A 51,515-nucleotide genomic window follows, 5' to 3' on the forward strand; every position below is an offset into this window, starting at 1 on the left:
CTAGGGCCTGTTTGGGAAGTCGCTGATCTGTGCTGCTGGTGATCGGCTGGTGTGATCCGGCTTGGATGATCAGTTGTGTGGCGCGGGGTGACCTGACGAACGAGCAGTGGGCTGTGCTGGAGCCGTTGCTGCCGTCGGAGGCGGATAAGAAGAAACCGGGCCGGCCGGCGACGTGGTCGCGCCGTCAGCTGATCGATGGGATCCGGTGGCGGACGCGGACCGGGGCGCCGTGGCGGGATGTCCCGGCCCGGTACGGGCATTGGCGCACGGTGTACGGGCTGTTCCGGGACTGGCAGCGTGACGGGACGTGGAAGCGGGTCCTGACCGCGTTACAGGCCCAGGCGGACGCCGCCGGTCTGATCACCTGGGACGTGTCGGTGGACTCGACGGTGGCGCGGGCGCATCAGCATGCGGCGGGGGCGTCAAAAAAGGGGCTGCGCAGCGGCAGTCCCCGGGTGGTGTTGACACCGAACCGGCGGATCATGGGATCGGGAAGTCCCGGGGTGGATTGACAACCAAGCTGCATCTGGCCTGTGAACAGGGGCAGAAGCCGCTGGCGTTGCTGGTCACCGCCGGGCAGCGCGGAGACAGCCCGCAGTTCACCGCGGTGCTGGGCCAGATCCGGGTCCCTCGACCGGGACCGGGCCGGCCGCGGACGTGCCCGGATCGGGTGCTGGCGGACAAGGCGTACAGCTCGAAGGGGAACCGGGCCTACCTGCGCCGGCGCGGGATCCGCACGACCATCCCGGAGAAGAAAGACCAGGCCGCGAACCGCAAGAAGCTCGGCAGCCGCGGCGGGCGGCCGCCCCACTTCGACCCGGAGGCGTACAAGCAGCGCCACGCCGTGGAGAGGAGCAAGCCACGGTGCTGTCATAGCTGTGGCTGTTCGACATCGCCGTCGGTTCCTTTCTCGTCGATGTTGTCGAGGTGTGCTGCCTGATTGGTCAGCCAGGGGCGCCGGTTGTGCTGGCCTCGGGGGACGTGGTGCAGGGCGCGGAGGCGTTCGACCTCGTCGGGGTCGGCGCGCACGACGGTCAGCCGGGCCTGGGGATGCAGGTATCCGGTGGCCCAGCCGCGGCGGACCCAGGCGTCGAGAGTGGGTTCGGGCATGTCCAGGTGTTCGGCGAGGTCCCGCAGCCACCACTCGTGGTCATCCAGCTTCGGGCGGGCGTGACGGGCTGGGGTGCGGGTCCGCTGGATGCCCAGGGCCCGCAGCAGGTCGTTGACCGCGTTGGGCGTGAAGGTCGCGCTGCGTTTGGGTGGACGAAGACCCTCGGCGTTGAGGCGTTCAGCGATCTGCCTGGTCGTGTGCCCGGCCTCGACCAGCTCGCGGGCCCGGGCGGCGAGTTGGGGGTAGTAGCTGAGCTGGGTCAGGCAGGCGACCGGGCGGACGATCTGGGAGCGGGTGTGGTGCCCGCCCGCCCAGATGATCTCGACCTGGACCTGTTCGGTGGTGTCGATCACGGCGACGCGGACCTGTTCGATCAGCTGCCGGATCAGCTGTTTGCGGTCGGCATCGGTGGTGCTGGGTGCGTGCCAGATGCCAGGGACGTCGGCGGCCAGGGAGCGGATCTGGTCGCGTTCGGCGGCGGTCAAGGTGCGCGGGCGGGCAGTGGTGAACCGGTCGTATTCCTCGCCGAGGCGTTCCCGTTCGGCGAGCGCGGCTTCCCAGTCGGCCTCCAGCTGCCGCACGACCAGACGGTTCTCCGGCTCGGCCAACTGGTACTGGCGCCGGGCCCGGTCTGCCTGGTAGTCGGCCCGTTCCAACCGTTGGCGCCAGATCCGGTCCACCTGTGCCCGGCGCTGTTCGACCTGGTCGGCCGCGGCGAGGGAGACCTCCAACGCGGCCGGGGTCAGCGCGGCCAACAGCAGGCCGGTCACGTGGGTGTCCAGGCAGTCCCCGGCCAGCTGCTGGCACTGCCCGGTGCCGTAGTCGGTCTTGTCCCGGGCGCACACGTAGGCCGGGTGCAGCCGTCCTTGCGGCCCGTGCTGGTAGCGCACCGTCATCCTCGCCCCGCAGCGGGCGCAGACCACCAGCCCGGCCAGCAGGGCCGGGCCGTCGCGCACCGGGCCCGGGCTCGCGGCCCGGGACTGGTTGGCCTGCATCCGCTGCATGTTCCGCTCGTACTGCTCGACGCTGATGTAGGACGGCAGCACCCCGGGCAGACAGACGGTCCACTCTGCCCGCTCGGTGCGCACCCGCCCGGTGAACGGTCTACCCGCCTGGCGCCGTCTTGGGTCCAGCCTGCTGCGGCCGTAGACGTAGATGCCCGCATAGGCCGGGTTGCGCAGCATGTTGTGCACCACCGCCCGGCTGGGCCGCCGCCAGCTCACCTGCCCACGTCCGGGTTCCGCCCGCTGTCGTATCCCGACCTGGATGCCGTTGTCAGCCAGGAAACACAGCACCGCGTTCACCGTGCCGAACCGCTCGAACAGGTCGAAGACCAGCCGGACCACCGCCTGGACCTGCTCGTCCGGGTCCAGGACCACCTCACCCGACTCCCGGCGCACGAACCCGATCGGCAACGGCACCGCCAACTCGCCGCGTCGGGCCTTGGCCAGCCGCCCGGACCACATCCGCTGTTTGATCAGATACAGCTCGGCCTCGCTGATCGTGCCTTTCAACCCCAGTAGCAACCGGTCGTTGTGCTCGGCCGGGTCATAGACCCCGTCCAGGTCCGCCAGCAGGGTTCCCGACAGGGCACACAACTCCAGAAGCTGATGCCACTCCCGGCCGGACCGGGCCAGCCGGGACATCTCCAGGCCCACCACGATCCCCACATGGTCCAGCCCGACCTCGAAGACCAGCCGGGCGAACCCCGGCCGGGCCTGCGCACCCGAGGCCGAACACCCGAGATCCTCATCGATCACCAGCACCCGCGACCGCGCCCACCCCAACCCGACCGCCCGCTCGACCAACCCGTACTGCAACCGGGTCGACTCCTGATGATCAGCAACCTGCTCGGCGGTCGACTGCCGCACATACACCGCCGCCAGACGATCACGATGCCACGGCTGAACCTTGCCACCCGCACGCTCCCGCGAATCAGCCGCGACGCTCGTCCCGCTCATCGCCACACCGCCCGCTCGCCGGTGTCGGCAGCACCGTCATCCGCTCCACCAGCAGGCCCAGCAGACGCCGCACCGCCTCCCGGTTCGCCTCCGGGAACGCATCCCACGGCGGCACCACCGCGTCCGCCAGCGCCACGATCACCCCCGCGCTCCCCGTCAGCCCGCCCCTCCCGCAGCCGCCGAACGACCGCGACCAGCGCCAACAGGCCATCAACCCCAACCACAAGGGCATTCCCCACCCCTGGCTCGCCTATGTGTGCAGTGCGGCTTGCTCCTTGAGTGCGGCATCAACCGGCTCAAACGTCACCGGGCGGTCGCGACCCGCTACGACAAACTCGCCGTTCGCTACGAAGCAACAGTCACCATCGCCGCGATCAACGAATGGCTACCCCGATGAACTTCCCAAACAGGCTCTAGGCGGCGCCGATCGCGAAACCCTCCTCGCCGCCGAGGTCGGCCAGGGTCGTCAGGATCTTCGCGCGGCCGTTGCCGGAGAGTGTGCCGGGACCGCGCACCAGCAGGGTGCGGATCGTGTATTCGGGGTCAGTGGCCCGGCCGCGGCGGTCGCGTAGCTGGTGGGTGACCCGGCGGCGGACATCCCCGACGGCCTTGTTACCCAGCTGCGCGACGTGGAACGGGTCGACCGCGATCATCGCGTGCGGGAGCGCGTCGCGGGCGGCGGCCTTGTAGATGGTGGACATGTCGATCGTGACCGCCCGGATGCCCGCGCGCCAGGCGGCGGGCCGGGCCTTGATCCAGCCGGCTGTGGCTGTCGCCGTCCTGCCCTCGACGGCCCCGAGCAGGCCGTGGCCGCCGGCGGAGTCGAACAGCCCGGTCTGCCAGCGGTCGGCGTCGGCGACCCAGCCGTCGGAGATCGGGTCCCGGTGGTAGCGGGGACGGCCCCGGCGGTGGTCGTCGATCCCGAGCACCTCGATGCCCGGCAGCGGCCCGGACACCGACCGCACCGGCCGGCCTGCGTCGGGCCCGCAGCCCGCCTCCCCGCCGACGGTGTTCTCCTCGTCTCCGGCCGGCCCGTCGGGCCCGGTCCCAGCGGTCGGGGCGGTGACCACGATCCCCGCCTCCTCGGCCACCGCGACGAAGCCACGGTGCGCGGTGTGCCAGCTGACTCCGGCCGCCCCCGCGACGACCCAGTCCCCGACCAGGTGACCCATCGTCTCCTTCGCCGCAGTCGACACCGTCCCCCCGCGGGCGGCCAGCGGCCCACCCTCGGTGAAAACGACCTGGTCACAGCCCTCGTTATCGCACCAGAACCGGTGCTTGTGCCAGGTCACCGCCATCGGGACCACCGCCAGATGCGCCACCGTCTGCCCGGCTGCCTCCTTCACCCGCCCCGCCGGCGCGCCGCAACCCGGACAGCACGCCTCGACCCCCACCGCCGTGCGCACATGCACGGTGAACGCCCCGTCCGCCTCCCGCTCGACCAGCTCGACCTCGACCCCGGCAGGCCAGGGCCATTTCGTAGTTGATAGGCCAAGTTGATCATTCTCGGCGTCGACCGATGCATGGCCTGACCTGGACGGATACCGGCGACACGCCGGAGGTAGATGCGCGGCAGGCACGACCCTCTGCCGATCATGGAGTTCTCGACGCTTCATGTTCGACAGGGAAGGCCGTGCCCGCCGATGTCATCATCTCCCATCACCGCTGTGATCGACGAACTCGCCGGGCAGATCCCGGACCGGGCCAGCTCACCGGGTTCGGTGACCGACAGTGAGTGGACCGGGTTACGCGAGGCGCTCGCGCAGGTACCGGACCCACGCCGACGGCGCGGGGTGCGATACCCCTTCGCCGTGATCCTGACCATCGTGGTGTGCGCGATGCTCAGTGGCGCCCGGTCGTTCGCGGCGATCGGGGAATGGGTCGCCGACCTGCCCGCGGACACCCGCGCCGGCCTGGGGCTGACCGGACGGATCCCGGGCCCGGTGACGATCTGGCGGGTGCTGGTACGTGTGGACCGGGTGGCGTTGGAAGCCGCGGTCGGAGCCTGGATCCGGGCCCGTCTCGACGCCGTCGACACCGCCGCGCACCAGCCGCCACAGCGCCGACGCCGGGTGCGGCGGGTGCTCGCGGTGGACGGCAAAGCGATGCGCGCCACCCGCCACGGCACCCACCCCGTGCACCTGCTCGGTGTCCTCGACCACACCCGCGGCGTGGTCCTGGCACAGGTCGACGTCGACGAGAAGACCAACGAAATCCCTTTGTTCTCCACGGCTCTCGATCAGATTCCGGACCTGACCGACGTCCTGATCACCGTCGACGCGATGCACGCGCAGACCGCGCACGCCGACTACCTGCACGCCCGGGGAGCGCACCTGCTGGTCACCGTGAAACGCAACCAGCCCACCGTGCACACCCGGTTGAAGACACTGCCCTGGAAAGACGTCCCGGTCGGGCACACCACCACCGGCCGTGGCCACGGCCGGATCGAGACACGCACCCTCAAGGCCGTCACCGTCCCGGCCGGGCTCGGGTTCCCCCACGCGGCCCAGGCCATCCAGATCACCCGCACCTCCCGTCCGATCAGCAAGAACAAGAAGAAGACCGAGGGCAAGCGCCGTCAGCGACGTGAGACCGTCTACGCGATCTGCACCCTGCCCGCCGAGGACGCCCTACCCGCCGAACTGGCCACCTGGATCCGAGGCCACTGGTCCATCGAGGTCCGCCTGCACTGGGTCCGTGACGTCACACTGGGTGAGGACCTCCACCAGGCTCGTACCGGCAGCGGACCCCAGGTCATGGCTGCTCTCCGCAACCTGGTGATCAGCCTGCTCCGGTTCGCCGGCTTCACCAACATCGCCCGAGCCCTACGCCACCACGCCCGCCATCCCGACCAGGCAATCACCCTCGTGACCAGCACAAACACGACTTTGCAATGACCCTGCCCGGCAGGCAGCCCCAGCAACCCACCCAACGCACAGCCTCTACCCTTGGACACACGCACCCGTCCGCTTGATGATCTCTTCTCTGGTAAGAGCGATCATTTCAGTGGGCGGGTGTCCCGCTTTCCCGAACCACACCGTGACTACGTTCCGTCACCCCAGGCCGTCACGCACGGCTCATGGCCGGACACACTCTCCAGCCCACTGCGGAGAGCCGCCAAAGTTCGTAGTCAGCCTCATGAGGTCCAGTGCAGGTGTTGGGTGCACTCAACGTCGGGTACTGCCACCTTACCGCTCCGGAAGATCGGCTGGGTCTGTTCCAGGTCAACGCCCGTATTCCCGGTGGTGGCCGGGTCGGGAGCGGTGGATCCCGAGGCGTCACGACGATCTTTCGAGGGAAACTTTCCGTTGAAGACCATACGAAGAAACTTGGATCTGAGAATGATGAAATGGTGGATCGCCAGCGTCACACAGAAAGTGAGGACCGTGATCAGGAGCATGTATGGCGTGGAAAGGGTCGGATCCAGCGAGAGCAGGGTCGCAAATATGTAGATCCAAAGGAAATGGAACAGATATACCGTGTACGAAGCATCGGCGAGATACCGCCAGGCGGGCCGCGGGCGGGAAACAAGACGAGCCGAGGCGGCGAAGATCGTGGCCAGCAGAGGAATCGTGAAGATTGTCTCTGTCATCACCAGGCCGGTACCCACCGAGAGCGCCCCCACCCATTCCTGCTTGGACGCAAGGAGAGCAAGACCGGTCACTGCGAGGAAGATCGGTGCGGGGCGCTGGAAGGATGGCAGAAGCCGCTGCCGGTCCAGATAGAGGAGCACGCCGAGCAGGAAATACGGCAGGAAATCCAGCGTGTGCTTCAGAAGGACCGCGTGGACTCCGGTGCCGACCACGGGTTCCACCACTGCGCGGTGTCCGCCACGGATGACGATCGTGATCACAAGAACAAAAAGCGTGATCGTCGTCATGCACCGAATACGGTTTGCGGTGGCCCACTGGTAAGGGGAGCCGGAAGTGAGGCGTGAGAGCAGGCTCACCGCGGCCGGTGCGCACAACGCATAGACCAGGAGGGCGATCAGGAACCACAGGTGCAGATACCAGCTCAACTCGCCCGCCGGGGAGGGAATGGTGTTCCCTCGCACGTAGTCCAGGAGCGAGATACCCGGATCATTGTGAAAGTTGTAGATCAGCCAGAGCGCGGGAGGGTTCAACAGCACCAGTGTGATCAGGAGCGGAGTTCCCACTGCGGCAAATCGGCGGCGTATGGTACGGCCCGAGCCATACTTTCCGACAAGCATCGCGGACAGGAATCCGGAGATCAGAAAGAAGCCCTCCATCCGGAACAGGCTTGAGGAGTAGGCGATGCCGTCGAAGATCGGGTCGTCGCCAAGCGTCGCCGTATGCACGAAAACGCCGACCATCATGAACACGCCCCGCAGCGCGTCCATGTGATGGTAGTGCACCACCCCCAGAGCGGACGGTGCTTTCTGCTCTTCCACTGCGTCTCCCCCAACCCAGGCCGGCCGCTACGGAGGGTACTTCCGCATCCGGCCCCTTTGGAAGGATATTACCTTTTCACACCGAACGTCGACTGAGGGGTACTGAGGGGTGCCGTGGAGGCGTAGACACGTTCGCCGTTTCCAGGCGGTGAGGACACGGCTCCATATGGGCAGGTAGAGGTACCCCTCGGGGCCGATTGCGTCGCGCGTAGTCTCGGGGCGGTAACTGGTGATGCCTGTCCGTCCGGCCACGGTGATGTCGGGTCGGCCTGATACTCCCCTTCTGCTGGGCAGCCGGCCTCGAACACGGCAGTCGGAACCTCGGCGACGTGCCCGTCGCGCCCAAGGCATCCGTCGAGAGCAGCCCGGAAGAACTACCCCGCCCTCCGTTCCAGCGTTTAGTGGTTCGCCCGTCATCCCGGCACAGCCGCCAGATGCCGTCGGATGGGCAGCTCTGCGCCCGAAGCCAGGCCGTGACCATCCGGCCCGCCCGACCCGGGCCCGCCTGACAGACGGTGACACGTCAGCGACCTACCCGGGGCGAGGTTCCGGGGAGCCATCGGGCCGCGCTGAAGGATTATGCCCCGCTACCAACCTCGGCGCTTCAACGTGTTGCCCTCATCACGTCATGCATCACCGTGCATGGTTCCTACGCGGGCCGTAGGCAGGTGGCTGCTCTGAGTGTGAGACGATGGATCAACTGTCAGGGGGACAGCCTCCAGGGAGCGAACCCGTGAATGATCTTCTGAAGATTCTCCTCGGCACAGCCATAGTGATGGCAATCAGTATGGCGCTCGGATTTGTGCTGTTCGAGATGGAGCCCTACCGGCCCCAGGATCCCGTCTCGAGCGGGTCTTCGAAATAGGGATATTTCTCGATCGAGCTCGAAATCCCGGTCGTGCGTTCGAGCTCACGGACTTCGCGTTCTTTCACCGAGCACTCGGCGCGTTGTTCCCCGGGTAGTCGCCGATTCCCCGCGGTGTTGTCAGCCGATTCTGGTGCCATAGACGTGCTCGACGGTGATCGTGATGAGCACCCTGCGGTCGGAGACCATCACCGAGCGGTATTCGTTCCAGTCGGGGTGTTCGCCGGCGGCGCTGCGGTAGTAGGTCACCAGGGCCTGGACCTCGGGTCCGTGGGGGTCGATGCCTGGCCCGGTGAGTGCGGCCGTGCCCTCGGCGGTGGCCCACGCACGGCCGTCGGCGCTGGTGACCTCCAGGGTGGCTCGCGGGTCCCGGCGGAGGTTCGCCGTCTTGACCAGGCCCTCTCGTGTCGAGATGAGGATGGTCCCGGCGTCCGGGTCGTAGAAGGGCGTGACGGGCGAGAGCTGGGGGCGGCCGTCGGACTTGATGGTGGCGAGAACACCGAGGCGGCTTTCGGCGAGCAGCGTCCGTGGGTTGAACGGTGTGGCGGTCATGGCATCATCATCGACGTTCAGATCGAAGCGAAGGTCGCGGATGCGGGTTCGTGTTGATCGGGGAGCTGAACCCGCAGGCCGAGGCCCACCCGCACCCGCTGCGCCACGACGGCTCACGGCCTGCTCGCAGCCGGCCGCAGCCGTGACGGCTACCGCGGATCACGCCGACGACCCTCGACCCTCGCCGGGGCCCGCGTCTGTCGCTGTCCTGGCCGCCGATGGGTCTGCTGGCGGGCGTCGAGCAGATCGTGGACCGGCGGAGGCGCCGCAAGCGTTGCCGGCAATGCCGGCGCTGTCCGAGGACCGGCCGAGCCCGGCAGGAAGACGGCAACCGGACCGTAGGGCGTTGGGGTCTATGCGACCGAGCGCCTGATTTACGTTATTCCGTTTTGCATCGTTTATGCGTCCGGTGGGGCACTCCGCTCCGGCGGACCACCCGGCCAGGCCGCCGCCAACCCGCCTACCTGACCAAGGCGCGCTGACCACTACTCTGCAGGGCTTCCGATCCTGTCGAGCGAATCGCCGCCGATAGCCGGAGGCCGTCGTTCGCGGCGTCGCTGACCAGGAACTTCCAGAGTTCCTGGTGCGGAGAAAGGGTGCTGGTGCAGGTGTTCTCCCCAGGTTCGTTGCCGCGGCAGGCCGAACCGGTCACACAACACATGTCGTGGTCACGCCCGTCCGGTCCTCGCCGGTTCGGGCGAGTCCGCATCGGGATCATCGCCGCCGGACTCGGCGGACTCGCGCTGGCTGGCGGGGAGACGCCGGAGCAGGCAACCACCTGAGCATGTCGACATCCGCCTGAGCGTTTCGAGAACGGGGAGCGGCGGACCCGCAGAGGCGGTGGACGGGCGACGGGCGACGGGCGACGGGCGACGGGCGGTGCTGCGGGGCGAGTGTCGCGTTTGCTATTACGGTGGTTCCTGTGGAGACGACCGCTGACTCGTCCGCGCTGGAATGGCGGCGCGGTCTCCCCCGCAAACGCATGGCGGCGGCGTGCGTCATCGTCGACGACAACGACGACGGACAGGTGCTCCTGGTCCGTCCGACCTATCGGCCCGGGTGGGATCTGCCGGGCGGTGTCGTCGAGCAGGACGAGGCCCCGCTCGCGGCGGCCCGGCGCGAGCTCGCGGAGGAGCTGGGCCTGGACCGGGCGCCGGGCCGGCTGCTGGCGGTGGACTGGGTGCCGCCCTCGCCGCAGCGCACCGAGGGGCTGATCGTGGTGTTCGACGGCGGCCGGCTCACACGGGAGGAGGCCGGCCGCATCCGGCTGTCCGCCGACGAGCTGGCCGCCTGGTCGTTCGCCGCCGCCGACCAGCTGCCCGACCTCATGGCGCCCCTGCTGGCCCACCGGGTCGCCGCCTGCCTGGCGGCGCGGGCGGCCGGCACGACGGTCTACCTGGAGGACGGCGTGTTGCCGGGCTGACGTTGCCGCGGATCGGGGAGGAGAGGGGTGAGGAACGGGCTCTGGCCGCCGTGCCAGGAGACGAAGAGCTCCTCCCGCGCTCTGGTGCAGGCCACGAAGAGCAGGCAGCGCTCACGCTGGACGTCTCTGGCGTGCGCGACGTCGTCCTCGGCGGCTGGCGTGACCGCTCCCGAGGCCGGGACGTGTCCGTCGGTGACGCCGACGACGGCCACGCAGCGGAACTCGAGGCCCTTCATGCGGTGCATGGTGCCGACAGCGACGGCTGGTTCCGTGGGTGCGGCCTGTGCGGGTCTCTCCGTCGGCCGGGACAGGAGCCGGGCGGGGATGCCGAGCCGGTGCAGGGCGGGCAGCAGCGACTCGGCGAGCGTCCTGGAGCGCACAGCCACGCCGATCTCGTCGAGGGCGATCCCGGCACGCTGCCAGGCGCGCACCTGCTCGGCGGCGTCCCGCATCTCGTCGGCCCAGGTGGCGGCGCCGCGCAGGCGGGGCGTGAGGCCGTGGATCTCCGAGCGGCAGCCGGCCGCCGAGTCGAGGCCGCCGTCGATGTCGTCGATGGGTTCGCCGCGGAGCATGCCGAGGCTCCAGGCGAGGATCTCCGCGGTCGTCCGGTAGTTCACCGTGAGCCGGGTGGATCGGCCGACCACCGGGATGCCGAGTTCGCGCAGGCTGACCCGGTTGTTGTAGATGCGCTGGTGGGCGTCGCCGGCCACGAAGATGTCGTCCGTGCCCGGTTCGACCGCCGCGCGCAGGAGGCGCCACTGCACCGGGCTCAGGTCCTGTGCCTCGTCGATCACGGCATGCCGGTAGGGGCGCTGCGGCGTCCGTTCGAGGATGCGCGCGGCCTCGACGCAGATCATCTCGTGGGTCCATCGACGGGATGCCCGCAGTTCTCGGTCGAACCGCTGCCAGGCGGCCCACACCTGGGCCCGCTGGCGTGGCCCGAGCGGGCGGCTCCGGCCGGCCCGGCGCGCCTGCTGGTAGGCGTGCTCGGTGGTGATCTCCTGTGCCAGGATGACCTGCCGCCACTCCTCCGACAGGAACGTCTCGGAGAAGGGAAGAGCGAGGGTGTGCACGACCGTGCGCCACACCGCACGTTCCTCGGTGTCGGTCAGGATGGCCGGCTGCGGGTTCCCGGTCCGGAAGATCTCGTACGCGATCTTGTTGACGGTCGCGACGGTGACGCGTTCCCGCAGGCTCGGGTCGGGCACCAGCAGGTCGAGGTCGGTGGCGAGGGAGGCGGCCATCGTCGAGGTGAAGGTCGTCAGGAGCACCTGGCCGGTGCCCTGCGCGGCGAGGTGGTGCGCCCGGTGCAGCGCGACGACGGTCTTGCCTGTCCCCGGCCCACCGGTCACCCGGGCGGGGCCGCGGAACCTGGCCTGCGCGAGGCGGCGCTGGGTCGGGTGCAGGTACACCCGCCACAGGGCGAACGGGTGCCGGAACACCTCGAGCAGCTCGTCCGGCCCGTCGACGAGGACGACCCGGTCAGTGCTGCGTTCGACCGCGGCCGCCACGTCGTCGGCGTCGATGGAAGCCCGCTCGGCCTCGGACACCGCGCCGATCTCCGCCCACACCTCTTCCGGTGTCAGGCCCGCGGCCAGGCCGAACAGCGCGTCCCACTGGTTGGGTGGGAGGAAACCGCGCGCCATCTCCAGCTGTCGGACGTCGGTGAGCACGCGGGCGAAGGCGAGTGTCTGCTCGTCGACGCCGAGGCGGCGAAGGTCCTTGTCCGCGACGAGCGTGAAGAGCCGGTCCGGGGCCTGCTCCGCCACCGCGGCCAGCGCCGGGAGGGTGGCGTCGATCGCGACAACGTCGCGGATCTCGATGCGTCCGGTGGCCGCGTTGACGGAGGCACGGCGGCGCTGGGCCCAGGCGTAGGCGTCGTCGTGCGGGAGCACCTTCAGCAGGGTGTAGGTGTCGCCGCTGTCCGGTGCGAGGATGATGCCGCGCCAGAACCTGTCGATGCGGATCGATCGGAACCGGTCGTCCCGGGCGTTGCCGATCTTCTCCAGGTGCAGGCCGGTGTGGGTGGCCGCCTCGAACCTGGCGAAGACGTCGAGCACCCGGTTCTGTACCTGCTTCTCCAACGCCGCGAAGCCGAGCAGGAAGTCCTTGTCGATCCCCAGTCGCGCCATGTCGTCCCTCCCACCGTGTCCCCGGGTTCGAAGCCCCGGAGTTCGTGAGCCCCGGGGCTCGTGAGCCCCGACGTGCGTGAGCTCCGTGTCAGGTCTGGCTGCCCACCGCCGCGCCGTCGGCACCTGCGAGCAGCTCGCGGACCACGGGCACCAGGGGATGGTCCGGCCCCCAGACCCGCTGCAGGTCGGCCAGCAGCGCGGCGAGGGTCTGCGCGGCGGCCGCCCGCTGACCGGCGCCCAGCTGCAGCAGGCCGATCTGGCGGCGCAGTTCCAGGACCCGCGGGTCGTCCGCGCCGAACGCCCGGGTCTCGTCGGCCAGCAGCGCGCCGAGCTGTTCCAGTGCCCGTGCCGTGTCGCCGATCAGAGCCCGGCAGGTCGCCTCCCGCAGACGTGCGAGCAGCAGCCGTTCGCTGTCGCGACCATCCCGGCGGGTGAGATCGGTGACGAGCCCCGCATACTCGTCGACGGCCCGGCGGAAGTCACCTCCCTCGAACATCAGCTCGGCGAGCTCGAGGCGCAGCGAGAGCACATCGGCGTTGTCGGCGCCCAGCGCCCGGCCGGCCCGGTCGACCGCCTCGGCCAGGATCGCGGCGGCCTGGCTGTGACGGGAGGATCGGGCGAGGGAGCGGGCCTCGTCCCGGATCTGGCGAAGTTCGGCCTGGTCGATGCCACCGTCGGCCGGCGGGGCAGTCGCGGGTGAGGCAGTCGCGGGTGAGGCAGTAACGGGCGACGTGGTGGCGGGCGACGTGGTGGCGGGCGGGGCAGTGGCGGGCGGGTGCACGCGGGCAGTGATCCTGCTGTACATCCGCACGGTGTTGTCCGCGGCGGGGTCGACGAAACCGGGGAGCGCGGCCAGGTCGTCCGCCCAGCCGGTCAGGGCCTCGTACACGGCCTCGGCGCTGGCCGGCCGTTCCTCCGGCACCTTGCGCAGCAGGTCGGCGACCAGTTCGTCGAGGTCGGCGGGAACGTCGACGCGCAGGGCGCTGACCCGCACCGGGACCTCCTCGACCTGCTGGTGCATCACCGAGTAGGACGACGAACCGGCGAAGACCCGGCCGCCGGTCAGCATCTCGAACAGGGTGGCGCCCAGTGCGTACAGGTCGGTGGCCGGTGCGCTGATGCCGGCGAGCACCTGCTCCGGGGCCATGTAGGCGGGGCTGCCGAGATGCTGCCCGGTCACGGTGATTCTCGACAGGTCGGTGCGGTCGAGTGCGACCGCGAGGCCGAAGTCGAGGACCTTGACGGTGCCGTCCGGCTCCAGCATCAGGTTGCCCGGTTTGAGATCACGGTGGACCAGGGACGCCCGGTGCGCGACGGCCAGCACCGAGGCGGCCTGCGCCGCGATGGCGGCCGCCCACCCGACGGGCAGTGCTCCCTGCTCGGCGACGAGATCGGCGACGCTGATGCCGTGCACCCGCTGCATGACCAGATAGGGGCGACCGTCGTGCGTTCCGGCGTCATAGACCGCGGGCACCCCCGGATGTACCAGCCGGGCGGTGATGCGCGACTCCCGGATGAAACGACGAACAAGTTCCTCGTCGGGCCGGCCGTCCGGAAATCGGACGAACTTGACCGCGATCTCCCGGTCGAGTTTCACGTCACGACCGACCCAGACCTCGCCCATTCCGCCTCTGGCGAGCGGCAGGGACTCCAGCTCATATCTCCGGTCGATCATCCAGCGACCTGCCATCACACCCCCGTGCAGCTGCCCCTGTCGGACGACCCGAAATGATACGTCAGTCGGTAAAAATCCCGGCTCCCGAACCTGGAATTGTCAGGACCGGGTACGGTCTCCGGGCCTGCGCCGGCTGTCGACCGCACCGAGGTATCCGATCTGGATGATCTCGGCGCCCAGTTCGGAGACCTGGCGCACCGCCTTCTCCAGCTGTCCGAGCCGGTGGAAGTCCGCCGCCAGTTCCCGCTGGTCGGCGAGCTCCAGCGCGGGTATCGGGATCCGCCGCAGGTCCGGCAGTGACAGCGTCCCGGCCGGGCGGCCGCGATCCGGGTCATCGTCGCCTCGGCCGTGCGCCGCGGCCGGCCGGGAGCCCGCGGCCCGCAGACTTCCGGCCAGGAAATGAGGATCGAGGCGGTCGGGGTCGACACGCAGGAGCGCGACCTTCGGTCCGAGCACGGCGCCGGCCTCCTCGATCACCGTCGCCGCGATGCCGCCGTCCGTCGTCACGCAGACCACGTCGCCGGCCTGAAGCCGCAGCATTCCGGCACGGTCACCTGTCCGTCCGGTCGGGCCGCGGTCGTGCCGCACATCACCAGCGGTGAACATCGGCAGATCACCGCCGTCGGCTCTGGTCTGCAGGGACGCCGTCAGCATTGCCAGCGCCCCTTCTTTCGTCAGCTCACCCACCGTGTTCCAGGCGGACGGGGCTACCCTGCCCGTTTCGGGGGAGGCTGCCGATGCCGCGACAGAAGTGGGCTCACCGGCAGAAACCGAAAGGGCCGGCGGCGACATACTCGCCGTGAGCGCGGACAGTGACGACAATGCCGTCCGGAGTTTCTCGCGCACCGCCGGAAAACCGCGCTCGGCACCGTCTGCCGGAAGCACGGCGACGCGCGGGCGCGGGCTGAGGTCGACCTGGTCGTCGAGCAGGTCGGCGACGGGAACTCGCCGGTATCCGGGTGATGGTTCCGCGCTGACCGTGCGCAGGTCCGCGCCGGCCAGGCCCATGAGTACCCGGGGGTCGGGTGGCCGGCCGTCGGGCACCCGCAGCACCCAGAGGTCGGGTGTGGAACCGGCGCCGAACACGTCGGGTGGCAGTTCGAGCACGGCACGCAGCGCCCCGGCACGCAGCAGGTTCGCCCTGATCCGCCGCCCGGCGGGGCGGGAGGCGGCGGCTGCCGGCAGGACGAGGAGCACCGCGGCACCGGGCCGGCCGTGCGCGAGGCAGTGCTGCAGCCAGGCCAGTTCCGGTTCGCCGCGGGGTGGGACGCCGTAGCGCCACCAGGGCGACCCGAGCAGGTCCTCGTGTCCCCAGGAGCGCTGACCGGAGGGAGGCGCGCACAGCACGACGTCGGCCTGTTCCCCGGTGAAGGCATCCGCGAGCAGGGAGTCCGCCGCGGCGATCCGGGCGTCGGCACCGTGGAGCAGCAGGCCCGCGGCGGTGATCCGCGCCGCTGTCGGGTCGACGTCCTGGCCGAGCAGCCGGCCCGCGCCGGCGGCCCGCGCCGCGTCGAGCAGGCCGCCGACCCCGCAGGCCGGGTCGAGAACGGTGAGCTCTTCGGCGCCGCGCCGCACACCCGCGAGCCGGACCATGAGGTCCGCGACTGCGGCCGGGGGCCCGCCGACCTGCCGGGAGTACACCTCGCGATAGCGCTGACGCAGGACCTCGAAGAGAGCGGGATACCCGGCCTGGTCGGCGGCGGTGGCGGCGGTCCGGGCGACCGGCACCCAGCTCGCCTCCCATCCGGAGGAGGGAGCGGCACCGGGCGACCGGTGCGGCAGCTCGGACGCGGCCCGGTCGATCGCGGGCCCCAGCAGGCGGGCGGCGACGTCGTCGGGCTCACCGAGCGTTACGTCCGCCGCCTCCCGCTCGCGCTGGCGGTAGAGCAGGAAGCCGCCGAGGTGTCCGACGAGTTCGCCCAGGTGCGGGTCGTCGACGGTGCCGCGGATCTGCTGCCACACCCGGTCGCCGGCCTCGACTTGGAACGGGCGGCCATGCCGGTCGAACCAGGTCTCCACCGCGGCGAGCGCGAACAGCGGGCTGCTGGAGGTGCCGGCGACCGGGGTCGGGAAGTCGTCGAACCGGCGCCTCCAGTTGCTGACGGCCGCCCGCCCGACGCCGGCGATGCGCGCGATGTCCGACGCGGTGACCGTGGCGGTGACCGGCGCGGTGGTCGGGGCGGTGGTCGGCGCGGGAGCGTTCCGATCGGGCATCGTTCAGCCTCCGTCCGCCCGCTCGGCGCCGACGGGCAGGCGGGTGAGCACGCCGCTGGTCCGCAGCGCGGCGAGATGCTCCGCGGCCCGGCGCGGTGGTGCCCCGCCGCGGACGAGCAGGCCGGCTTCGATGTTCTCCTCGACGCCCGTGGAGGTGAGGTTGGCGCTCGACACCAGCAGCGCCCGCCGGTCCGCGACGGCGATCTTGGCGTGCATGCGGGCACCGGGATGACCGCGGCGGGCGGTGGGCCAGTGCCACAGTTCGACCCCACGCACCCCGGCGAACGCGGCTGCCGGCTCGCTGCCCGCCAGCCCGCCGCCGGCCCCCTGCAGGGTCTCGACGACGACGCTGACCGCGACCCCTCGCGCCGTCGCGGCGCCGAGCGCGGCCAGCAGCGGCGGGTAGGGGCGTGCCGCGTAGGTGGCGAGCATCAGTTCCGTGGTGGCCTCGGCGACCAGGTCGACCAGTACCCGGGCGGTCGCCCGCACTGGCACCGAGCTGCTGCCCGGCCCGCTCCACACCGACTCCACCCGGGTCTCGGTGGCCCGTCGCGCATACCCGGCGCTGACCCCGCGCAGGTAGGCGGCCGCCTCGGCCGGGGGAACGCCCTCGGCACGGCGAGCGCGCAGCACCGCCCGGACGGTGTCGCGCGCCGCGGGGCCGGCGACCGTCGCGACCAGTGCGTCGTCCCACCCGGCCCCCGCCACGGCCTCCCGGGGCAGCGCAGGTCGCGTCCCGGCCCGGTCGACGAGTTCGTCCGCGAGTGTTCTGAGCCGGGACGGACCCAGCGCGCTCACCGCCGCCTCGACGGTCGCGGCGAACAGACCGCCGGGCTCGTGGTCGGACCCCACCATGCCTGCGTCACCCACGTCCATCACCGGGTCACCACGTCACCGCGTCACGGGAGCTCGGGGAAGAGGGCGAGGTCGCGATGCTCCGGGCCGTCGCCGAGGGGGACGACGAAGCGCCGGTCGAGGAACCGGTTGCCGCGCTCACAGGTCGTCTCGGAGACGAACAGGCAGACGTGGCAGGCGGCGCCGTGCAGGAAGTCGGCGGGGGCGGCCGGCAGGCGTTCGGCGCACAGCGGGTCGGAGGAGCAGTGCCGGGCGTCGGCCAGCGCCCGGCGGGTGAGCCGCAGCAGCTGGTCGGGTTCGGCCAGTGACACCAGCCCGCCGAGGGTGCCCTCGGCGTCGGGCACGGCGGTGTAGATGAGGATGCCGTCACGCGGGTCGTCGTCGGTGCCGGCGTAGATCCGTTCGCTCAGGCTGGCCGAGCTGTACCCGCATTCCAGGGCGATGGTGCGGATCAGCAGGTGGGACAGCGAGTGCAGCGCCAGGAAGCGCACACCGGGCCAGCCGCGCATGGGGTCGAACTCGACGGCGCCGGCGAGGCGGTCCGAGTACCGGTTCACGCGGAAGCGGCTGTAGGCGTCGCGGTGCTCGCGTATCTCCGTGGTGTCGGTGACCCCCGCCTCCCACGGCCCGAGGATCTCCTCGGACACCCGCAGGAAGATGCCCTCGCCGCGAACCTCGGTGGCCGGCACCCAGGTGGCCGGCCCGCGGGTCAGCGGTGCCCGCACGACGAGCTCCGGGTCGTCCGGGTCGGGTGCGTCGAGGCGGGTGAAGCCGGTCAGCGCCCGGACCTCGCGCAGCCGTTCGGCCTGCACGACGTCCGCGTAGAAGCGGGTCAGCCGGGGCGGCACGCCGTCCGGGTCGCGGCGCAGCGCGAAGTCGTCGGTGGCGTCGGGCAGCACCGACGCGGAGAAGATCTCCCACTCGGGGGTCCGCAGATCCGGGTAGCCGTGTTCGTCCCCGGTGTCGGTGTCGGTGCCGTCGCCGGGTGCGGTGTTCAGGGCCGCCCGGTGATGGTCGATCGCCGACCAGATCTCGGCGTCGGTCCACCGTTCCAGCTGGCGGAACACCGGCATCACCGACCGGGAGAAGCCCATCAGCTCCGCGCCGGGGATCTGGCTGAGCTGTTCCCAGTTCTGTTCGACCTTGCTCGCCAGCTCACTGGCCCCGGTGCGGGGAACGGAGAGCACGGACAGTCCCTGGGCGAACCACTGGTTGGAGGCCCCGACCACGAGCAGGCGGGCGTCGGCGTGGCAGCCGCCGTCCGCGAACGTGCCCAGGTGCGGGTGCCGGCCGCGGCAGCGGGGCAGGTTCTCGGCGCCGCGGCGGCCTGTCGCCTCACGGATGTTGCGCCGCTGGTCGCAGTTCACGCACCGGATCTCGACGTTGGCACCGAGGTTCCCGCCCCGGTCCTCCATTCGCAGCCGCGGGTGACTGGCCTTCGCGCACCCGCCGCCACGGTGGACGAACGCCACGTAGGGGAAGTCGTCGAGGTGGCCGGCGGTGCAGGCGAGGACGAAGCGGGCGGCCACGGCCAACGGCCGCCGGCCCGACCGCTTGCGGGAGCATTCTCCGTGGAAGAAGCGCGCGTCCTGGGGACGGAACTGCCACTGGTTCTCGAAGGCGAAGGCCGGGGAGGAGATCAGGTCGAGCTCGTTGCAGGCGGTGCAGCGCAGCCAGTTGGGGAACGGCACCGTCGGGACGCCGATCGGGGTGCCCGGAGCGCCCCGGCCCCCGGGGCCGCTGACGCCGGTGTCCGACCAGGGCGCCGGCCGCAGCTCGGTGACGTTGCGGTCGTACACGCGGCGCACGGCGGTGAGCAGCCGGGGCTCGGCGATCGGCTCGTAGTCGGGGACGTTGCGGTAGTCCCAGTCGTCGAGCCCGCGGACCAGCGTGGAGAAGCTGGGGAGGTCAACGAGGGCGCCGACCCCGCTGGTGAACATCAGATGGCTCGGCCGGACGGCGCCGACGCGCCGGTGGTGTCGCCCGCGCATCAGGCACCTCTCCTCTGCCGGGGCCGGGCCGGACCGGCCAGCCGGGTCTCCCCGAGCTCGTCGCCGACCGGCGCGTCCTCGTCGTCCAGGTCGGGCCCGCCGGCGGCGGCTGCCGGTCCGCCGGCGGCGGCCGGCGCGGCAGGGGCAGCGGCGGGGCTGGCCGGGGTGCCGAAACTCCACGGCGGATCGACGAGGTTGTGGTTGTAGAGCTCCTCGCCGGCGGGGACGAGGAGGCTGATCTCGTGTTCGGTCTCGCGCATCGACTGGGCGACGGTGAGGACCTCCCAGCGGCCGTGGCCGGCCGGTTCCAGCAGGCCGGTGAGTCGTTGCTGGCCCGCGCCCGCGCCGCCGCCGCGCTCGGTGTAGCCGAGCCGGGCCGGACCGGTGCGCATCAGCTGCCAGCGGTCGACGAGTTCGCGGAGCCGTTCACCGAGGTACTCGGCGCCGCGCGGGCCGGCGACGGCCTCCGCCCGGGCCAGCAGCCGGCCGATCAGCCGGGTGGCGACGGGGCCGGTGAGGTCGACGTCGTGCGCGTCGATGTTGCGGGTGTTCGCGTCGTCGAGGTGGCGCAGCGCGGCGACGAACGCACCGGTGGCCGTGCGGTCGAGGGAGCGCCGGGTGAACGGGGTGACCGACAGTGCCTCGACCTGCCGGTAGAAGCTGGCGTGGTAGGGCTCGAAGTCCTCGTAGTGGGCGAGGTCGCGGGGCCGCGCCCAGTTGTAGAGGGTGACGACGAGCCCGGGGCGCGCCGCGTCCCGGCCGACCCGGGAGGACGCCTGGATGTACTCGGCGGTGTTCTTCGGCTGCCCGACGACGGCCATCAGCCCGAACCGGGAGACGTCGACACCGACCTGCAGCATCGACGTCGCCAGGACGACGTCGACCGGCCGGCGGGCCTCCCGGGCACGCCACTGTTCGGCGACCGGATGTGCGGGGGGCCGTTCCCGGGTGCGGCTGTCCCGGATGCTGAGCGTTTCCCGCCAGGTGTCGGCGATCGCGTGGCGCCGGACGGAGGTGTCCAGCTCGGCGTCGAACGCGATCTCCAGGCGCTTCAGGACGTCGCTGATGTCGGCGGAGGAGACCCGGGAGGTCAGCTCGCTGATGGTGAGCATCGCCGCGCTGGGGCCGAGCCGGTTCGACAGCCCCTTGCGCGTGCCGTGGGTGCGTACCCGGGTGGTGACGTCGTCGTCGAGGTAGCGGCGCATGCCGGCGAGTTCGCGGGTGGCGTTGAAGTAGCCGACGAGTGTCTGGTACGGCTCGGCGGCCTCGCCGTGCCGGTCGAAGAGGGTCTGCCCGGCCAGCAGCAGGATCTCGGCGAGCCGGATCTGGGCGGACTTCATCCGGGTGCCGTGGGCGCAGATGCCCAGATAGCGCCGCCCGGGGTTCTGCGGGCTGACGGGGACCTGGCGGGAGAAGAACGTGTCGGTGACGTCGACGACCTGCGGCGGGAAGACGGCCAGCCGGCGGCCGAACACGCCGAGGACCTGGTCCCGCGCCCGCTTGGTGGTGGCGGTGGAGGCGACGATCTTCGGCCCGGCCAGGGCGGGAGCGCCCGTGTCACCGGCGATCCCGTCACCGGCACCGGAGGGCAGCGGCCAGGAGCACAGTTCGTCCACCGCGGCCTCGAACAGGCCGACGGTGGTACCGAGCGCGCCGGAGATGAGATGCAGCTCGTCCTGGATGATCAGGTCGGGTGGGCGCAGCCGGCGCACCGGTTCGCTCGTCACCTTCGGCAGGTCGCCGCGGCGCTGGTGGCTGGACCCGCAGCCGGTCCGCGCGTCGAGGTCGTCGTGGCGGTAGCCGTGCCGCGGGCAGCGCTGGCGCACCCGGCCGAACAGGATGCCCGCCTCGCCGCGCCACGGCAGCTGGGCGAGCTTGTCGACGGTGGCGATGACGAGGCTGGGGGCGTACCGGTAGATCTCCTCGTCGACGGTGAGCACCGGCAGGCCCTCCCCCGGTGCGAGCCGCTGGGAGAACGGACAGGCGTCGGAACCCTCGCCGTTCGGGCAGTAGAGCAGCACGCGGCGCAGGTTCTCGTCGGGGTGGGCGTCGCGGTGGGCGGCGAGCACCGTGCCGCACCACGGGCAGCTCAGCGTCTGCAGGACGTTGGCCCGCTTGCCGTCCCCCACCTCACGGGCCTGGCTGATCTGGTCGGCGGCGTCCTTGAAGTTGTTCGGGGAGACGCCGCTGCCCACCCACAGGCCGATCCGGAACCGTTCCGCCCCCCAGGTGGCCTCGTCGGCGCGGCGCAGCACCTCCGTGGCGCAGACGAGGGCGGCCGCCCGCTGGAACTGCTGGGCGGTCAGCAGCCGCAGGGTGTAGCGCATGAGGACGGCGACCCCGGCCTCGCCGGAACGTGCGTCGGCCCCGGTGCCGACGGTGCCCTGCAGCCGGCGGATCGCGAAGGTGTACGCGGTCAGCCCCAGGTAGGCCTCGGTCTTCCCACCGCCGGTGGGAAAGAACAGCAGGTCGACGAGAGCGTCAGCGTCGGCGGCCCGCTCCGGGTGCGCCGGGTCGGTCAGCGCCGGCAGGTTGAGCAGGACGAACCCGAGCTGGAACGGCCGCCAGGACGCCGCCGCCGCGCCCTGTGCCTCCACCCGGGCCTTCGCCTCGGCGTAGGTCAGGCCGTGCTCGTCGCGGAACCGGGCGATCGCGGTGTGCCGGCGCTGCGCCGCCATGGCCTGGTTGGCGAAACGGAAGGCCGCCAGCGCCTGCGCGTGGTGCGGCCGCGCCGGATCCGTGAGCAGGGTGATCCCGGCGCGGATGCGGGCGGCCGCTCCCCTCGCCTCGCCGATGGCGATGCGGGCGGTGGGCCGCAGCCGCGGCGGCAGGCCTGGCAGCTGCTCGTTCTCACGCTCGTCGAGCCAGGCGTGGTAGCCGTCGGCGAGCGGTGTCAGCCCGCGGTGCAGCTGCGCCGCGTCGGCGGCCGCGAGCGCGTCCATCGACAGCTCCACACCCGCCAGCGGCGTACCGGCGCCCGCCGGCGCGATGGTCGACGGGACGTCGTAGCTGGGCAGCCAGGTGGTCTCCAGCCGGTGTGCGCGACGCTCACCGGGCCGGACGGAGGGGTGCACGGCGATGTTGCGGCCGCTGGCGTAGCGCCGCTCCCCCCGGTAGAGCAGCCGCAGGTGCAGCTCCTCGTGGTCGGAGTGGTCGGCCGCGCCGCCGTCCTCGGGATCGTCGATCGGCAGGAAGACGGCCCGTTCCCCGTCGAGCGCGGTCACGGTCAGCGTGGCCTGGAACAGCCAGGCGGTGTCAGCCCGGGACGGCGGCTCCGGCTGCCCGTTGACGAGCGTCAGCTCGACGATCCGCCGGCCCGGCCGCTCCCGCAGGACGACGGCGAGGAACACCCCGGTCTCGGCATCGCCGACCAGCGGCACCCGGAAGGCGTCGGCGCCGAGCGAACCATCCAGGCGGATCTCCCGGTTCGCGTGCACAACCGGCTCCCGGGCCCAGACTGTGAGCGTGCGCCCCTCGTCGTCCTCGGTCTCCTGCCGGACGTACCGGCCCCAGCTGGCGGTGACGGCGACGACGTCGACCGCCGCACCGTCCGCGCTGGCCGCGCTGGCCGCGCCGCTCGCTCCGGGCACGCTGGCCGGGACGGCGAACGACAGGCCCATCGAGGACGCCCAGATCCGGCCCCGGGCCTGTGGGGTGAGAACCTCGGGCAGGTCGCTGTCGGCGTCGCCCTGCACCGCCGTCTCGGTGTCGGCGACCGATTCGGCCGCCGCCGCCTCGCGGGCCCCGCGCGGTGCGGGCTTCGGGCCGAGCATCCCGACGAGGTAGCGCTCCCGGGGCCCCATCGCCCGCGGGTGGAACACCTCGTGCTCCCCGTCCCACGGCCCGAGCAGGTCACGCCGGACGAGTTCGGCGAACGCATCCCGGACCTCGTACGAGGTCGCGGGGACGAACTCCCCCGGCCTGTCCAGGATTTCCGTGGGTGACAGGGCGTCCGCGGTACCGGCGCCGCCCGCGCTCGCACCCCCCGATCCGGCGAGCGTGGGCGAGGCGCCCTTCTCGGCGGGAAACAGCGCGTCCTGACGATCCTGCGTCACCACGGCTCATCTCCCCCTCGAAGCAGCCCGGCCGGCGCGTCTCACCCGCAAGCCGAAAGCTGTGTACCGAGTTCACAGACTACACATTCAGGCCAGCTCGCGTAAGGGCACCATCCCACCCACGCCCGCAGGCGGCTCGGGAGAAGCCAGTCTGCTCCGCGGCGTCACCCGCGACACGCATAGATGGTTGGATCCGTGACGGGCGCCGCCCGGAAAGCGACAAGCGACAGCAGTACAGCGGGACGAGGGGAGCCGGACGGCACGTGAGCGACAACATGGGGTTCCCCCCGGGCCCGGACCAGGGCGGATACGGCCAGGGCCACCCGCCCTACCCGAGCCAGCCCGGCCAGGGTGCAGCAGGTGGCCCCGCATACCCACCGAACCCGGGGTACCCGCCCACAGGCCAGGGCTACCCGCCGGGGCCGGACCAGGGTTACCCGCCCCACAACCAGGGCTACCCGCCGACCTACGGTCAGGGCTATCCGCCGCCCGGCTACGGCCCCTACGGTGGCGGCCAGCCCCGCAACGGTCTCGGCGTCGCCGCCCTGGTCCTCGGCGTGGCCGCGATCCTGCTCTCCTGGACCGTCATCGGCGGCATCCTGCTCGGCGTCGGCGCGCTGGTCTGCGGCTTCCTCGGCCGCGGCCGGGTCAATCGCCGGGAAGCCAACAACGGCGGCATGGCACTGGCCGGCGTCATCACCGGCGCGGTCGGTGTGGTGATCGCGCTGATCGTCCTGGTCGCGTCCATCGCCTTCCTGGCCTCCGACGAGGGTCGCACCTACGTGAGCTGCCTGGACGACGCCGGCAACAACCAGGTCGAGGTCGACCGGTGCGCCCGGGAGTTCCTCGGCTGAAGCCGCGGCTGGCGGCAGGAGACCGCCGTCGTCACACCAGACAGAAAGCGTTTGCCCGTACGGCCGCGCCCGCCGCGAGATGACGTGGGCGCGGCCGCGATTTCCTTCCCCGGCCAGACCACGCCCCACCGCCCCAGCTGGTGCAGCCCTGCTCACGGCATGCGCGGAGAGCCCTCAGGCCGATCGCCCACCCTGACGGTTCGGGCGGGACTGGGCCAGATCTCGGCGCAGGCGCTTGAGACTGACGAGTCGCCCAGTCGTCGGGTCGGGCGCCTTCCAGAAGTCCCAGCCGTCCGTCGAGCGGGCGCTCTCCGGCAGATCGGGTCCGACGATGTCCACCTTCGCCGCCGCCCCCGCCGCGCTCAACGAGAGCCGCTGCCCTCCGAAACTGACCATGCCGTCCGACCGTACCTGCGCCTCCCGCTGCCGGCCGCGGTACACAGCGGTCAGCGCACTGCCAGCCTGCACCAGCCCGGCGGCGAGAAGATCGGTCATACCCAGATCCCGTTCCACACGGGTCACCCGGGTGGAATCCGCTGACAGGGGCACAGCCTTCGACGGGTTAGCGCCGGTGGCCGGGGCCGCCGGACGGCCGTTCAGCTCAGGCGGACCCGAACGGCCTGCCCCTGCCGTTCGCCCCGGTGAAGACGAATCGCTTCCGGAAACATCCGTGGCAGCCGGCAACGCCTCCCGAGGTGCCGGGACCACGCTGGAGACCAGGCCCGCGGCGGGGAAGTCGAAGGCCGCGCGGACCCGGATCAGCGCGTCCCGTACCTCAGCCTCGTTCAGGCCCGGCGCGCGGCGGCGGACCAGCGCGGCCAGCTCGGGCGCCGGTTCCCCTCCGTCGAACAGCTCCGTGAGCGCCGACCGGACCTGCCCGTCGACGAACTCCGAACGCCACAGGTCCTCGATGCGATCACTGCCCAGCACGTCCTTGCCCAGCAGTTCCAGAACGCGTGCCGCCTCGTCGGTGCTCTCCGCGGGACGGACCGTCCGGTAGAGCTTCTGCTCGACAGGCACGGGGGCGTGCGCGTTGTAAATGCGCCATTCCGCGCCGTTCGTCAATACCACCCAGCGCACCCCGGCAGCCGAGGCGTAGCTGAGTATCTGCGTCGCCCACCTCAGCTGGCCGAGATCCTCGCCGAGGCCTTTCGCCTCGATGAAAAGACAGGGCCTGCGCCGCAGCAGCAACGCATAGTCGACAGGGTTCGCCGACCCGCCGTACCGATACTCCCGGTTGACCTCGTCAAGATCGTGAATGTCCCATCCCAACGCCTCGATGACGGGCTCGATCAGGCTCGCCTTCGTGTTCTGCTCACCGATGCGCTGCCCGCCGTACCGTTCCAGTCGCCGGACGCAGTCACCGAGCGTCTCAAGAAGCGTGCGTGCCACTCTCACCCCAGTCGCCGGTGTCGTCACCCCGGGCAGCGAACGACAGCAGACCTCGCCACCACCAATCAGTATCATCCGGTTACTCAGTGGCGCCCAGTACGGCAATCACCATCGGCGGCTGTTGCCCCAGGCGGAGTACTGACAAGACTCCGTGTCGTCCAAGGATTCGAGGCGCGAGGATGCAGGAGTACCCGAACGGAGCGCCCTCCACCGCGTGGGTGACCGTGGTCGACATCGTCCTGTCAGAGGACGACAGCTCTCCGCCAGACCCCGCCGAGCCGCCACCCGTCGCCGGCGAGCATCTACTCTCCTCCCGGCGACGAGTTGAGGAGGCGGTGGCGGCGGCGCTGGCCGAGCTCCTCCCGCTCTCCCGCTGGCTCACCCTCACCGTCGACGATCCGGACAACGCCGAGCTGACCCGCGCGCTGCGGTGGGTGGCAGACAGCCCGATCACCCCGACCGAAGCCTGCGCGCAGATGGGCGTGACCGTGCCGGAGCCGGATCTGCCCGGCTGGATCAGCTCCTGGCCCGTCACGGCACGCGGCCCCCACGGCACGATCACCCACTACGTCTTTCCCGCCACGCCCCCCGCCGACCTTGCGGTCGACCTCGCCGACTGGCTGCAGACCGTCCTGGCGGACGCCTGGATTTCCGACCCGGCACCGCCCTGCCCCGGCCACCCCCATCCGATGCGCCCCGCCGTGCACGACGCCACACCCTGGTGGGAATGTCCTGCAGGCAACCTCGTCCGCCCCTGGCGGCAGGACCCTGCTTCGGCCGGCTGACCGCGGCCCTGCGGCGGTGTCAGCAGGGCCGCGGTGCAACCCGACTGCGCCCCTGCTGGCGTTCCTTCACGTCAGTCGGCGCCGTAGGGGTCGCGGAGCGGCTGGCTGGTGATCGAAGGCGCGGACGGAACGTTCCGCCTGTGCGGCGGTGCCTGCTGCGAGGTAGCGCCGGGTGCGGCCGTGGCCGGTCTCCTCGATCAGACCGGCGGCCCTGAGCGCCTGCAGGTCGCGGATCGCCTGGTCGCGGGTCAGACCCTCATCACCCATGTAGGTCGTACGGCGCGCTCCCCCGGGCCGGGTCGCCGCGTACACCGCGGCGACGGTGCGCTCACCGAGCCCGGCCGCCGCGACCTGGTCCGCCAGCGCCCGCCAGACATCCGCCGCGATTTCGAGACGGCGCTGGACCAGCTGGGCCTGCAGATCGTGGGCCCGCAGGCAGAATCGCAGCCAGTCATGCGCATCGCGCTCCGGCTGGAAGCTCCCGCCCTGCGATCGCGGCCCGGACCCGCGAGGAGCTCCAGGCGGAGATCTCGACGCTGGATCACCTGGTGGGCATGGCCCGCCGCGTCCGGTCGGCAGACACCGACCGCAAGTGGTCGGAGCTGCGGACGATCCTGCGGGACGACCTGCGCACCCGGGACGAGTCCGGCCAGCTCGGCAAGATCATCCTTTTCACCGAGCACCGGGACACGCAGACCTACCTGGTCGAGCGGATCACCACACTGCTCGGCGACACGGCCGCGGTGGAGTTCATCCACGGTGGGCTTTCCCGTGAGCGCCGCCTCGCGGCCCAGCGGCGTTTCACCTCCGATCCGCGGGCCCGCGTCCTCGTCGCCACGGACGCCGCCGGTGAGGGTGTGAACCTCCAGGTGGCACATCTGATGGTCAACTACGACCTGCCGTGGAACCCGAACCGGATCGAGCAGCGGTTCGGCCGCATCCACCGCATCGGGCAGGGCGAGGTGTGCCACCTGTGGAACCCGGTGGCCACCGACACCCGTGAGGGTGACGTGTTCCACCGGCTGCTGGAGAAGATCGAACAGCAGCACGAGGCCTACTCCGGGAAGGTCTTCGACGTCCTCGGTCAGGCGTTCGCCGACCGGCCGCTGCGGGACCTGCTCATCGAGGCGATCCGGTACGGCGACAGCCCGGACGTCCGAGGCAGGCTGCACGAGATCATCGACGCGGCGGTCGGCACCGGGCTCGTGGAGCTGCTCGACGAGCGGGCCCTGCACACGGACGTCCTGGCCGCCGCGCAGGTCGACGGGCTGCGGCGCCGGCACGGGCTGGCGCCGGCGGACGCGGGACACCCGTACCGCGCACACCGGTCAGGATGCTGGCGTGTCTCCCGTCCGGCGGGTCGTGCATCCCGGCTACCGGCGGATCACCTTCGGTACCGGGCCCGCCGGCCGCTCCGCACGATCCGAAGGCACTGCACGGTCCGAAGGCACTGTGCGGCAGGGCTCCGCGGAGCTGCTCGAACCGTCGCATCCGCTCGTCGAGGCGGTCGCCGACGGGGTCCTGCGCCGGGCCCGTGACGTGCTGCGGGGCGGAACCGTGTTCGTCGACCCGACAGATCCGGGCGGCGTCCCGCGGCTGCTCGCGATCGTCAGCGCCGAGGTCCGGGACGGTCATCAGCCGGCCGGCGTGGTGTCGCGCCGGATGACGGTGGTGGAGCTGCGCCCGGACGGCACGGCGTCGGTCCGGGAACCCGCGCCGTACCTGCGCTACCTGGAACTGCACGACCCCCCACGGACGTGGGGACGGCCCCGGGCACGGGCACGGGCACGGGCACGGGCACGGGTGCGTATGCGTATGCGTATGCGTATGCGTATGCGGTGGGACCGGTGGACGCCGTGCGCGCCGCGGCGCTCGCCGCCCCCGGCCGGGATGCCGCGCCCTGGCTGCGTGAACCGCCGGCGGACGTGGTGCGGACCTGGGCGTTCGACCATCTCCTGCCCGCTCACCTGGACGAGGTCCGGGCGCGGGTGCAGGCACCCGCGGAGCGGGCAGGGCGGCTCGTCGCCGACCGGTTGGGGGCCGAGATCGAGAAGTGGCAGGCCTGGCGGGCCGATGATCCGGGCCCGGCGGGGCGGAGAGGCACGACGCGGGCGACCGGCGACGCGGTGACACCCGCCTCCCCCGACCGCACGTCCCGTGAGCGCCCTTCCCGTGAGGGCCGCATCAGCGCGGCGACCGCGCGGCAGCGTGCGGAGGCGCTGGAATACCGGTTGAACCGCCGGCTCGCGGACATCGAGGCGGATCTGCATCTCGACCAGCCCGAGCCGGTCGTGGAAGCGGTGGGCCTCGTCGTCCCCGCAGGTCTCGCGACCCGCGCCGGTGTACGCCTTCCCGGGCCACCCGCACCGGCCGCGTCGGCGTCCAGGCCCCGTCCCTGGACGCCGCCCCCCGCGCCGTCGAGGCGGGCAGGGCGCGGATCCGCGGGGAGGTCGAACAGCGGTTCGTGGCACTGCGCGGTCAGATGGTCCGGCGCGACCTGGCGACCATGCCGCTGGCCCGGCTGCGGGAGGTCACCGGCGAGCGGGTCCGCCTGGGGCCGTTGGAGGGCGCCGGGTTCCGCACCGTGCTGGACGTCCTGAACACGTTCGACACGGGGCCTGCTCCGGCCCCGCGCATCACCGGTCTCGGGGAACGGTCGATCACGCAGATCGTCGCCGCCGCCCGTCAGCTCTCCGCCGCCACCGAGGACAGCATCCGGTTCCACATCGAGCTCGACCCGGCCAACCCCTACAGCACCGGCCTGCTCGTCGCGCTGCATCGGCTCGACCGCGTCCGAACGCACCCTCGCCCAGGTACACGCCGGCGAGACGGTGGCCACCCTGGCCGAGGAACTACCCGGCCTGGCCCGGGCAGCCGCACCGGCCCGCGGATGGCTACGGCACACGTTCGCCAGCCCGTCCGCGCGCGAGCAGGCGGTCGGGGCGGTCACCCGCCTCGACGAGCTGCTCGGGCAGGCGACCGGGACCGGCCTGATCACGTTCGGTGGACCGGACGAGATCACCGGCCCGCTGCGCTCCGCGGGCGAGCTGGTGGACGCACCGGTCGAACCGGCGGCCGTGTGGGCGGACTTCGAGCGACGGGCCCCCGAGTACTACGGCCTGCTCAGCCAGATCGTCGACCTCGGGCTGGACGTCGCCGCCGCCGAGGGTGGCCTGCCGGCCGAGATCGCCGAGCGGGTGCGGGCCCAGCAGCTCGACGAGTCGTACCGCCGGGTCTCGCTGCGCGGCTACCAGGCGTTCGGCGCGCGGTTCGCACTCGTCCAACGACGGGTGATCATCGGCGACGAGATGGGGCTGGGCAAGACGATCCAGGCCATCGCCGCGCTGGCGCACCTGCGGACGCTCGGCGCCACCCACTTCCTCGTGGTCGCGCCGGCCGCCGTCCTGGTCAACCGGCTGCGGGAGGTCGAGGCCCGCAGCCTGCTCACCGCCCGCCGCCTGCACGGGCCGGAACGCGCCGGTGAGCTGCGCCGCTGGACGCGCGACGGCGGTGTCGCGGTGACCACCTTCGACGTCGCGAGGTCCCTGGCGGTCCCGGCCGACGTCGAGATCGGGATGCTGGTCGTCGACGAGGCGCACTACATCAAGAACCCACAGACCCTGCGCTCGCAGGCCGTCCGCGGGCTCGCCGACCGGGCCGGGCGGGTGCTGTTCCTCACCGGAACCCCAATGGAGAACCGGGTGGAGGAGTTCCGCGCCCTCGTCGGCTACCTGCAACCGGATCTGACGACCGACCCGGGCACCGGACCGCTGCGGATGGCCTCCGAGGCGTTCCGACGCGCGGTCGCCCCGGCCTACCTGCGCCGCAACATCGACGACGTGCTCTCCGAACTGCCCGAACTGATCGAGGTCGAGGAAGCCGAGGACTTCGGCCCGGCCGAGGAGCAGGCCTACCGCCAGGCCGTGTTGGCCGGCAACTTCATGGCCATGCGCCGCGCCGCCTACCCGGCCCCGGCCGCCCCCGGCAACTCTGGCACCCCTGGCACCCCCGGCGGTCCTGGCGGGCAGGTCGGCAAGCTGCGGCGACTGCTCGACATCGTCGCCGAGGCGGCGTCCAACCGGCGCAAGGTGGTCGTTTTCTCCTACTTCCTGGACGTCCTCACGGTGGTGGAGCAGGCGCTCCGGGCCGAGCTGGGTGGCGTGGTGACGGTCGTCGGCCCCCTCGACGGCGGCACGCCGGCCACCGCGCGGCAACGCCTCGTCGACGAGTTCAGCTCCGTCACCGGCCCGGCGGTGCTGGTCAGCCAGATCGCGGCCGGCGGCACCGGCCTGAACATGCAGGCGGCGTCCGTGGTGATCCTGTGTGAGCCGCAGGTGAAACCCACCCTGGAGCAGCAGGCGATCGCCCGGTGCCACCGGATGGGCCAGGTCCGCGGCGTACAGGTGCACCGCCTCGTCAGCACCGTCGGGGTGGACCAGCGCCTGCGCGAGATCCTCGCCGAGAAGCGGCGGACGTTCGACGCCTTCGCCCGCCGCAGCGCCGTCGCCGAGGGCACCCCCGACGCCGTGGACGTGTCCGAACAGGAACTGGCCCGCCAGATCGTCGACGCCGAACAGCTCCGCATCGCCACCGAAGCCGCCACCACCTGAACCCGCCCGCGTGCACCCGCCCATCAGTGGGGCCGGACGCGCGGCCCCCGCCGACGGCGTTCACCGCGTACACGCAGACACGCTCCGGCGGGGCCGGCATACCACGAACGTCTCGCGTCCTACCAGCGCGAACCCGGAGCCCGCGAGCTCCTCGCCCGCATCGGCCTCCGGCACGCGAAACAGCATGCGATGGCGCTACGCACCTCGTCGCATAACCCCTCCGCCCTTTGATCGAGTGGTAGACAGTTGCGATTTCGGCAACCTACGACTACGTTGAGGCGGTGGATCCTGAGACTCTTGCTGTCCGGGTGCGGGAGGCCATCCAACGATCGGGCCTGACCCAGCGGGCCGTGGCGAACGCGGCGGGTCTTGATCCGACTGCCCTGTCGAAGGTACTTGCCGGCCGGCGGCGACTGAGTTCGCTGGAGCTGGCGCTCGTCGCCGAGGTGACGGGGGTCCCGGTCGACGAGATCCTCGCCGCCGACGACCGCGAGGATGTTCGGATCGCCGCCCGGGTACAGCCTGCCGCAAATCCGGCTGTGACCGAGGCTATGCGCCGGGTGGACGAGCTCCTGGAGATCGACGGGCTGTTGTCCGATGTGGGGCTGCCGGCGCCGCCGAGCCGTTTTCCGATTTCCGTTCCAGATTCTTCCGGTCGCTGGGTCGATCAGGCCGGCGCGCTCGCTGCCGAGGTGCGTGGTCTGGCTGGGATCGGCGATGGGCCGATCGAGAGTCTGGCCGACTTCTGTGAACAGCGGCTGGGCGTCGACGTCGCCGTGGAGAAGCTGCCGCCAGGGTTGGACGGGCTGAGCATCAGCCGTGGCAACTACCGCCTGGCTCTGGTGAGCAGTGCCACTCCGGCGACGCGGCAGCGCTACACCCTCGCTCATGAGCTCGGGCACATAGCTTTCAGCGACATTCACGGCATACGGCTGGACGAAGACCTTTTCGGCCCGGAGCGGAGTGTGGAGGAGCGCCGCGCCAACAGCTTCGCCGCGGCGTTTCTCATGCCGGTGCCGGCGTTGCGCAGGGCGCTCGGGCCGGTGGGCACGACCGAGGTCACGATCGGTGCGATGCTCGCCGAGTTCAAGGTCAGCCTGGATGCGCTCGCCTTCCGTCTCCACAATGTCGAGCTCGTGGATGCCCTCGGCCGGGACCGGGTCCGACAGATGTCGGCGCGGCGGCTTGAACTGCTGGCAGGCCACGCTGGGGAGTACCAGCGTCAGCTACGCAGCATCGGCGCGCGGCGGGTACCGAGCGGTCTGCTCCAGCGCGCGGTGGATGCGTACAACAACGGCTTGATCGGTGTGCGCGTACTCGCCCGGCTCATGTGTGTGCCGGAAGGTGCGCTCCTCAGACAGCTGAGTCCCCTCCCACCAATGACGGACGAGGAACTGGCCGACGACGACCCGACACTCGTCCTGTGATGTCGTCCGTGGGCCGCTTATAGACTGGTGGCGTGAATCCGCGCCTTGGAGATGCACCGGAGTCCGACAGGACTGGCCCTCCGGCACGTTCCCTGGTTCTCTTCGACGCCTGTTCGCTGCAGAATTTCTCCGTAGTCGGCGCTTTGCCGATTCTGGAGGCACGGTTCGGCGGTCGGGCCGGGTGGACAGAAGGCGTACGATACGAAATCCGCCGTGGCCTGCCGGCCGAGGCGAAGCTGCAGGATGTTCTCAACCTCGAAAACACCTGGCTGGGTCCGGCTCATCGGCTCGACCAGCCTGGCGACGACGAGGCGGTCGACCTCATCCGTCGCGGCCTGGGTGGCACCCGGTCCACTCCGCTCCAGCATCTCGGCGAAGCCGAGTCGATCCGTCTGCTGGAGCGCACGGCCGCCACCGCCCGGGTGTTCGTGACCGACGACGGCCCAGCCGCGGACTTCGCCCGGCACCGCCCCAGCCGCATCCGTGTCCTCGACGCGGCCGAGGTGCTCGCGGAGGCCCATGCCTTCGGCGAGATCGGGTGCCCGGCCGCCTACAACGTGGTCAAGGCGATGTGGCACTACCCGAGAGAGGTGCGCCTGCCCTCTCACCACCGGGAGGTCTGCTGATCCGGAAGGCAGATTGCGATGCCATTATCGCATCCGGGCATCGCCGCCGGATGGATCGTGTCACCGGCATGCTGCGCGGCAGCGCCTACCAGGGCTCGCCGGTGGCGACCGCGCCGCGCGAGGAGATAGCGGCCGTCAGCCGTGCCGCAGGCGACCCCGTCGCGATCGAGATCGAGGCGGGAGTGGAGTCCAGGGATGTGGCACACAGGCCGCGATCCTCCGGCGACCTGCCGGAGCGGTCCCCCATATTCGCTTGCGGGAGCGGCGCCTATCGCCCTCCGTCAATCACGGTGACGCAGTCCGGCTCGCAGAGGAAGCTGTGTCCCGGCCTCCCAGGGAAAAGAGCGTCGACGGTCATGATCTTCGGGTACGCCCGCAGGTACTTCTCGGTGATTCCGTGGCCGTCGATGACGTTTCCCGCCACTGCTCCGGCTCCCGCCCAGGTCTCAGTGTTGATCTTCCGCGGATCGCGATCGAACCACCTGGTCACGAAGTTGGACGCGAGGTCGTAGCATTCCCCTGGCCGACCATGACCACCGACCGAACACCAGTCGGCGAGCGACCACCACGCGCCCAGAAGCGGAGCATCGAATCCCAGTCCTTCGCTGCCGCCGTACATCACACCTTGAAGCCCCTGGATCTCCCACACCCAGGCCTTGTCATCTCCGTACATGGCATCCGTGAAAAGACGCACGCCTGGTTCCAGCCGATCAGCGGTGACCGGTGGGGCAATGGATGTGGGGCTGGGGCTGCCTGCCGCCGCCGGCACGGAAGCCCCCTCCTCACCGGCGCTCCCCGCTCCGGACGTCGTGCCCGGAGCGGTCGGGCTGATACTGGCCGTCGAACCGCCCGCTGTCGCTGACGACAGGCTCGCGCCGGAACCCTCTCCGCCGAGCACCTTCATCTGAGCGCCAGCAGCGAACGCGGACAGAAGCAGTGCCCCCGCGATCGCGCCCACGACTGGTCGACGGCGATGACCGGACAGAACCCGGAGCCGGCGTCGCCGCTCCGGCGGTACCACGTCGGCCGCAGCGGGAAATCCCCCGCCAGTATCGCCTGGTACAGCCGGGGGAACGTCAGCGTTCTTCGACCATTCCGCGGCGATTATCCTGGTGACCGCGTCCGACAGGAGCCGCGTGTCGGCCTCGTCGACGTTCACGCCGTCGTCCTCGGTGCCCACGAGGAGGCTCCGCACAAGCGATGGGCTGTCCGGTCGCCGGGCTGGATCCTTGGTCAGCGCCTGGAAGAGCAGAGGATGGAGGTCCGCGGGCACCCCTGCGAGATTCGGCGGATCGTGCCGGACCCGGAACAGAACCGCGTCGGTCGGCCCGTCCCCGAACGGGGAGCGTCCAGTGGCCGCATAGGCAACCGTGCACGCCCAGGAGAACACGTCCGTCGCCGGCCCGGTGCCATACCCACCCACCTGTTCGGGACTCATGTAGCCGGGGCTTCCGATGGCGGTACCGACCCGGGTCAACACCGTGACATCCGCCGCCTGCGCGATCCCGAAGTCGACGACCTTCGGACCGGTCGGTGTGAGCAGCACGTTGCCTGGTTTGAGGTCACGGTGGACCACGCCCGCTTCGTGGATCGCCATGAGCGCCTCGGCCAGCCCCACGGCCAGCGCTCGCACGAGCGTCGGGTTCATCGGGCCGTGGGTGCGCAGGTGCCGCGTCAGCGTCGGTCCCGAGAGAAACTCGGTGGCGAGATACGGAGGATCGCCGTCAGGATCAGCGGCTACCACTCGAGCCGTGCAGGCTCCATGGACGCGGCGCATCAGAGTGATCTCCCGGCGGAACCTGGCCCGGAACTCCTCGTCTTCCGCCAGTTCTGCGCGGATGACCTTCACCGCCACCCGCGCCCCGTCGTACGACCCCTCGTAGACGACGCCCATTCCCCCGGCACCGATCCGCCGGGTCAACTCACAGGGCCCCAGCCGACCCGGCAGATCCATTCCGCCCACTCCCCCTCTTCGAGGGGCGCTGACGGACATGTCGACCTGAGCCGTGGTCATCAGGACGATCGCGGCCACCCCCCGCTGACCGTCGGCCATCCTCGCAGATACCGGACCAGCGGCCTTCGGGGGGTGTTCGTCGCATTCGGCCGGCGACAGCGGCAGGCATCAGGTGGACAGCGTCGACGCATGGCGCGCGCCACAGCAAGTGCCCATCAAGGTTGCGCATCTGTGCTGACTGCCGCTGATACGGACACTCTCGAAGCCGCGTTTCTCCAGGGCCCGACTCCCCGCCGGACAGCACGGGACGGGGTCGCATCAGACGACGTCCGTAACGATCGTCAGGACCAACGGAAGACCGCAGGCCAGGCGCGCTGCTCATGGTCGCGGTTGGCCGTGGAGACGAGCAGCGCTGGATGTCCGTCGGCTAACTGACGCAGCCCCGGCCGTCACCGTCACTGTCCAGATCGAACGGGTCGGGCGGGGTGACGCGCAGCGGCCCGCGGACGTAGTTCGGGCCGTTTCCGCGCCCGCCCTCACAGTCGTAGTCACCGATGCCCGAGCGCAGGCAGACGTCGGGGTAGGACGGTTCGCATCCGGTGCGCGGATTGGCCGCGGGCTGCTGCGCGGGAGGTGCGGCGGGCGGCGGTGCCTGGGCCGCGGCGGGCGGTGCCTGGGCCGCAGCGGGCGGTGCGGCTGCTGCAGGTGGGTTCGCCGCCGGCGGCTGCCCGGCGGCAGCTGCCGGCGCCTGGACGGTCGGTTGCGCCGCCGGCCGCCCGGCGGCCGTGGTCGGTGGCGCCTGGGGCACGGGCGCCTGCGTGGTGGGTGGCGCCGTGGGCGTGACAGCGGTTGGTGTGGGCGTGGCCGTCCCACTCTGGGGCGGGGTTACCGTGACGAGCGGGCTGGGCCGTGCCGACGGCACAGATGCCGCGGCGACCGCGGCCGTTTCCTCCCCGTCGACTTCGTCCGAGGGCAGGAGCCCGCCACCCACCGCGAAGGCAACCAGTGCCGCCACCGTGACACCCGCGGCGGTACGGCGGTTGGTTATCCGAGCACGCAGGAACCGGCCGCGTATGAGCGCGATGACGCCCACCACCATGCAGACCAACGCACCGATGATCAGAAAACTGGCAAGTACGGTCACAGCTCGGCCCCCACGCGGCGATCGGGCTTCATGCTGAACGGGCGCGGCCCCAGGGCTCGCCATCCCTGACCGGACAACCGAGACAACATCATCAAGGCACGATCCCCCCGGATTCGTATTCGGTGACGGGGACGTACGTTAGCGCCCTGGCCTGGGGCTCCAACGCCAGGGTCCCGGCACATCCCTCGCGGGGATCCACTCGCCACTCCTCCATCAAGATCGATAGCGTGGTCGCGGTCAGGGTCGTGTACGAGGCCCGACCAGCCTCTCGCCGGTCCTCGGGAAAGGATGCTCAGCCTGGATGCACCGATCGGATTCCCGCGCTATTCCAGTCGATCCGTAACGGGATATAACTTTTAGTGGGTGTTCGATCCCGCGGGTTCCGTTTAATTCGGATTCATGTTCCTCGCCAGGTTGGGGTTGATTCGCCGGTGGCGCGGCGGGCCATGAGGTCGATCATCGCAAGGTGGATCGTGGCTTCGGAGTGGGTGGGGCGGGCTTCGTAGTCGCGGGCGAGGCGCCGGTAGGACATCAGCCAGCCAAAGGTTCGCTCCACAATCCAACGGTGTGGAAGGGGGATGAATCCCTTGGTCTTGGGGTCGCGGCGGACGGTTTTGATGTCGATGCCCAGTCTGGCGCCGTGTTCGATGACCGCGGTGCGGTAGGCGCTGTCAGCCCAGGCTTTGCGGATCGTGGGATGGGCGGTGGCGACGGTGGTCAGCAGTTGGATGCCGGCGGGGCCATCGGGTGTGCTGGCCGTGGTGACCAGGACCGTGAGTAGCAGTCCGAGGGTGTCGACGATGATGTTGCGTTTTCTGCCGACGATCTTCTTTCCGGGGTCTATGCCCTGTGTGGCAGTCGGAACGGTGGGGGCGGTCTTGACGCTCTGGGAGTCGATCACGCAGGCGGTGGGTTCGGGGTTGTGGCCTGCGGCGGTGCGGGCGTGGAGTCGTGTCCGCTCGACGAGTTCGTCGAGGACGCCGTCGTTGTGCCAGTGGGTGAAGTAGCCGTAGACGGTTTCCCAGGGCGGGTAGTCGTGGGGAAGGTAGCGCCAAGGGATACCAGTCCGGTCGACGTACAGGATGGCGTTGAGGATGCTACGTAGGTCATGCGCTGCGGGACGTCCGATACTCAGGCCTTTCTTGTGGCGTTCGGCGCGCCAGGCGGTCAACACAGGTTCGACCAGGTTCCATCGGGCATCGGACAGATTGCTTGGGTACGGTCGCTGCTCGGTCATGTTTCCGGCTTACCGCAGACTGCGGCTACCTGCCCGGATTGTCGTAAATTCGTCGCCGGCGATGGCCCCAGAACATCAGACAGCGGGATGAGACAGGATCCTTCGGTTCGAATTCGGCGTCATCATAGACGTCATATCGGGTAGAACGGACCAGACCTTGCACGGATTTATGTGAAGGGTGACCGGGCGTGGCCGCCAGACGGGAGATGGACCTGGCAATAGTCCTGAAGCGGGATCGAACACCCACTTAGTAGTTGTTTGTGGGTGTGGCTGGGTGGCTGGGTGGCCGTTCACGGTTCACAAACATCGGCGGACCGCAGCCGCCTCCCGCCTCACCCACCATGAGCCGATGAGGGAAGATCTTCGGGAGGAGCTGGCGCGGCGGGTGCAGGTCGACCAGCAGGTACGGCGCTCCTGGCTGGCGCATGCCACGGCCCCGCTCGGCAACCCCGCCCGCCGCGATGGCGTGGCCCAGGCCGCCGACCACGCCGAGCGTGAGGCCCTGGCTGATCGGATGCGGGCTGTCGACGAGAACAACACCGCATGGCTGCGGATGGTCATCGCCGAGCAGGGCTGGCCGGGTGAAAAACTGGTCGGGCCGGTCGGAGCGAGCCACGCCTGGCTGATCGCCCAGCACGCCGACCGGGACCCGACGTTCCAGGCGGAATGTCTGGAGCTGCTGCGAGCCGCGCTCGTGGCCGGAGATGCCTCCACAGGGCAGCTCGCCTACCTGACCGATCGGGTGCTGTGTGCCCGCGGCGAGCCGCAGATCTACGGGACCCAGTTCTGGACCGGACCTGACGGCTATGACTCCGCCGAACTCTAGATAGTGACCCATCCTCATGACGATCTGAAGGCGCAGCCGATGGCATGTGAGACGGAGCATCCGCTCACTCTGCGACAGAACCGTCACGGTAGGTACCGAAAGGATGATCCGGGAGGTAGATTGACAGGCCCGGTCCGCCGCGCGGGTGTCGTCCAGGAAGTTCATGTCGTGGGATGCAGGGGTATCCGAACGAAGGCCTGTCCGTGGTCTACATGTCCGCGATCGACATCACCTTCTCCGAAGATGTCGATTCCGTGACGGGCGGCGACGCCGGACCGCCACCCATCGCCGCCGCGCGCCTGCTCTCCGCCCGGCGACGTCTCGAGGAGGCGTTGGCGGCGGCGCTGGCCGAGCTTCTTCCCCTCTCCCGGCGGTTCACCGTCACCGTCGACGACCCGGACAACGCCGAACTGGCCCGCGCCCTGCGCTGGGTGGCGGACAGCCCGGTCACGCCGGACGAGGCCTCCGCCCAGCTGGGCGTCACCGTGCCGGAAGCGGATCTACCCGGCTGGGTCAGCGCCTGGCCCGTCCGCTCCCGCGACCCTCAGGGCGCCACGACCTTCTTCTTCGCCCACCCCGGGACACCCGCGGCCGAGCTCGCGGTCGACCTCGCCGACTGGCTGCAGACCACCCTGGCGGACGCCTGGATCTCCGACCCCGCACCACCCTGCCCCGGCCACCCCTACCCCATGCGCCCCGCCGTCCACAACGCCACACCCTGGTGGAAATGCCCCGCGGGCGGACCCGTCCGCCCCTGGCGGCAGGCTCGTCCCACGACCGGCTGACCACATCACCCAGCACCGCGGTACCCACCCAGCGCCCGGCCCGCGGGCCGGCGCCGGCAGGCCCGAGAGAGCGCACGCCGGGCGGTGGACTCCGACGCCTCGGCCCGCACGGCCAGCTTGGACATCGACGGGAACGTACCCGACCAGTCCGCGACGTTGAGGGAGGTAGTAGGCGACCGCCCTACCTGCGCCGGTCCCCCAGCGGCCCAGTGCCGCTGTCGTCGGCGGCCTGGTCGACTCCTGCCACCGGGTGCGCGTGCCCGTCAGCACCGCCGGCCGGATCCGCATCCACACGGCGGCCTCCATCCGAATCCTGGTCAGTAGGTGGAGAAGCGGACACGGGCCCCGCCGGGCTCGTTGGAGAGGCAGCGGAAGGCGTCGGTCGCACGATCCGCGCGAAGTCGTCCAACTGGTGGTCGCGGAAGACCTCGGCGATCTCGTCGGTGAGCAGCCGTCGCAGCCTCCGGTCCTTGTCCTGGTCCCGCCCCAGGCCTGCCGTGTCCAGCAGCCTCTCCAGGATGCCGGCAGCCGTCTCCGGCGGCATGTCCGGCGGTCCGGCGAGGATGACGTTCCCCAGATTGTCCGTGTCCCCCAAGTCGTCTGAGCCGCTCGGATCGGAGGCCGTCGGCCGCGCCGGGGAATGGTCGAGGCGGTGATACCAGTCCGGCAGGTCGCGGTTGTTCGCGGCGGCGGACAACCGGGCGAGCTTGTGCAGATCCCCGACGGCTGTGTCGACCTTGTGGTCGTTACGGGCAAGCCACCACACGACGGTGCTGCCGGTGTCCCTGAGTACGTCGTCCGCGAGGTGCTGACGCCTGCGCTGATCCGAGCGCCACTGCGCCTGCCAGATCTCCTCGTCCTTGCGCAGGTCCGCAAGTTTTCGCAGACGTTCCTGATCCTCGTGGTCGAGTGCGAGCTTGATGCCCTCGGCCATCACCATGAGGCTGCCGGAGCGATCAGGCTCCGGATAGCCAAGTGCTCCCCCCAGCTCCTGGGCCGCGAGCGCCACCTGAGCCGGCGAAATCTTCTCGGTCACCTGCCTGGCACGCTGCATGATCACCTCACACGCGGCGGCGGCCTGGTTGACGAGCGTGGTGACCCGATGCGGATCAGTCTGCGCCCAGCGTACGGTGGCCGAGAACTGGAAATAGTAGTCGCAGGTGTCACTCGGAACTCTGACGTCATCCAGACGGGTCTCGTTGATCGGCGCCATGGCCGGCATCGGTGCGGGCGGCGGGAAATGATCGCCCACATCCGCGAACCCGCGATGGCGACGAGCGGGTCTGCGCAGGAGAATCAGCCCGGTGACAGCAGCGGCCAGTACGAGCAGCACCACCAGCCGTCCCCAGGGCAGCCTGCTCCAGGGAAGGACAAGAACCAGGATCAGCCCTCCGGCGGCGCCGAGTAGGCCGAGAAAGTATTTACGGCCGAACAGCACAGCATTTCCCCCCTGCATTGAGGATTTTCCATCGTTGGCGTCGACCCGCGACGATCGCGGTCGACCGAGGTGCAACGAAACAGGCTCATCATCTGCGAGTCATTTCGATATGGGTCTACGCGCTGTACGGATCTTCCGCAGCAGCAGTGTTCTGATCTGGTCACGTGCCGAGGCCTCGGCGGCGGAGGCGTCCTCGGCCCAGGTACCGGCGACCTCGTACAGAGCCGAGAGAGCGTCGACCTGCCGGTGGCAACCGGCCACCAGCAGATCCAGGACCGTCTCGCGATGCTGCTCGTCCTTCGTCAACGCCAGCAGCCAACTGCGCAGGCGTCCAGCCCAGACAGCCGGCTCCGTGGTCAGCACACCGCCCCAGCAGAGAGCGAGATGCTCGCGCACCGCAGGCTCGTCCAGAAGTGGCTCGGCGAGACGGTCATGGGGGTACAGGAGGACCTCGGGCGCGGAAAGGTCCAGGAAGAGGCCGGTGTCCACAGCCCATCGCGCCCGGTCCGAGCCCATCACCGAGCCGAAGGTCTGCGCGAGCCGGTCGAACATCTGCCGCCGCAGGCCCGGGACCTGTTCGACGAGTCGCAGCAGCGCCGACCGCGGCTCTGTCAGGTCACGGTGGCGGCGGGTCAGATGGTGCAGCCGGACCAGAGCCTGATCGGGATATCGCTCCGAGATCACCTCGACGCACATCTCGACCAGAACGTGGGTGAGAGCGGCACTGAGCTTCGGCTCCGTCGACCAGTCGAGGATCTTTCTCCGGAACTGACCGGCGGCGGCCTCGTTTCGCAGTGCGCAGTCGAGAGCCCGTGACGCCGCGCACGCACTCTGCCCGTAAGGGGACATGGACCCGGCCGTCCATCTCCGCACCTTCTCCTGGAGTGTGGACAGGTCATCCGGGTGGCGGTTCTGCAGGCACTGCTCGGAAAAGCGGGTGACCAGCTGCATGAGCCCGTCCTGCGTCAGGACGGATGACTCGACCACTCGGTCGATCCAGCGGATCAGATAGGGCCGCAGATCGGGCCGATGGTTCCAGTAGTGCAGACGAACGGCCACGTCGAGGCCGAGCCGGGTGAAGTGGACCTGGCCGGACGCATCCTCGCCGGCATCGATGGTGTCGAGGCACGCCGCGAGATCGTTCCGCAACAGCAGCGGCGTCTCCGTCGGCGGGTGTTCCGTGACCTGCAACAGCATCTCGGCGGCCGCGTGCACATCGCGCAACGACCCCTCATGAACCATCGCGACCGTCAGCAGAAGCGCCCGTTCGAGACCACTGTCGACACCACCGTCGACCTCTCGCAGTATCTCCGCTACCCGAAGCGACTGATCGGCCACGGCAGCCTTGGCGCGTGCGTACCATTGGGCGGCGCCGCCGGTGGAGTCCCGGTCACGTGCGCGACAGACCAGCGCGGCGAGTTCCGCCACCCACCGCAGGGGAGGAACTCGCCCCGGAGCGGCGGCGAGGTCGGCATCGAGCTGGGCCTTCTCACCGAGATCAATCTGCGCCGTCCGCAGGTGCCTCAGCAGGACCTCGGTTGCGTCGGGCCGCTCGATCTCGACGAGGATCCGGTCGACGTCGCTGGGAACACGTGCCCGCTCCGGGAGAATCACCACCAGATACGCCCTGCGATCCTCCACGGTCGCACGGAGCGCCGGCAGCTCGCCGTTGATCCTGCGCCAGAGGACGTCATCCGCGGTAGTGAGGTCAAGCCACATCTGGTCACCGGCATCGATACGATCCGGTGGAATCGTCGGGCCGCCATCGTCGGTCTCCGGTGAAAGGGCATGGAGTGTGCCGGACGGCCTGGCGAGATCATGGAGAAGCATCCGCGCCGTTGTTTGTCGTCCACTGCCAGATTCTCCGCGCAGCAGCACGGTTCGATGGACCATCAGGACCCTGCGTGCCTCTCGGTAGCCAGGTGGCTGGACGAACCGGTCATATAGCCAGGTAAGGTCATCCTCGGGAATCCGGTGCGGGGTCCACGCATCTGCCCGGTTGTCCGCAGATCCGCCGTGGGTGAAGAGGTTGAGAACCCCGGCACCGCCGATGCTGATGTTCGTCTGATCGCTCATTCCTGCCCCGGTGCCTCCGGCGCGACGGAGAAGCGCTGGTTGATGTCGCCCGTGTGGGAACCCGCCGTGTAGTTGACGCCGTTTCCGGAGAACTGCGGCGAGTTGTTGTAGAAGTTCCCCGGCCCGACGTTCACCGCCCCACTCGTTCCCTTCACGACGGTTCCCCCGGCGTCACCGTCGGTGACGGTGACGCCGGACAGGACTGTGCCGTATGCCTCCCCGACCGAGTTCGTGGCCAGCTGCGGGACCGCCGAGTCCGCCCGGCTGGCGTCGGCGGCGCGCAGGGCCGGGACGAGTTCGCTCAGCTTGTCGCCGAGGGTGTTGAGGTCACGCCCGATGTTGTGCTCGTCCAGGCGGTAGGACTGGCTGGTGGCGAACCAGTCGAGTTCCGGAGGCAGGTCGGAGCTGCGCAGCCGGTCCACCTCATGGCCATCCATGACCGCGATGATGGTGTTGTTGTTGCGGTGCGCCTCGAGGAGCTCCCGCCGCACCCAGTCCTGCGGATCGCGCAACGCCTCGTGCTGCGCCCATTTCGGGCCGATCACGGCAATCAGAACCGCGCACCGCCGCGCGTTGACCAGCAGCTCCTCGGGCCACTGCGACCCGAGCGGGATCGACTTCGAAGCCCGGAAGATCCGCTCGCTTCCGAAACGGTGGGAGAGCTCCCGTTCGATCGTGATCGACGTCTTGTTACCGTCGCCGGTGCGGTAGTTGATGAAGACCTCGGGCATTGATGCCTCCTCAGGGGGTCACGACGGTCAGGGCCGCCGTGAGAATCGGCGCCAGTTCCTGGACTGACGCATTCTGGGGATGCCGCTTGAGGGTGCGCAACAGCTCCCGCAGGTCGGCGGCGATGGTCGCGGAACTCACCGCCAGTACGTCGGGGAGCACCCACCTGGCGAGCTCGCAGGCGTGTTCGATGTCGCCGGCCGTCGCATGGGCCCGCGCCTGGCGGGTGCCGTATCGGGCCCGGGTACGTGCCGCCTCCGCGGGGACCTGGCGCATCTGCGCGTCCAGCACATCAGCGGCCCGCGCCGGGCGTCCGAGGTCGAGGAGGCACCATCCGGTGATCATCCCGACGGAGTCGCTGAGGTTGGTGCTGCCGATGACGGGCACGCCTTCGTCGGGCACCGCGGCGGCGAGCAGCTCACGGGCCTGGTCCAGGCACCACATACAGGCGTCGTAGTCGCCGTTGATCGCGTGTCCCTGCGCTTCCCGCTGCACCGCCAGTCCGCGGATCCGCGGTGGCAGCGCGCCATCGCGCGCCTGCCGGGCAAGCGCCACGGTCTCGTCGCCCTCATCCCGGTAGAGAGTGACCAGTGCATGGCGAACCTTCGCGTAGGCAGCGAGCTGCCGGTCGCCTCCGGCGGCGGCCAACTCGACCGCCCGCTGCGTCCACCACAGGGCCGCGCTGTCGTCTCCGCGTTCCTGCATCAGCCAACCGACGTACTCCGCGTACCGCGAACCGAGACGGAGCAGCTCACGCCGCACGCGTGGAGCCGCATGGACGGACAGCTCCCGCAGGGTGTTGGTGTGCGCTATGAGGGCGGGGAGGACAACACCCGGACCGACCGACTGGCCGAGCCGGCGGTAGTTTTCGAACAACGTTTGGAAAACCGCCACCGTCGAGCTGTCCGCCAGGTCTGAGCCGGTCGCGGCGGTGCTCGGCGAACCGAGGCCGACAGCCATCGCGGAGGCCATTCCGGCTGCTACTATCTGCCGCCTTCCGATCGGCTGGAACCAACTCTCTCCCGCCGGGGAGAACTGCATGATCCAAACCTCCTCCTCGATACTGTCCCCGCCATCCACTTCCCGCATCAAGGACGGTGAAGAATCAGCGGTTGACAGCATTGCGAGCAGAACACCGCCGGTCCGCAACGCACCGTCGCACAGTTGCGCGAGCTCACGGTTCGGCGCTTTCGCACCCCGCTCGACCTTGCTGAGATGACCCTTGCTGTAGTGCACGGTTCTTGCCAACACACTGAGCGTGACACCCGCAGCCAGGCGTAGCTTCCGTAGTTCTCTCCCAAATGTCTGGCCGTCGCCGTGCACGTGGACCTCCGCCGCTGTCCGAACATCGCCAGTCCGATCAGCCGAGTGTCCCGCAGTCCGAGTGTGCCAGTTATCGGAACGAACGACATCGGCCGCGGCGCGTTTCCCGTTTCCTCTTGACGGCGACGCCAGCATGCAATGCTGCAGAGCAAACAAAGGCAGCTTGCTGGGAGGTGGCCGTTCCAGCGCGATCCTGACCGGCTACCCGGCCGGCAGCTCCTGTCGACTGCGGCGCGCCCGGCGGCGTCGACGGACCACACCCTTCGCCGCGAAGCGACTACCGGCGGGTGTGAGAGCGCCGCCGGTTGCTCCCCTCAGACCATGGTCTCCCGCCGGGCACGGCCGACGGCGGCCCGAACCTGTCGATGGCCTCTGGAGCGGCTACCCAGGCCTCGCACCGGCGGGTCCTCGGCCTCCGGAAGCTGCGACAGCAGCACAGCCGCGGCGCGTCAGGCCAGTGCGGTACCGATCCGGCCGCGTCTCGCCGCGGCGAGTGCGGCGCGGCAGGCGGCCGCCCCCGCCGCCGCGTCACCGACCGGTGCCGCCGGCATGCGCGGCGGTGTGTCGACCGGCGTGGATGGCGGGCGTACCGTGTGCAGACCCGACCAGATGTTCAGCCAGGCTGACCACCACCGGGCCGGATCGACCGCACGGTGCGCCCGATAGGCCGCTGCGACCATCGCCCCCACACCGGCACGTCTCAGTACGGCCCGCACTGCATCCACCTGCTCCGGCGTCAGGGCGAACGACGCCCGGAGCCCCCGGGCGACCAGCGCGTCGGCGAGGGCTCGCAGATCCTCGGGCACTGTCCGGCCTCGCCTTGACGGGCCGGCTGGCCGGCGCGGCTGCCGCGTACTCCCCCCGGGAGTACGCGAGGTAAATCTCTGGGAGATCGTCGGTCCTGGTGATCTGGCTGCCCGGTCCTCGCTCCGCCGGTAGGGTGCCGATCTCCGGCCCACCACCGATTCCGCGGGTGTTGGGGCCGCGACGGCTTCCGGTGCCGGTGCCGGTGGACGAACGATGCGGTACCGGTTCGACCGGCGCCCACCGCCAAGCTCGGTGACCAGAACGCCCTGCGCCTCCAGGCCACGGACCGCGCGACGGGCGGAGGACACCGACACTTCGGCCCGCGCCGCCAGCGTGATCATCGATGGGAACGCGCCCGACCAGTCCGACGCGTCGACATAGTGGGCTATCCCGACCAGCGTCGAACGCAGCACCCGCACCGACACCACCCGCCCGCTGACAACGGCCGGGACCAGCCGAACCGAGCTAACATAGGAGTACAGCCCGGCGACCGCTGAATGCTGTGGGATAGTGTGAGTCACGGTTCGGGCTCCTGGTGCTACAGGGTTCGGATTGAGGCCCCGTTCTGGTGCGCTAACACCGGGCGGGGCCACCCCATCAGGGGGATGATCTACGGTAACTCTCGAAACAGGCCTCCCTCACCGCGTTTGCTTCGCGACCACTACCGAGCCACATTCCCCGCAGGCGAATGACGCCGCCACCAGCAATCCACGCTCAATCATTCAACGCAAAGCGAACAGCGACCTATACGCCAGCTGGAGGCGGGGGGCAGACTTTCGAAGCTCCTGTTCTTCTGGAGTCACCGACTACCGCCGGACGGCGGCGTCAGGAAAGGCTGCCTCAGTCAGTGGCGTGGCCGGGGTACGGTACCCGCCCGCGCCGTGCCCGGCGCTCGCCTGGTGGCGGCGGAGCGGTCGCCACCGACCCGCGATCGGTTCAGGAACGCACCTCGCCGTGTTCGTCGACGAACAGGACCCCGATCGCGGCCCGGTCGAGACTCACGCGGGTGCGTTCGTGTAGCCGGCGGTAGGTCGGGACGTCGGGGAGGCCGATGGCCACCTCGTAGTGCGGGAACTCGCCGTGGGTGAGCATCGCCCGCAGGATCGCCTGCCCGTACCAGTGCCGGGCCTGCGTGCCGGGCTGGGTCGGCTTGACCTCGCCGGCTCGCGCCGGATCCGCATAGGTGCCCCTGGTGGGGAAGCCCTTCACCTCGACGGCCAGGGTCCGCCCGTCCCGGGCGGCCAGGATGTCGACACCGCGCTCCTTCGTCGCGGTCTCGGCGACCCGCCGGATCTCCCAGCCCTCCCGCACCAGGTGAGCGACGAGCATCCCCTGCACCGACGCCTCCGAGAACCCGCCGTCCAATGTGCCCACGCCTGGCGGGGCATCAATGGTCTGCCGCTCGGTTCCCGCAACAGCCCGTGTCCCGGCACTGGCCGGCCATTCCGCTTCGCCGACCGGCTCCGTCTTTGCTTCACCGACTGTCTCCGCCTTCGCCGCCGCTGTCCCGGCCGCGGCCGCTTCCGCCGCCTTGCGGGCAGCATGGGTGCCGCCGATCGTTCCCCGGGCGAAGACGACTCGGCCGGCGTCCGGATGCACCGACTCGACGTGCCAGCCGGCATCGCGCCAGGCCACCGCCTGCGTGTGCGAGTTGTTCGCCCACCAGTTGCGGAGCTGCCGCGCGGACGGCGGCAGCTCCCCCACCAGCTTCTCCACCGCCTCGAAGCTCAGCGCCTCGACGGTCACCTCGGCCGGAAGACCCGCCAGATGGTCCCGCAGCCCGTCGTACTTCCCCACGGTTCCCCCAACCGACATCCCGCTTCGCTTCTCCGACGAACCGTAGCGGTCACCGGCAGGCCACTGACGAGCGGAGGGCACACCGCCGCATGCACTGCTATTCCGGTGCAGCGGTGGGACGCACGGTCGGGCTGGTGCTCGCGCTGCTTCCCAGCAGGGAGACTCGGACGGGGACGGACCTTCGCCTCCCGTGTCGGGATTTCCCGCGGCGAGGCCGGCGGGTCGGGTGCCATGCACCTGGCCGCCGACCTCGACCGCCGGCTACGCATCCGCCATGGGCGGACTCGTCATCCACACCTGCCGTTCGAGCCTCGGTGCAGTTCCTGCGGCCGAGGTCTCGGCAAGGTGCCGCGCGCTGCGGCCGATCAGGATTCGCAGGCGACACCGTCATGATCACGATCGAGTTTCGTCGAATAGCCTGGCTGGCCCTCATAGAGCGGGGCCGCACCGGCGGCGCGGGCTTCGGTGCAGTTCGCGTAGGACACACTCTGTGCGCTGTCGGCCGGAGGCGGGGCGGCGGCCGGAGGCGGGGCGGCGGCCGGAGGCGGGGCGGCGGCAGCCTGCTGTGGGGCGACCGCCTGTGGGGCAGGTGCCGCCTGCGCGGCCGCAGCCTGCGGTGCTGCCGCCGCAGGAGCGGTCGCCGCCGGTGGCACGGTGGCGGCGACCACCGGCGGGGCCGTGGTGGCCAGCAGGCTGGTGGCCGACGGGGAAGTGCTCGGGGTCTCCGAGGATGTCACGCTGGCGCTGGGCGTGACCGACGCCCCGGCGCTCGTGGCGTCATCCGAGGAGCCCGATCCGCATCCGCTCAGCAGACCCGCGGAAAGAAACAGAGCCGCGACGGCGGCCCGCGAGCCGCCGGTCGGCAGCCCGCGCCGGTTAATGTTCTGCATGGTTCCCCCTTGGAACAGGTACACAAACGAAGATCCGAGATTTTCGGGTTCCCGGCCAGTTCTTTTCGTGGCCTGACCAGAAACCCCTCAGCACCACTTGCTCCTGCAGAAGCCTCCGCCCCTGCGACCACCTCCACCGCTGCTCCAGTTCCCATCACCCGGAACGTTGTAGTTCTCGTCGTTGCCGTCCAGGTCCGTCGGCCCGCCGCCGTAGGTTTCCGCCGACGAGGGCGGGGGAGGTGCCACGGGTTTCACCAGAATGGTGATCAGCCGACCCGGCCGAAGTGGTTGTCCGGCTTCGGGCAGGCTGCCGGCGGTGGTTCCGCCTGATGCGACCTTCAGCCGGTCACGCGGCCCCCACTCGGATTCGGGTTCGACCGAGGGGTCACCGGGAATGGAGCTGGCGGCGGCAGGGGCACGGTGAGCATCGAGTGCGTGCTCCGGCGCCGTTCCCTCGGCGTAACGGTACTCGAGAAGCTCCCGGATGTCAGGAAACGAATCGGAGGACTGGTAGATCTCCCCAGCTGGGAGCGCCGGCATCACAGGGTTGGCCTGGAACCATCTCCACTCCTGGTTGCGCAGGTAGAAGAGGAAGACCTCGTCGTTCTTGAGAATCCTGGTGCCGGCCGGCGGAACCGTCGCGGCGACCGTCCAGTTGTCCTGGTCGAAAACGCTCCGATCCCGCGGTGAGAGATCCTGTTCCGCATGGTTGGCCGGAGCGGCGGACCGGGCGTCCCGAAGGTTCATCCCCACCAGGTTCGGCATCAGTACGCTCTCCGGGCCCGCAGGCACTGTGGCCTGCCCGGCCAGCGCGGCGGCCGGCGCCTGACCCGAGGTTCCCTGGTCGCCGGTGTTGCCCGCGATCATCGCGATGACGAAGACGACGCCGATGCAGCCGCTCAGTCTCGGGTGGCGGGTGATCCAGGAGATGATTCGACGCCCGCGAGAGGAACCGTTCACGCGAGCAGCCCACAGAACACGATCACAAGATTTTCCTCCACATACAGCGGTTCACCGCTCCGCGCTCTTCCGGCTACCAGGTCAGTCGCAGGTGGGAATTCGGGCTCTGGCCCCCGACGAAGGGATCAGAGGGTCACCCAGGTGTAGCTGCCACTGTCGTCCTCCACCGTGATCAGCACGAAGGTTCGCTCGCCGCCGCCTTCGGCGACGCAACGGAACGTGGAGCCCGCGGACATCGGCGGGTCCACGGGGCAGGACACGGTGACGGAGACACCGGCCTAACGCCTGATCTCGGCGGCGATGTCCCGCTGCACCCGGTCCTGGTTGAACGCGGCGTTCGAGGTGAGGACGCTGCCGGTCAGGGGCTTGCTGACGACCAGCGCCAGGACCGTGAGCACCGCGCACAGGCCGAAGGCGGCCCAGGTCACCCACGGGGCCGGGCGGCGGCGAAGTGCCCGCCCGAGCAGATAGGCCCACGCCCCGCGCCGGGTCAGAAGGCGGGCCACTCGGCCAGGCTGGCCGACTGGAACAGGTTCGAGGTGTAGACGAGGTTGCCGTGGGCGACGTCGACGGTCAGGCAGCCCTGGAACCTCTCCCCCGCCCCGAGGGTCGCCGCGTTGAACGCCGGCTCACAGCCGAACGTCGGCTGCACCCGGGCGCCCTCCGGCGTGCGGACGAAGAAGTCGAACGGGTTGACGTCGAAACCGGCCCGCTGCGAGGTGACCGACACCATGAAGGTCGCGAACGACGGGCCGCTGGTCGGTGTACTGACGCCGCTGAAGAACGACGCGACCGGCTTCGGCTCGGCGACGCTGAGGGTCGCCGCGACCTCGCCGTCCTTGTGGATTTCCAGGACCTCCCCGTACTGGGCCTGCCGGGTACCCTCCGGCGCCGCGCCCTGCCCGGCCGCTCCGCCTCCGGCGGTGCCCTGCGCCGGCCCGGCGGTTGTCCCGGTCGAGGAGACCGACGTCTCCTCCAGACAGCCGGTCAGCCCGGCCACCCCAGCGAGCACGCAGGTGACTATAGAAAATCTTACCTTACCCATTTCCGAAACCCCCCGTAAAAACCGACGCCGGAACCACTCTTCGGCGGCATTGAAAGGCGCCGCTCACGACGCCTGGAAGTGGCGATCCGTGGGGTATGCGCAATATCGCGAGCATTTCCTCACGGTCGCCTCAATGGCCACCTTCCGCCGGACGTCGACCTGGACCATATCTCCGTTATACTTGTTTGACTTGTGGCCATATTTTGAAGCCGCCGCATAGCTCACCGCAGTTCGTACACGACGACGCGCTCCCACGCTTCGAGCGTCTTGGCAACGACGACTGGAGGGTATCTTCGAGGCGCTACGGCCGGCAGGTGCGGCGGTGATTCCCGCGGCCGTGATGGCGCCGACTCATCGTCCACTCGGAGCGTCGAAGATCACAAATTCGGCGTGATGGCGCGTTACAGCGAGACGCATGATTCCCCCCGAACCAGCTGTATCGAAGACTGTCCCGGTCTTCGGCGATAGAGTTCAGTCGACGGAAGCGAAGCATGTTCCCGGGATGCCTTCTGCCTATCCTGGCCGCCCGGTCCGAGCCCCTCTCCGACAGAGTCAAGCGGCACAAGCTATAGGTCGAAGAGCGCCGCACCCAGTGACTCCACAGTGGCGGACTCACCCCTGGGTCTTTTCTTTCCGATGCTCTTGTCGTGTAGCCCTAGAGCAACCTCCTCGTCGTACCGCTTGCGGTTAAGCTCGAGGAGCCGATCGAGCATCTCCTGTTGGGCCCCCGGCCCGATCGTGTAGCGCATGTATTTCCCGGCCACATGAAACCCGTGATCCAGTCCCCGCTCGATCATGTCATCCCAACCGTAGGCACGAAAGGTAGCTTCGTCGATTTGGCGATGAATCTCACGAAGTTCAGCAATATCGCGGTCTTTGCAAGACGAATCAAAAACGAGATTATAAATTTTAGTCAGTCCAAGCTGCCGGGCGAGTCTCACGTGCCGAGATGTGTCACCTAGAGTCGCACCAAGGCGACGCATCTCGTTTGAGAAATGCGGTACCGCGAGTGTATGAAAGACGTCAGTCTGCGAATAGCTGATATCTGCTTTCATGGTCGCACTTTGGCTCGACGCCCACCAGTAGTGAGGCGCACTAGAAAGAAGCGCCAACAATGCCGTCTCGTCAGAGACGAACACGACAATCTTCTGATCGAAGACTTGATCTGCCTCGACCATAACAGGAATTACGGTCCTGCTGACCTTAGCAAGTACGATAATCTTATCGACTTTACGGATCGCCTCGACCATCGACGGTCTCTTTTCGGCGTACTGCCACCAATAGGAACTGTAATGAAATAATTTGATTTTCTTGTTCGGTTCGTGATCGGCTTGTGTGATTGCCTGGATAGAGTCCGGGCTGTGGCGGTTGACCGGTCGGTGGAGTTCGCGGCGATGGCCGCACGGCTTGAGGTGCTGTTGCCTCGGTTGAACGAGCGGGACCGGCGGCTGGCGTTGGGGGCGGAGGCGCGTTCCTGGGGGTATGGGGGCATTGCCGCGGTCGCGCGGGCGACCGGCGTCGCGAAGGGAACGATCGCCAGGGGCCGTGCGGAGATCGACGCCGAC

39 protein-coding genes and 4 pseudogenes are annotated in these 51,515 nt (G+C 70.0%); 14 read left to right on the forward strand and 29 right to left on the reverse strand.

What is annotated here, in order from left to right; translation table 11 throughout:
• Nucleotides 1-65 precede the first annotated feature (65 nt).
• A pseudogene (locus B207_RS42960) lies at nucleotides 66-940 on the forward strand (IS5 family transposase).
• Here the strand turns inward: B207_RS42960 and B207_RS0121980 are convergent.
• Nucleotides 871-3,072 (reverse strand): recombinase family protein, encoded by a 2,202-nt coding sequence (locus B207_RS0121980; protein WP_018639959.1) that lies wholly within the window; start codon nucleotides 3,070-3,072, stop codon nucleotides 871-873. The pseudogene B207_RS42960 and the gene B207_RS0121980 overlap by 70 nt on opposite strands.
• Entirely contained in the window at nucleotides 3,047-3,214 is a 168-nt protein-coding gene (locus tag B207_RS39995) for a hypothetical protein (protein ID WP_018635768.1), read from the reverse strand. Before B207_RS39995 ends, B207_RS0121980 begins: the two co-directional genes overlap by 26 nt.
• A gap of 132 nt (nucleotides 3,215-3,346) precedes the next feature.
• Between B207_RS39995 and B207_RS40000 the strand changes: the two are divergent.
• Nucleotides 3,347-3,469, forward strand: a pseudogene (locus tag B207_RS40000) (IS5 family transposase); the annotation flags it as partial.
• A 16-nt stretch (nucleotides 3,470-3,485) separates the two neighbouring features.
• On the opposite strand, the gene B207_RS37090 reads toward B207_RS40000, so the two are convergent.
• A complete protein-coding gene (locus tag B207_RS37090) occupies nucleotides 3,486-4,370 on the reverse strand; it encodes a transposase (protein ID WP_326828774.1) in 885 nt (294 codons plus the stop codon).
• Nucleotides 4,371-4,715: 345 nt separating this feature from the next.
• On the opposite strand from B207_RS37090, the gene B207_RS0121995 reads away from it, so the two are divergent.
• Nucleotides 4,716-5,969, forward strand: coding sequence for an ISAs1 family transposase (locus B207_RS0121995; protein WP_230205161.1), 1,254 nt, complete (start codon nucleotides 4,716-4,718; stop codon nucleotides 5,967-5,969).
• A 239-nt stretch (nucleotides 5,970-6,208) separates the two neighbouring features.
• Here the strand turns inward: B207_RS0121995 and mdoC are convergent, their stop codons facing one another.
• Nucleotides 6,209-7,483 carry a glucans biosynthesis protein MdoC gene (gene mdoC, locus B207_RS0122000; protein ID WP_230205162.1) on the reverse strand — a complete coding sequence of 425 codons (1,275 nt, stop codon included), beginning with the start codon at nucleotides 7,481-7,483 and terminating at the stop codon, nucleotides 6,209-6,211.
• A 985-nt stretch (nucleotides 7,484-8,468) separates the two neighbouring features.
• Nucleotides 8,469-8,900 (reverse strand): PPOX class F420-dependent oxidoreductase, encoded by a 432-nt coding sequence (locus B207_RS0122010; RefSeq protein WP_018638756.1) that lies wholly within the window; start codon nucleotides 8,898-8,900, stop codon nucleotides 8,469-8,471.
• A 922-nt stretch (nucleotides 8,901-9,822) separates the two neighbouring features.
• On the opposite strand from B207_RS0122010, the gene B207_RS0122020 reads away from it, so the two are divergent.
• Nucleotides 9,823-10,323: an NUDIX domain-containing protein gene (locus B207_RS0122020; RefSeq protein ID WP_018638760.1), complete on the forward strand. Its 501-nt coding sequence runs from the start codon at nucleotides 9,823-9,825 to the stop codon at nucleotides 10,321-10,323.
• Here the strand turns inward: B207_RS0122020 and B207_RS0122025 are convergent.
• From B207_RS0122025 to drmA, 6 genes are all read right to left on the reverse strand, one after another.
• A complete protein-coding gene (locus B207_RS0122025) occupies nucleotides 10,293-12,455 on the reverse strand; it encodes a UvrD-helicase domain-containing protein (RefSeq protein ID WP_018638762.1) in 2,163 nt (720 codons plus the stop codon). The two genes, B207_RS0122020 and B207_RS0122025, sit on opposite strands and share 31 nt — an antisense overlap.
• Before the next feature lie 88 nt (nucleotides 12,456-12,543).
• Nucleotides 12,544-14,130, reverse strand: a complete 1,587-nt coding sequence (locus B207_RS0122030; RefSeq protein WP_018638764.1) for a serine/threonine-protein kinase — start codon at nucleotides 14,128-14,130, stop codon at nucleotides 12,544-12,546.
• A gap of 99 nt (nucleotides 14,131-14,229) precedes the next feature.
• Nucleotides 14,230-16,344, reverse strand: a complete 2,115-nt coding sequence (locus B207_RS0122035) for an HsdM family class I SAM-dependent methyltransferase (RefSeq protein WP_018638766.1) — start codon at nucleotides 16,342-16,344, stop codon at nucleotides 14,230-14,232.
• 3 nt (nucleotides 16,345-16,347) lie between these two features.
• Nucleotides 16,348-17,220, reverse strand: coding sequence for a DISARM system phospholipase D-like protein DrmC (gene drmC / locus B207_RS0122040; RefSeq protein ID WP_018638767.1), 873 nt, complete (start codon nucleotides 17,218-17,220; stop codon nucleotides 16,348-16,350).
• Between the two features lie 23 nt (nucleotides 17,221-17,243).
• Nucleotides 17,244-19,190, reverse strand: a complete 1,947-nt coding sequence (drmB, locus tag B207_RS0122045) for a DUF1998 domain-containing protein (RefSeq protein WP_018638768.1) — start codon at nucleotides 19,188-19,190, stop codon at nucleotides 17,244-17,246.
• A complete protein-coding gene (drmA, locus tag B207_RS0122050) occupies nucleotides 19,190-23,248 on the reverse strand; it encodes a DISARM system helicase DrmA (protein ID WP_018638769.1) in 4,059 nt (1,352 codons plus the stop codon). The genes drmB and drmA overlap by 1 nt, the downstream gene beginning before the upstream one ends.
• A gap of 260 nt (nucleotides 23,249-23,508) precedes the next feature.
• On the opposite strand from drmA, the gene B207_RS0122055 reads away from it, so the two are divergent.
• Nucleotides 23,509-24,099: a DUF4190 domain-containing protein gene (locus B207_RS0122055; RefSeq protein WP_018638771.1), complete on the forward strand. Its 591-nt coding sequence runs from the start codon at nucleotides 23,509-23,511 to the stop codon at nucleotides 24,097-24,099.
• A 174-nt stretch (nucleotides 24,100-24,273) separates the two neighbouring features.
• Here the strand turns inward: B207_RS0122055 and B207_RS0122060 are convergent, their stop codons facing one another.
• Nucleotides 24,274-25,491, reverse strand: coding sequence for a restriction system modified-DNA reader domain-containing protein (locus tag B207_RS0122060; protein WP_018638772.1), 1,218 nt, complete (start codon nucleotides 25,489-25,491; stop codon nucleotides 24,274-24,276).
• Between the two features lie 179 nt (nucleotides 25,492-25,670).
• Here B207_RS0122060 and B207_RS0122065 point away from each other — a divergent pair, with 179 nt between their 5' ends.
• Nucleotides 25,671-26,276 (forward strand): hypothetical protein, encoded by a 606-nt coding sequence (locus tag B207_RS0122065; protein WP_018638774.1) that lies wholly within the window; start codon nucleotides 25,671-25,673, stop codon nucleotides 26,274-26,276.
• Between the two features lie 66 nt (nucleotides 26,277-26,342).
• On the opposite strand, the gene B207_RS41765 is transcribed toward B207_RS0122065, so the two are convergent.
• Entirely contained in the window at nucleotides 26,343-26,543 is a 201-nt protein-coding gene (locus B207_RS41765) for a hypothetical protein (protein ID WP_018638775.1), read from the reverse strand.
• A gap of 287 nt (nucleotides 26,544-26,830) precedes the next feature.
• Between B207_RS41765 and B207_RS37095 the strand changes: the two genes are divergently transcribed.
• The 5 genes from B207_RS37095 (at nucleotide 26,831) to B207_RS37110 (ending at nucleotide 32,939) form a co-directional block, all read left to right on the forward strand.
• Nucleotides 26,831-27,814: a helicase-related protein gene (locus B207_RS37095; protein ID WP_084692262.1), complete on the forward strand. Its 984-nt coding sequence runs from the start codon at nucleotides 26,831-26,833 to the stop codon at nucleotides 27,812-27,814.
• Between the two features lie 309 nt (nucleotides 27,815-28,123).
• Nucleotides 28,124-28,876 carry a hypothetical protein gene (locus B207_RS40005; RefSeq protein WP_026311314.1) on the forward strand — a complete coding sequence of 251 codons (753 nt, stop codon included), beginning with the start codon at nucleotides 28,124-28,126 and terminating at the stop codon, nucleotides 28,874-28,876.
• A gap of 231 nt (nucleotides 28,877-29,107) precedes the next feature.
• Nucleotides 29,108-30,886 carry a DEAD/DEAH box helicase gene (locus tag B207_RS34900; RefSeq protein ID WP_018638776.1) on the forward strand — a complete coding sequence of 593 codons (1,779 nt, stop codon included), beginning with the start codon at nucleotides 29,108-29,110 and terminating at the stop codon, nucleotides 30,884-30,886.
• Nucleotides 30,887-31,167: 281 nt separating this feature from the next.
• Nucleotides 31,168-32,313 (forward strand): helix-turn-helix domain-containing protein, encoded by a 1,146-nt coding sequence (locus tag B207_RS37105; RefSeq protein WP_084692259.1) that lies wholly within the window; start codon nucleotides 31,168-31,170, stop codon nucleotides 32,311-32,313.
• 143 nt (nucleotides 32,314-32,456) lie between these two features.
• Complete coding sequence (locus B207_RS37110; protein WP_018638780.1) at nucleotides 32,457-32,939, forward strand: hypothetical protein; 483 nt, start codon at nucleotides 32,457-32,459, stop codon at nucleotides 32,937-32,939.
• Between the two features lie 268 nt (nucleotides 32,940-33,207).
• Here the strand turns inward: B207_RS37110 and B207_RS37115 are convergent, their stop codons facing one another.
• The 3 genes from B207_RS37115 to B207_RS0122110 form a co-directional block, all read right to left on the reverse strand.
• Nucleotides 33,208-34,893, reverse strand: a complete 1,686-nt coding sequence (locus B207_RS37115; protein ID WP_230205164.1) for a serine/threonine-protein kinase — start codon at nucleotides 34,891-34,893, stop codon at nucleotides 33,208-33,210.
• 427 nt (nucleotides 34,894-35,320) lie between these two features.
• Nucleotides 35,321-36,037 carry a hypothetical protein gene (locus B207_RS0122105; protein ID WP_018638785.1) on the reverse strand — a complete coding sequence of 239 codons (717 nt, stop codon included), beginning with the start codon at nucleotides 36,035-36,037 and terminating at the stop codon, nucleotides 35,321-35,323.
• Nucleotides 36,038-36,434: 397 nt separating this feature from the next.
• Entirely contained in the window at nucleotides 36,435-37,274 is an 840-nt protein-coding gene (locus B207_RS0122110) for an IS5 family transposase (RefSeq protein ID WP_018638786.1), read from the reverse strand.
• A 349-nt stretch (nucleotides 37,275-37,623) separates the two neighbouring features.
• Here B207_RS0122110 and B207_RS34920 point away from each other — a divergent pair, with 349 nt between their 5' ends.
• Together B207_RS34920 and B207_RS0122120 are read left to right on the forward strand one after the other, a co-directional pair.
• A complete protein-coding gene (locus B207_RS34920) occupies nucleotides 37,624-38,100 on the forward strand; it encodes a DUF6624 domain-containing protein (RefSeq protein ID WP_154675535.1) in 477 nt (158 codons plus the stop codon).
• 173 nt (nucleotides 38,101-38,273) lie between these two features.
• The gene (locus tag B207_RS0122120; RefSeq protein ID WP_018638788.1) at nucleotides 38,274-38,885 is read left to right on the forward strand and encodes a hypothetical protein; all 612 of its coding nucleotides are present in this window, start codon (nucleotides 38,274-38,276) and stop codon (nucleotides 38,883-38,885) included.
• A gap of 181 nt (nucleotides 38,886-39,066) precedes the next feature.
• Here B207_RS0122120 and B207_RS37120 read toward each other — a convergent pair whose 3' ends face one another.
• The 13 genes and pseudogenes from B207_RS37120 to B207_RS40010 all read right to left on the reverse strand — a co-directional run bounded on the left by B207_RS37120 (nucleotide 39,067) and on the right by B207_RS40010 (nucleotide 51,200).
• Complete coding sequence (locus B207_RS37120) at nucleotides 39,067-40,341, reverse strand: hypothetical protein (protein ID WP_154675536.1); 1,275 nt, start codon at nucleotides 40,339-40,341, stop codon at nucleotides 39,067-39,069.
• 81 nt (nucleotides 40,342-40,422) lie between these two features.
• Complete coding sequence (locus tag B207_RS0122130) at nucleotides 40,423-42,399, reverse strand: nSTAND3 domain-containing NTPase (RefSeq protein WP_154675537.1); 1,977 nt, start codon at nucleotides 42,397-42,399, stop codon at nucleotides 40,423-40,425.
• Nucleotides 42,396-43,130: a TIR domain-containing protein gene (locus B207_RS0122135; protein ID WP_018638791.1), complete on the reverse strand. Its 735-nt coding sequence runs from the start codon at nucleotides 43,128-43,130 to the stop codon at nucleotides 42,396-42,398. Before B207_RS0122135 ends, B207_RS0122130 begins: the two co-directional genes overlap by 4 nt.
• Before the next feature lie 10 nt (nucleotides 43,131-43,140).
• Nucleotides 43,141-44,100, reverse strand: a complete 960-nt coding sequence (locus tag B207_RS0122140; RefSeq protein ID WP_018638792.1) for a hypothetical protein — start codon at nucleotides 44,098-44,100, stop codon at nucleotides 43,141-43,143.
• Nucleotides 44,101-44,310: 210 nt separating this feature from the next.
• Nucleotides 44,311-44,586 (reverse strand): annotated as a pseudogene (locus tag B207_RS42965) (helix-turn-helix domain-containing protein); the annotation flags it as partial.
• Nucleotides 44,587-44,900: 314 nt separating this feature from the next.
• A complete protein-coding gene (locus B207_RS0122145) occupies nucleotides 44,901-45,257 on the reverse strand; it encodes a hypothetical protein (protein WP_018638793.1) in 357 nt (118 codons plus the stop codon).
• A 937-nt stretch (nucleotides 45,258-46,194) separates the two neighbouring features.
• Entirely contained in the window at nucleotides 46,195-47,073 is an 879-nt protein-coding gene (locus tag B207_RS37125; protein ID WP_154675538.1) for a DUF7662 domain-containing protein, read from the reverse strand.
• 347 nt (nucleotides 47,074-47,420) lie between these two features.
• Entirely contained in the window at nucleotides 47,421-47,945 is a 525-nt protein-coding gene (locus B207_RS0122155) for an excalibur calcium-binding domain-containing protein (protein ID WP_018638795.1), read from the reverse strand.
• Nucleotides 47,946-48,032: 87 nt separating this feature from the next.
• Nucleotides 48,033-48,905 carry a PASTA domain-containing protein gene (locus B207_RS0122160; RefSeq protein ID WP_018638796.1) on the reverse strand — a complete coding sequence of 291 codons (873 nt, stop codon included), beginning with the start codon at nucleotides 48,903-48,905 and terminating at the stop codon, nucleotides 48,033-48,035.
• 125 nt (nucleotides 48,906-49,030) lie between these two features.
• A complete protein-coding gene (locus tag B207_RS38730; protein WP_268258216.1) occupies nucleotides 49,031-49,165 on the reverse strand; it encodes a DUF4333 domain-containing protein in 135 nt (44 codons plus the stop codon).
• Nucleotides 49,166-49,183: 18 nt separating this feature from the next.
• Nucleotides 49,184-49,411 (reverse strand): hypothetical protein, encoded by a 228-nt coding sequence (locus tag B207_RS37130; protein WP_018638798.1) that lies wholly within the window; start codon nucleotides 49,409-49,411, stop codon nucleotides 49,184-49,186.
• Complete coding sequence (locus tag B207_RS0122175; protein ID WP_230205165.1) at nucleotides 49,396-49,917, reverse strand: hypothetical protein; 522 nt, start codon at nucleotides 49,915-49,917, stop codon at nucleotides 49,396-49,398. The genes B207_RS37130 and B207_RS0122175 overlap by 16 nt, the downstream gene beginning before the upstream one ends.
• Before the next feature lie 599 nt (nucleotides 49,918-50,516).
• Nucleotides 50,517-51,200: a type IIL restriction-modification enzyme MmeI gene (locus tag B207_RS40010; RefSeq protein ID WP_154675539.1), complete on the reverse strand. Its 684-nt coding sequence runs from the start codon at nucleotides 51,198-51,200 to the stop codon at nucleotides 50,517-50,519.
• A 144-nt stretch (nucleotides 51,201-51,344) separates the two neighbouring features.
• Here B207_RS40010 and B207_RS0122185 point away from each other — a divergent pair.
• A pseudogene (locus B207_RS0122185) lies at nucleotides 51,345-51,515 on the forward strand (ISAzo13 family transposase); the annotation flags it as partial.

Origin of the sequence: Parafrankia elaeagni (assembly GCF_000374165.1) — a bacterium.
GTDB lineage: Bacteria > Actinomycetota > Actinomycetes > Frankiales > Frankiaceae > Parafrankia > Parafrankia elaeagni.

Excerpts from the sequence above, each read along its gene's own strand:
- B207_RS0122140 (WP_018638792.1), bottom strand. The coding sequence starts at position 44,100 with ATGGCCTCCGCGATGGCTGTCGGCCTCGGTTCGCCGAGCACCGCCGCG.
- B207_RS0122030 (WP_018638764.1), bottom strand. The coding sequence starts at position 14,130 with ATGATCGACCGGAGATATGAGCTGGAGTCCCTGCCGCTCGCCAGAGGC.
- B207_RS37090 (WP_326828774.1), bottom strand. The coding sequence starts at position 4,370 with ATGGCGGTGACCTGGCACAAGCACCGGTTCTGGTGCGATAACGAGGGC.
- B207_RS0122130 (WP_154675537.1), bottom strand. The coding sequence starts at position 42,399 with ATGAGCGATCAGACGAACATCAGCATCGGCGGTGCCGGGGTTCTCAAC.
- B207_RS41765 (WP_018638775.1), bottom strand. The coding sequence starts at position 26,543 with ATGGGTGATGAGGGTCTGACCCGCGACCAGGCGATCCGCGACCTGCAG.
- B207_RS37115 (WP_230205164.1), bottom strand. The coding sequence starts at position 34,893 with ATGGATCTGCCGGGTCGGCTGGGGCCCTGTGAGTTGACCCGGCGGATC.
- B207_RS34920 (WP_154675535.1), top strand. The coding sequence starts at position 37,624 with ATGAGGGAAGATCTTCGGGAGGAGCTGGCGCGGCGGGTGCAGGTCGAC.
- B207_RS37095 (WP_084692262.1), top strand. The coding sequence starts at position 26,831 with ATGGCCCGCCGCGTCCGGTCGGCAGACACCGACCGCAAGTGGTCGGAG.
- B207_RS37120 (WP_154675536.1), bottom strand. The coding sequence starts at position 40,341 with ATGCAGGGGGGAAATGCTGTGCTGTTCGGCCGTAAATACTTTCTCGGC.
- B207_RS0122025 (WP_018638762.1), bottom strand. The coding sequence starts at position 12,455 with ATGGCGCGACTGGGGATCGACAAGGACTTCCTGCTCGGCTTCGCGGCG.
- B207_RS0122065 (WP_018638774.1), top strand. The coding sequence starts at position 25,671 with ATGCAGGAGTACCCGAACGGAGCGCCCTCCACCGCGTGGGTGACCGTG.
- B207_RS0122110 (WP_018638786.1), bottom strand. The coding sequence starts at position 37,274 with ATGACCGAGCAGCGACCGTACCCAAGCAATCTGTCCGATGCCCGATGG.
- B207_RS0122155 (WP_018638795.1), bottom strand. The coding sequence starts at position 47,945 with ATGCAGAACATTAACCGGCGCGGGCTGCCGACCGGCGGCTCGCGGGCC.
- drmB (WP_018638768.1), bottom strand. The coding sequence starts at position 19,190 with ATGCGCGGGCGACACCACCGGCGCGTCGGCGCCGTCCGGCCGAGCCAT.
- B207_RS0122035 (WP_018638766.1), bottom strand. The coding sequence starts at position 16,344 with ATGCCCGATCGGAACGCTCCCGCGCCGACCACCGCCCCGACCACCGCG.
- B207_RS0121980 (WP_018639959.1), bottom strand. The coding sequence starts at position 3,072 with ATGAGCGGGACGAGCGTCGCGGCTGATTCGCGGGAGCGTGCGGGTGGC.
- B207_RS0122135 (WP_018638791.1), bottom strand. The coding sequence starts at position 43,130 with ATGCCCGAGGTCTTCATCAACTACCGCACCGGCGACGGTAACAAGACG.
- drmC (WP_018638767.1), bottom strand. The coding sequence starts at position 17,220 with ATGGACGTGGGTGACGCAGGCATGGTGGGGTCCGACCACGAGCCCGGC.
- B207_RS0122010 (WP_018638756.1), bottom strand. The coding sequence starts at position 8,900 with ATGACCGCCACACCGTTCAACCCACGGACGCTGCTCGCCGAAAGCCGC.
- B207_RS37125 (WP_154675538.1), bottom strand. The coding sequence starts at position 47,073 with ATGTCGGTTGGGGGAACCGTGGGGAAGTACGACGGGCTGCGGGACCAT.
- B207_RS0122120 (WP_018638788.1), top strand. The coding sequence starts at position 38,274 with ATGCAGGGGTATCCGAACGAAGGCCTGTCCGTGGTCTACATGTCCGCG.
- B207_RS0121995 (WP_230205161.1), top strand. The coding sequence starts at position 4,716 with ATGTCATCATCTCCCATCACCGCTGTGATCGACGAACTCGCCGGGCAG.
- B207_RS40010 (WP_154675539.1), bottom strand. The coding sequence starts at position 51,200 with ATGGTCGAGGCGATCCGTAAAGTCGATAAGATTATCGTACTTGCTAAG.